Genomic DNA, 56,710 nt, shown 5'->3' on the forward strand with positions numbered 1-56,710 from the left:
AGGTTGTGCAGGGCGCTCAGGCTGGACCCTGCAATGGCCTGCACCTGCATTTCTACCTTTCCGCTCCAGGTTTCCCGGGCGGCCACGTTACTGATGGAGGTGAAGCGGATGCCGTAGTATCGGGTGGCGTTCACATCCTTGAGAAGCTCCGCATTGGTGGAGGAACTGGTGTTGCCGGTGCGGAAGTTCCGGGTGTAGCTGGCGCCGTACTGCGTTCCGTCGGTGGAGTTGATCTCGGCAATAATTGGGGCGTCCGAATCTTCAGCCGTCTTATGCAGCTTCCACGCGCCGCTGTCACCTATCTTTTCATAGAGCTGGAATTTGGCGGGGATGTTCATGCGGAACAGCAGATCCCAGTATACGCCCTCGCCGGCGTTGCCGGTGGAGACAGGGACGGCCCGGAAAGACATGTCGAAGTCTACCGTTGGAGTACCGGTGACGTTGCTGATCGTGGCGGAGGTATCCGTGCTGGAAAGCTGAATCTGGGCAAATACGGTGGTGAATGTACTCAGCGTAGTGGGGTTGGGCTTAATAATATTCTTATTGGTGGAGGTGTCTGCAATGTCTTGAATTTTAAAGTAGTATTTTGCTCCGCTTTTCAGGTTCAGCGCCATGCCCGCCTTAAAGGTGACAACGATTTTGCCTTCCTCGGCGGTGACGGTGGCGCGGCGATAGTCGATGACCCAGTTGGTGATGCTGTCACTGGTGCGGTCTACCACCCGTGCGGCGGGGGTCACATCGGCGGAGTAGAGCATGATATCGTCCCGCAGAAGTCCGGTCAGGACACCGGCGGCATCGTCCTGTTCCGCTTTGGTGAGCGTGGTATCCTGGGACTTCTGATAGAGGGCCAGCAGCTTCTGGTTGGTGCCGGAATCCTGCACGCTCTCGCTGAACACAATGCGGACATCGGTGTCCGCCAGAGGAGAGGTCCCCGCCGCGTCGTTGGTGCGGGTGAACTCCTGGGTAATGGTGGGCGGGTTCGTATCCAGCGTGTGGATGGTCATCTTGCCCACCGTGGCTGAGTAGTTTCCAGCCTTGTCCTGAGCCACGTAGTATACGTCGTAGGACGTCTCAGAGGTGAGTCCGGTGATGCTGATGGCGGTGTCCTTATTGGCAGTGGCGCTCACCTTGCCGGATTTCGGAGCGTTCATGCCGTTGGCCACCTGAAGCTTGGCGGCGTCACTGGTCAGATCGGGCTTGGTGGTCTGGCCGTTCATGGGCTTGGGATATTCCTCGCCCTCTTTTACAGCCACCCAATAGATGGTGCCAACCTCATCCAGCGTGGCCGCCATCCCCACGGAGGTCTCCTTGATGGAGTTGACGGTGGGACCGGAGACGAATTTGGGAGGCGTACCGTCGATGGTGGTAAAGGAGACCTTACTTACGGCGGAGCTGTGCGCCCCGTCCGAATCGGTGAGCCAGAGGTACAGATCATAGCTGCCCAGCTCATCCAGCGCATTCTTGTTGACGCGGAAGGTGTCGGACACGTTCTTCGTCACGTCCCGGGAGCCAAAGCCCAGATTGCCGGATACGGCGTTGGCCTTAAAGTCCTTGGCGGTAGGGGCAGTGGCGTTCTTGGGAAGCAGCGCATAGTAAAGCCGGCAGGTCTTAGTGGGCATCACGGTGACGTCGCCGGAATTGCTGGTGATCTTGGACATGTAGGGATAGCCGGCGGCAAAGCCCGGCGTGGTGTTGTCCGGGGTGCTGAAGGAAACGGCCTTGACCGGGCTGCGCTGGTCCCGGGCGTCCACCAGCATGGCGGAGAAATAGTAGGACCCATCGGAGGTGAGTCCGGAGACGGCAGCGCTGTAATCCGTGTTGGATGCGGCGGCTTTCATGTTTCCGCTTTTTACAATGTTGGCGTTGTTGGTAGGCTTCAGCAGATCCGCTTCCCCCACAGACCCGTCGGTCACGGAGGTAAGGGCCCAGTAAAGCGTCCCGGACTTATTGGTGCGTATCAGGCCCTTGGCGGAGGTGGGAGCCAGATCGGTGATCTTCGGATAGCCGGCAAGAAGCCGGGGGTCGGCGGAGGATTCCGCCGCCAAAGTGGTGTCCATGACCTGACCGTTAATGTTGGCGTTGATGCCGGGACGGACCACGATGGTGTCGGGCAGCATCTCCGTTTTGGTACCGGAGGTGTTCACGTTCATCTGGTCCACATCGCCCTTGCCAGTGACGGTGGTACCGGTATCCAGATTCAGAGTTTTAACAGCCGCGCCGCCCAGGACGGATACGGTGGATCCCGCCGCCGCCTCGTCCACGGTCAGAGATCGGACGGAGCCCTTTGCCATGGTAACGGTGGACTTGGGAGAGACTGTGACGATTTCCTTCAGGTTGCCGGCGGCGGAGAGGGTGGTTCCATCCTCACCCTCCACCCGGATGGAGGTGAAACCATAATTGTCGTCGGTAGAGTCTTCCACATAGGAGGGCGTGCGGATGGAGGTGTTGTCGATTTTGGTGCTGCCCTCCGCCCGGACGGAGACGATGTTGTTGGCCAGATTGTCCAAAATAAGGGTGGGAGCGGTGACGCCGCGGAGAATCACACTGTTCTTGCCCTTTTCGCTTTCACCCGCGCCGCACACCACAATCTTGCCCAGCACATTGACGTTTTCCAGCGTCACATCGCCAAGCCCCAGGCCGCCCGTGATATACAGGTTTCCGGCAATGGTGGTGTCTTTCAGGGTCACGCCGGAGGTGGAGATGGTGACGTTCCCGTATACGCCGCCCAAGGTCTGCGTACCGGACTTGTTGACGGGGGTTCCGATGGCGTTTACCAGCAGAACGGCCATCTGGCCGCGGGTGATGCTCTGCTTGGGTCGGAAGGACCCGTCGCCGTAGCCGCTGAGGATCCCCTCGACCACAGAACTGCGGATGAGGCCCCGGCTGTAGTTGGACAGGGAGTTGCTGTCGGTGAAATCAAGGCTTGCGCCGGGGTCATCGTCCAGCACCAGATTGCGGCCCAGCAGCACCGCCGCCTGCTCCCGGGTGACGTGGTTTTTGGGAGAGGCGGTATTCTTGCTGGTGCCGTTGAAATATCCGGTGGTGTAGCCGATGTTGATATCGTCGTAATACCAGTCGGCGGCCTTTACGTCTCGGAACGGGACGGAGGCGCTGGTATCATCGTAGCCGAAGGCTCGGTTCACCAGCACCACGAATTCCCCGCGGGTCAGCGTCCGGTCGGGGTGGAGGTCACCGGTGGAGTCGCCCCGCATCACGCCCCAGCTTACCAGCTTTTCAAGATAGGGCTCCATCCAGCTCGCGGCGGAGGCGGGGACGATCGCTGCGGGCAGCAGGGACAGCGCCATGACGAAAGCGAGCATGGCGGACAGAAGCCGCGTTCCGACGCGGCCCGCGTGGGTTCCGTTCATTTTCATAGCGAGGATTCCTTTCTGAACTGATATGCGTTTATGCGTCCTGTCTTTATACGGCATGTGGCGCGGCGTTATCTCTGTCGGCCGTGATTTGTGAGCTGCTGGGAAAAGACGGCTTCCCGCACAATGACCTCCTCGTCGTGAAGCATGTCCACGAATTTGGTGGAGTAAAGCGGAATATTGGAGTTGGAGGGGCGCATGCGCAGAATCATCGCCCGAAGAATCACCGGTTGAGAGGTGATGGGAACCACCGCCTCCACGATCTCCGCGATCCGGAGCTGGAAATTGCAGAAAAAGGCCATGCCGCCGCAGCTCAGGTCATGGCAGATGATAGGAACGCGTCCGGTCCAGGAACCGGAGACGGGATAGATGAAGCTGTCGAACCGGACGGGGACGCGCAGGTTCTGCCGCAGGGATTCTCCCAGCAGGTCCACCGGCTCTACCTCAACGGAACTGACATGGTCACTGGAGAGAATCCGCCCGGTCATGTCGGGGCCATCCGAGTCCGTGGCAATCAGATTGACGATCTCGTGCTCCAGCACGTTGTTCAAATCGCTGCCCAGCACCTGAAACCGCCAGACCACGCTGTCCGGCGGCGTTTTCAAAACGGCGCAGGCCAGCAGCACGTTTTGGCTGTCGTAAATCATATAGCGATCGGAATATTCGGGCATCATTCATCCTCCTTCCGCAGGGCGGGAGACGGCACATGCCGCCGTCTGGGCTTATCGGGGTGCACGGGGTCAAATTCCAGAAAGTACACGTAGATGTCCACGATGGCCTGATAGAGGGAAGGGGGGATTTCCTGCCCCAGCTCCAGTTGGGACAGCATGGTGGCCAGCGAATTGTCCTCGTAGACGGGAATGCCGCTGTCCGCAGCCACCTCCACGATTTTTTCCGCCAGATAGCCCATGCCGGAGGCCACTACAACCGGCGCGGCGCTGCTTCCGTATTGCAGGGCGACTGCCCGGCTGGCGGGAGCTTTTTTGTTTTCAGGCTCTGACATTGATACTGTCCTTTCCATCAAAGATTTTGGGGAAAATTTCCGAGACCGTCAAGGGCCTAACCATTTTTCCAACATCCACGGACCCCACGTTCAGCCCGTTGTCCGATAGAATGCCGGTCAAGGTCCCCCGGATGACCTCGGAAAACGGGGCCACGGAATCGGGACACCGCACGGCCAGGTCCACGGAGTTCTCCCGGCTGGTGACTACGATATCAAAAAGGCCCAGAGATTGGATATCCGCCTTCAGGAGGAAGCGCAGTGTACGTGCTCCGCCCCGCTGCCCGAAGGGCTGGTCGGCGTCCCGGTCCGCGTCCGGATCTACCCACATCTCAGAATACATCATTCTGTCGTTCCATACAAGCGGAAGAATATAATGATTAACCGTCATATATACGCTTTCATTCACCAGCATAGATGAAACCACGGCCCGGAATTGCTCCTGAGCCTCCGGCCCGGCGGCACCGCGGAGAGCCAGGTCGGCTGCAGAGGCCAACTGGTCGGCAAAGGCGTTGTTCCTTCCCATGCGCTCAAAAGGCGTGTTTTTCAACATCTGAAGCAGGACCGCGTCTCCCGCGCCCCGCGGGTCTCCGCCCAGAGCGTCCCGCAGGGAAGAATAGTTAAAAAGCTGGCGCAGTGCCTGCAGAACGCCTTCCTGAGAGCCGTTTTCGTACCGGGCCATATCCAGCGTCAGCATGGACAGAGAGGACCGGACCCGTCCCATATCGTGGGAGCGGGAGACATAGTCGGAAAGATAGGGGAGGATCTGTCCCTGAAGAAGCTTCAGCGCTCCCGCCCGATCACCAGATTGCATGCTGTTTTGCAGCTGAGCGATGAAATTAGCTACCTGGGCGCCCCAACTCCGGGGAAGAGAGGCGGTAATCCGGTTCAGGCTGCGAAGAAGATTGTCCTCAATGTGGTCGGTGGAAGAATAGTCGCTGTACTGCTTGAGAAATTGCAGAATATCGCTCCTGAGGCTCTGGGAGTCACTGGCGTGATACGCGCTGCGAAGGGTGTTGAAAAGCGACCCGCCGAATCGGCTGCCGGAGGCGACCTGATTTTGGAGAAACCGCAGAAACTCCCCCTCGCTCATTTGGAGCATATTCAGAATCTGGGAGAGATCGCTTGCGGTCCCGGCCCGAAGTCCGGAGGAGACTACCGATTGAGACCCGCTCATCAGCGAACGGAGCAGGTCGGCGGAGACGCTGCCGCCGCTGTCTGTGATCCGCTGGAGGAAGGCCTGAAAGTTCGAGTCGTACCGCAAAGGGAAGGAGCTGGCCTCCTCGCCGGCGCTGTGCTGCTGGCCGCTGTTGGAGTCCGGACGGTTGACCCGGCTCGGATTGGGGACGTTTTGGATGTTGGGGTCGTTGGCCGAGTTGGGGATGGCGCGGCTGCTGGCGGCAGTGTCGTATCCGGGAACGGGATTGGTGACGTTCATAATATCCGGCATAGGTTCAGCTCCGTTTCATTACTTCAATAATTTCATAAACTTGGAACAAATTAAAATCAATTCGTTGACGCGCGGGACAGAAAACATTATAATGAAAAACACAGGTAGGCTGGCGCTCTTCCGCATGCAGGGAATGAGGCTTTTGAAAATATTACAGGAGAGCGTTAACTTTTTACAAAAACGGACGATATACAAAGTAAATTATTAAACTTTTGGGAGGGAACTCTGATTCCCGTCCCTGAAAAAGAGAGAGAGGCGGCATTTTATGGACAATGGCGGAAACGAGAGTATCCTGGATACATATCTGTATGAGACAAATACCCTGCTGGAGCAGTTGGACAGCATTGTCCTCGCAGCGGAACAGGCGGACACCTTTACGCAGAACGATGTGAATGAGATCTTCCGCATCATGCACACCATAAAGGGCGCTTCCGCCATGATGGAATATGAATCCCTCACCACAGTGGCCCACCGGATCGAGGACATGTTCTTCATCATCCGCGAAAAGACCATGGAGTCGGTGCCGGACCCGGATCGGGCGCTGCTGTTCGACATGATGTTTCTGGCTATTGACTTTTTCCGCAGCCAAGTGGAAAAAGTGCAGAACGGTCAACCTCTATCAAATGACATCGACAAACTGTTAGAAAAAATTAATAGTCTGATCGCTAAAATTCAAGGTGATGCGGATGTTGCTGGGAATGCACCCGCCGCACCCGCGGCTTCTGCCGTATCCGCCGTTTCGGAGACAGCGGAAGCGGGGTTCCCCTATGGCCTGCGCGTTTTCTTTGACGAGGGCGTGGGAATGGAGAATCTGCGGGCGTTTATGCTGGTGACGGAGTTCCGCGGCATCTGTGGCGAGGAAAACTTTACGTTTTCCCCCGAAGATGTGGAGACCAACGCCGCTACGATCGAGACCATCGTGTCCCAGGGCTTTGTGCTGTCCTTCCGCAAGGAGATGGACCGCGCCGGCGCCATCCAGGTGGTGTCCAGCTCCGGCTCTGTCCGGGGCTATCAGGCGTTCGACAATCCGGCTGGTGCTGCCGCTCTGCAGGAGGCACCAAAGGCCGCGGCTCCCACTGCTAAAACTGCGCCGCCCGCGGCGCAGGAGAGCCGCACCGCCACATTGAAGCCGGCGCAGGAGAAGCCAGTCGGCAAAAGCGCTCCGGCTGCTCCCACCGCTGTGCAGGGGTTGGGCTCCCACCCAAAAGAGAGCCTTATCAGTGTGAACCTCAGCAAGCTGAATCAACTCATGGACGTGGTGGGCGAAATCGTCATCACCGAGTCCATGGTCACGGCCTCTCCTGACTTGAAGGGCTTGAAGCTGGACAATTTCACAAAATCCGCCAGGCAGCTGCGCAAGCTGACCGACGAGTTGCAGGACGTATCTATGTCGTTGCGCATGGTCCCCGTGCTGGCCACCTTCCAAAAGATGCAGCGCATCGTTCGGGATATGGGCAAGAAGCTGGGCAAGAAAGCAAGACTGACTCTGGTGGGCGAGGACACGGAGGTGGACAAGACCATCGTGGACGGAATCGGCGACCCTCTGATGCACATCGTCCGCAATTCCATGGACCACGGCATTGAGGAGTCCGAGGCGGACCGCATTGCCGCGGGCAAAGACCCCGAGGGTGAGATTATCCTCTCAGCCAGTCATACCGGCGGCGAGGTCATCATTCAGGTGAAGGACGACGGCCGCGGCGTGGACTATGACAAGGTGCTGAAAAAGGCCGTGGACGCCGGGCTTGCCACCCCCGAGATCGAGTACAGCCGCAAGGAGATTATCAACTTCCTGCTGATGCCCGGCTTTTCCACCAATACCGAGGTGACGGAGTTCTCCGGCCGCGGTGTGGGCATGGACGTGGTAAAGAAGAACGTGGAGGAGGTGGGCGGCACCGTGGTGCTGACCAGCGAGCCCGGCAAGGGTATGACCACCACGCTGAAGATCCCCCTGACCATGGCGATTTTGGACGGGATGGAGGTCTCTGTGGGCTCCTCCATCTTCACCATCCCCATCAATAACATCCGCCAGTCCTTCAAGATGAGCGACAGCGACATCATCCACGACGCCGCCCATGGCGAGATGGTAAAGGTCATGGATAACTTTTATTCCGTCATCCGTGCAAAGGATGTTTACGGCCTGGACAACGGATACGACAAAATTGAAGACGGTATCCTGATGTGGGTGGAGTCGGGCGAGTGCACCTACTGCCTGTTCGTGGACGAGCTGCTGGGCGAGCAGCAGGTGGTGGTAAAGCCTCTTCCCAATTATATCAACACCTTTAATATTAAACAACACGGCATTACCGGCTGTACGATTTTGGGCGATGGGAATATCAGCGTGATTCTGGACGTATCCAATCTTTACTCGGCCATACAGTGAGCGCGTCGAAACAGAAAGAGAGGGTCATTGAGATATGGAGAACGAAGCGATGAATATGATAGACGACGGGACCTCCGCGCGGGCCGGACTGGAAGAGGATGTGGAGCAGTACCTGGTGTTTCAGTGCGACGCCCTGCGGATAGGAGTTCGGGTGGACTGTGTGGTGGAGGCCCTGATCAACCAGGTTATTACACCTCTTCCCATGCTGCCCGACTATGTATGCGGCATTATTAACCTGCGCGGGGAGGTCGTCCCCGTCGTCAGCATCCGTCTGCGCCTGGGTAAGCCCAGCGCCCAAGAGCAGGCCATCATCGTGCTGAGTATCAACGGCACACAGCTGGGCGTTTTGGTGGACCGGGTGGATCAGATGGTGAAGCTGCCCCGCAGTTCAATCCTGCCCATGCCTGCAACCAGCAGCCAAAAGCTGATGTGCGGCATGAGCTCCCTGCCGGACGGCGGGACTATGCTGGAGCTGGATAGCGCCGTTTTGCTGGAGCACTGAGCATGGAGGAAAAAGAGCAGAAGAACACGGAATCTTCCTTTGCCCCCCTGGAGATTACTGACGGCGATTTTCGGCGGCTGGTGAGTTTTATCCAGCAACGCTATGGGATCGACCTGAGCAAAAAGCGGCAGTTGATTTCCGGACGGCTTTCTTACACAGTTAAGGCAAAAGGATATACCGGCTTCGGCCCGTTTATTGACCACTTGCTTGAAAAGCAGGACCCCAATGACGTAGAGCTGGTAATTAACAAGCTGACGACCAACTATACGTTTTTCATGCGGGAGCAAGAGCATTTTGATTTCTTCCGCAACACCATCCTGCCGGATGTTGTCCAGCGCCGCCAGGGCAACAGGACTCTGTCCATCTGGAGCGCGGGATGTGCCTCCGGAGAGGAGCCGTATACCATTTCGATGTACATCAAGGACTTCCTGGGGCCCGAGGCCGGGCAGTGGGATACCCGGGTGCTGGCCACCGATATTTCCCAACAGGCACTGGCCAAGGCGCAGCAGGGAAAGTACAATCTGCCGGATACCATACCACCCACGTGGAAGTCCAAGTACTTTGCTCCCTTCGGTACGGAGGGACAGTATCAGGTGGCGTCCGTCATCCGGGACAATGTGATTTTCCGCACGTTTAACCTGATGGACCCCATTCGGTTCCGGCTGAAGTTCGATGTGATCTTCTGCCGAAATGTGATGATTTATTTCAATCAACAGACGAAGGACGAGCTGGTCGCCCGTTTCTGTGAAGCGACTGAGCCCGGCGGATACCTTTTGATCGGTCATTCGGAGACTATGGGCCGCAATCCCGGATATCGTTATCTGGCGCCGGCTACCTTTCAAAAAGCGCTAGGGAACTAAAAATATCCCGAGCTCGTAAAACCCGACGCAGGGGAGGGCGGGACAGTATGGCATTATTGAAAAAAGTGATCCGCGTGATGGTGGTGGATGATTCCGCAGTGGCGCGGAGTTATATTATCAGCGGGCTCTCCGCAAGGACAAACATTCAGGTGGTGGGTTATGCCGTCAACGCGGCGGATGCCCAGCGAAAGGTGCAGGAGATTCGTCCGGATGTGATAACGCTGGATGTGGAAATGCCGGATATGAGCGGCATTGATCTCCTGAAAAAACTGCTGCCTGTATTTCAGGTGCCAGTGATTCTGGTATCCTCCCTGAACCTGCGGGTGTTCGACGCGCTGGACGCCGGAGCGGTGGATTTTGTCCGTAAACCGGATGGAAGTCAGAGCAAGGACGAATTTATCAACACGCTGACACAGAAGATTGTGGTGTCGGCATACGCCAAGGTCCGTACCAGCTACCCGGCCCGGATTGCGCAGGCTTCGACGGCGGCGGATGACGTTCCCCTGCTGGGAACCAAGCTGGCTTTGGATCAGATGGTGATTGGACTGGGAGCGTCTACGGGCGGAACAGAAGCCACGCTGGAGGTCATGAAGCGCCTTCCGGCGGACATTCCCGCCATGGTGATTGTGCAGCATATGCCCCCCGGATTTACCAAAATGTATGCGGAACGGCTGGATCGGCTGTGTGCCATGCAGGTGCGGGAGGCGGTGGACGGCGATGAGCTGTGCCGGGGGCTGGCTCTGGTGGCCCCGGCGGACCTCCAATGCCGCGTGGTGCGCATCGGAAACCGGTATCGGGTGGCGTGCAAGCCCGGAGACAAGGTCAGCGGACACCGCCCGTCGGTGGATGTGCTGTTTCAGTCCATGGCTGGCACCGTGAAAGACAAAATGGCCGGTATCATTATGACCGGTATGGGCCATGACGGATCCGACGGCCTTTTGGCCATGCGCAGGGCTGGAGCCTATACCATTGGGCAGGATAAGGAGTCTTCCGTCGTATACGGAATGCCAATGGTGGCCTTTGATATCGGCGCGGTGCAGATTCAGGCGTCCTGTGAGAATATTGCAGGCGTGCTGCTTCGGCACCTGAAGAGCCTGTAAGCGAAAAAGCGGGGCAGCGAGTCATCTATAGAAAACAGGGCCTCCGGCACAGCCGGAGGCCCTGTTTTGCGCTGATAAACCTATTTTTGTAAAAAAATGGGTCAGAGTGATATTTTTTTACGTTTGCTATCTTATGTTTTTGAGACAGATGCCGAAATAAAAAATAGATGTAATTTATTATGCCGTAAAATGCGGCGGCATACTCAAACAAGGAAATGAAGATATGAAAATAATAATCGGAAAGCTGCTTCAAGCAGGAAGCAGGAACCAAATCCCACAGAACGGAGGAAACGCCGAAAAATGAGGATTATAACCGAGACCACCGGAGCGGCGGCATATGCGCAGGCGTTGTCCGGTACGCAGAATTTACAGAGCACCCAGTCCGCTCGCGGCACCGAAAAAGGCCGGGAGTCTGGCGGCGCATTTGATCAGGTGGATATTTCCCAGCAGTCCTCGGGTGAGTCCCGGTTCCAAAAGGAGCTGGCTGCCCGCCTGGTGCAGGACATTCGCGCATCCACCAGCACCGGGGATATCCAACAGCTGCGCGATCAGATCCAAAGCGGTGCGTACCGCTTGGATTCCGTCTCCATTGCCTCGGCAATGCTGTTGGGAGGGTAAACGTATGAATACGAGCGACTTCAGGGAGTATCTTGCTTTTCTGCGGGACTTGGGCGCCACGCTGGATGAGATCACCGAAGTGGAGCAGAAAAAGGCGGAGTTTGTCCAGACAGATGATCTGGAGGGGCTGAACGAGTGCATGAAGCGGGAGCAGGCGCTGTCCTTGACCATGCGGTCCTGTGACCAGAAGCGTGACGCGATGCTGCAGATGTTAGGCCTGCAGGGCGTACACCTGCGAGAGCTTTTGAACTATGCCCCTGCCGAGTACCGCGAGGAGACGAAGAAGACGGTGGAACAGCTCTGCCGTCAGTACGCGCTGTACCGCGGCGCGTTTGAGGTAGCGAGGGATACGCTGGAGTGCAACCTCCATCAGGTCGAAAAAATTTTGCAGGCAGCAGACCCCGATACCGGTGCACAGATGGGTTATCAGGAGGCGTCTCCACAGCTTCCGTCCCGCATGAGGACGGATTTCAGAGCCTGATCCGACCCAGGTTGCTGAACGAGAGGAGGATACAATGGATATTACGACATTTGGGGCGTTTACCACGGCGCGCCTTGGTATCTACGCAGCTCAAAAATCCCTGAACGTAACGGGAAACAATATCGCCAACATCAATACCACGGGCTATACGCGGCAAGCGGTAGACCAGGTCAGCCTGCGCGTGGGCGCCACAAACCACTATGCCTCGGCAAACGGTGGCGTGACTGGTTCCGGCGTGCTGGTCACCGGCATGTCTCAGTTTCGGGACCCCTATCTGGATATCCGTTACCGCAATGAGAACTCCAGCGTGGGCGCAATGGACGCCAAGCTGGGGGGCCTTGAGGAGCTGAGCAACATTCTGGACGAGGTTGGCAAAGGCAGCGACGGAAATAAAGGCGAGGGAATCATGGCCGCTCAGTTTCAGGACCTGCGGGACCAACTGGCGAAGCTGACCGGAGACCAGTCCACAGAGGATGAATTTTTGACCTTGGCGCGATCTTCCGCCGACTCACTGGTGAAGCTGATGAACAATTACGCGCAGCGGCTGGGGGAAGTGGAAAAAAATCAGGCGAACGGTTTACAAAAAGACGTCTCCTCCGTCAACGATATCCTTAAAAACATTCAGACGCTGAATGAAAACATTCAAAAAAGTGAAATTTACGGGGACTCGGCCCTGGAACTGCGGGACCAGCGGAATCTGAAGCTCGATGAGTTATCCCAGTACATAAAGATCGACGTGACCTACGAACCGGTTAGCGTGGGTGCAGGGAAAACAGTGGATAAGCTGGTTATCAAGACCTCCGACGACAACCCGATTACTCTGTTGGACGGAGACTACGCGGGACAGCTGTCTCTCAAAGCAAATGATTTGCGGAAAAATCCGGCTTATAATCCCGATGCAGTCCCCGCTGACACAGATGATCCCTATCTGGACGCGGATGGAAATCCTACCGCCGACGCTAACGCGGCGGCTAAGCTGCCCTATGCGTTGACACTCTCAGAATTAAAGAACCGCAATGGCGCTGCGTTGGCTGGTTCTGAGGATTATCAGTTCAGTGACACCGAACTGTACGGCTCTTTGCAGGCCAGCCGGGAGCTTTTGACCGAAACGGGGGAATTTACCACCGCGGACATGGCAAAAATGGACGCGGATGCCACCACCAAGCGGGGAATCCCTTATTATCAGAATGCGCTGGATTCCCTGGCCCGGAAATTTGCCTCAGTCATGAATACGGCAAACACCGGATATCTTCAAGATTCCAGCGGTAACATTCTCAAAAGCGGAACCACCGATATTCTTGCAAAAAAGAATACCAACGGCTCTTACACAATTAATGGAACGGACTATGCGACGCTGCAAGATATGATTGACGGAGAGGGAACAAATTTTACCAATAACGCCAAAGCTCTTGGCGGCGTACTGTTCAGCAACAGTACCAACGGCGATGACACCAGCGGAATTACCGCCGCCAACATCTCAATTTCCAAGAGCTGGTCCACCGATGCCTCCGTTCTTCAAAATTCCTTCCAGGCTTTGGAGGGTAAAAGCACAGTGGGCAGCAGCGATAACCGGAACATTCTTCACATCCTGGCACAGTTTGATGGAAAGCAGGACTACAAGCCCGGAGACATGGTCACCGATGCGGCAGACGGCGCCACAAAGTTCTTCTCCGGCAGCTTTGAAGAGATGTTTACCAACATCGAAGAGACGCTGGCCACGGATACCAAGAGCACCACGACGCTGCTGGACAACTACTCTGTTTCCACCACGGCGCTTGATAGTGACCGGGACAGTGTCTCCGGCGTGGATCTCAACGACGAAGCTATGAACATGATGCAATATCAGAAATCCTACTCCGCCGCCTGCCGATTGATGACGACGCTGGATGAGGTTTTGGATAAGCTGATTAACGGTACCGGCGTAACCGGTCGGTAAAGGAGGGAATTGCAGATGATTCGTGTTACGACAAACGGAACGCTGCGCGGCTATAAGTCCAGCCTGATGCGCACGTCCAATGCAGTGAACTTAGCCCGGACCAAGGTTTTGACTCAAAGCAATTACACCACCTATGCGGAGGACCCTGCGGCGGCGACGCAGGCGTTCAAGCTGCGCCGTGCATTCTCCCGCGCCAATGCGCAGCTGGAGAGCACTACGACGCTGAACAGTAAATTCTCCTCTGCCTGCGACGCACTGAAAAGTGTCAAGAGCGATCTGGCGGACGGTCAGGCAAAGATTTCTGCTCTGGCCGGATTGAACGATGCCAACGCATCGGGCCGCCAGCCTTTGGGGGAGGTGCTTGGGAGCTCAGCGGAGTCCATTGTGCAGATTATGAATTCGCAGTACGGATCTTCTTTCATTTTCGGCGGAGCGGACTCTTTGGGCGACACGCCTTTCCAGCTGGAGACCGCGGGTGACGGCAGCAAGTATCTGACCTATCGCGGCGTTGCGGTGGACGCCGCGGAAGGCACGGATGAGTATACACAGTTGAAAGCCATGTCCCAAGAGACCAGCTATGTGGACGTAGGCAGCGGCCTTACGGAGGTGGACGGAGAGCTGGTTTCCTCCAGCGCGTTTAACGGCGCCCTGAGCGGCATCAGCTTCATCGGCTATGGCGTGGATGAGGACGGCGATCCCAAGAACATGGCGTCTATTATGCAGAAGCTGTCCGATATTTTCGGGCGGTGCGACGCGGATACCGGCGCGTGGGCGTCAGATCAGGACAAGGAGGACGCCTCCCGGCTAACGGAAAAGCTGACGGACAGCATCGACGAGATCACGAATCAGTGGACGGCTTTGGATGGCCAGACCTCATACCTTACCACCAGTGAAAACCGCCTGACTGAGCTGTCAGATAACTTAAACGAGCAGATCTTAGGAATTGAGCAGGTGGATCTGGCTTCCGCGATTACGGACTTTTCGTGGGCGCAGTATTGCTACAACGCGGCGCTAAAGGTCGGTAACAGCATTTTGTCTCAGTCTCTGATCGACTATATGAATTAACGGCGATTCATGTAGTTCCTGTTGCGAAGAAACAATTATTTTAGTTTGAGAGAGATTAAAATAAAAGGGAGTGGAAGCAGTGACCTATCCACTGATTGAAATGAAGTCCGTGCCGATTGAGCTCGAGATGCGGGTTACAGATGCGAAGCTGGAATACAGCCGATCCACGGTTGATATGGAGATCACCCGGGATCAGGGCGGCTTGAGTATTCGGAGTAAGCCCATCCGCGTAAACCTGGATACGTTCGAGGCCCGCAATTCGGTATTTCCAACGCTGGCGACCCAGATTAAAAATGACGCGCAGGCTGGAAAGCAGGCTGCCTATGAGGCGACGGCCACCTATGCGCAGCAGGGCCAACTTCTTCTGCAGGTAAAGATTGGAGAGGAAATGATCACAAAATTTGCCGCCGATGCTCAGGTGAAGGACCTGAAGACCAATGTGGGAATTCAGTTTATTCCCAAGGAGGGGGCCGATATCTCCTGGGATAAGGGCGAATTGAATATCCGCTATGAGATGGACAAAATGAATTTTGACTGGCGCAACCAACAAGGAAGCTTCAAATTCACCCCCGGGGACATTCAGTTCACGGTGACGCAGCAGCCGGATGTTATTATCAAATATGTGGGTGGGGCGCTGTATGTACCGCCCTCTGCAGATCCAAATTACACGTCTTTCGATGCGGAGGCTTGAGGCCCGCGCGAAAGGGGAGGAGACCTCATGCAAATTAAAACGAAATATTTTGGACAGGTTACGTATGAGGCCGCGGATGTGCTACATTTCCGGGACGGCCTGTTCGGATTTGAGCGGGAAAAGGAATTTCTGCTTCTCCCGTTTGCAGACAGCGATGGAACGCTGCTGTGCTTTCAGAGCGTGATGACCCCAGAGCTGGCCTTTGTGGCGATGAATCCGTTTTCACTGAATCCGGATTATGCTCCAAAACTGCAGGAGGCTGAATTGGAGGCGCTGGACGTAGGAAAGAGTCAGGATCTGAGCTTTTACGTGCTGTGCGTGGTGCGTGATCCCGTGTCTGAGAGTACGGTGAACCTAAAGTGTCCCGTGGCGGTGAACGAGGATACCGGCGCAGCGATGCAGGCCATTTTGGAGGATGGAGGCTATGAGATGCGTCATCGCCTGTCGGAGTTCCGGTCAGGGGAGGCGGCATCATGCTGATTCTGCAGAGAAAACCCGGGGAATCCCTGCTGATTGGAGACGAAATTGAGGTGACGGTGGTTTCTGTGGAGCCAGGCGGACGGGTTCGGTTGGCCATCAAGGCGCCCCGCAGTATGACGATCCTGCGCAATGAGCTTCGCAAGGCCATGGACGCAAACCAGGATGCGGCGAAGGAGGAGCTGTCGCCGCTGGCGCTGCTGGACTTGCTGCCAAAACAGAAGAGTGACGAAGAAAATTTGAAATAGGCATAAGTTTTACGGAAAAATAGCGAAGTTTAAATTGGCGAACTACCTGAAAAAGGGAGCGGTGGAATATTATTCCGCCGCTCCCTTTTTATCTGAGGTTTTCGGATTCCGGGCATGGGCTGCCACGGCAATGGTGTGCTCCGCGGGCGCTGAGACCTTGCGGCCCTGCGCCGAGGCTCCCATACGGTTTGGTCTGCGTCCGCAAAACAGGGAGATGCGGCCTTTGCATTATCAAAAAGCGAACAGATAATTTTTAAAGCAAATAATCTGCATTAAAGTGTGAATAGTTATTCATTATAGGTTAAATTTGAGCAAATAAATAAAAACGGTAGAAGAGATGAAACCTCTGATAACAAAAATAAAAGGCTAAACTTATAAAAAATTCAGATTTACAAATTAAGAAAGTGACGCTATCATTCAAAAAAAACAGCACAATTTTTAACAACATAAATTCAAACGATAATTCGCCATACTTACCGCAAACTTCGTAGGAAGTTATTTTGCAATAGTAAGCAATCTGAATAAACATAGAAAAAAATATATATTTAGACAAAATATGAAGATTTTCGTTGATTTTCGACCCCGGGCAATTTATAATAACGACAGTGGAATAGTATTGAAATTACCTGTCTGAAGAAATGAGCATTGGAATATTTCTTCGGTATATTTAGCTGCGTATATACAAACGCGGGGAGGATGGAGAATGGACTATATCACTGGTAATTCCGAGCTGATGATGGAGCGCTCCATGCAGTTCCTGTGGTCGAAGCAGACCTCGATTCTGGACAATATTTCTAACGCGGAGACGCCGGGCTACAAGACCAAATATGTCACCTTTGAGGATTCACTGAAAAACAGCCTTCAATCCGCCTCCGGCTCAGCCAACCCCGCAGCGGCGTTCCGGGAAGCGCTGAGCAGCGCTCGTCCCACGGTCCACACGGCAGACAGCGAGAGCACCCGCATGGATGGGAACGGCGTGAATCTGACGGAACAAGGTGTGGAGCTGGCGCGAAACACCTATCAGCTCCGGTACGCGATGAATTCTATTAACAGCAATTTAAATATCCTGCGTACGGCCATTAAGGGTTAGTAAAATCTGCATTTCGGAAGCGGCGGATTTACAGGGATGAGGAGGTAACGGCATGGCATTCTTGAGTTCCATGAACATCATCGGTTCCGGTCTGACAGCGGAGCAGCTGCGGCTGGATGTGGTTTCAGAGAATATTACCAACATGAGTACCACCCGCACGGAGGCCGGCGGAGCCTATCGCCGCAAGATGGTGGTGTTTGAGGCACAGGATGGCCGGGATAGCTTTCGCAGCATTATGGCGAGTCGCGCCCTTGCGTCCAACGCCGGGTACAATGCGGCGGGCGGCGTCCGGGTTACGGAGATCGCCGAGGACCCTTCTGACCTGAAGCTGGTCTATGATCCCACCCATCCCGACGCCAACGCGAACGGATATGTGGAGATGCCCAACGTCACGCTGGTGAAAGAGGTAACGGACGCCATGGCCGCCACGCAGGCATACTCTGCCGGGGTCACGGCGCTGAATTCTCTAAAGACCGTGGTGAATCAAGCTCTGGAAATCGGTAAGTAAAATAAGAAACGTGCCGCGGAAACGCGGCGCGTCATTGCCTTATATCGAGCGTATGAAATTAACGGCAATAAAAGGAGGGGGATTTTTGATGAATACGGAGCTGTTTTCAAATATCCAACCGATTCAGAGGGCAGCCGCATTGGGCAGCATGCAAAAGGCGGATGCGGGCGCGTCTTCTGAGACCGGCGGAATTTTTGCGGATATCTTTCAGACTGCTATCGACAATGTGAAAACAACCGATGCGGACATGAACGAGGCGCAGTACCTTCTGGCTACTGGCCAGTTGGACAATCCTGCGGAGGCCACCATCGCTGCCACAAAGGCCACTGCCGCCGTGGAGCTGCTGGTTCAGCTGCGGAACAAAGCGCTGGATGCGTATAGCGAGCTGACACGCATCAGCCTGTGACCGGCGATCTGAAGTTTAGGTGGGGGTAACGTAATTGCAGGAGAAGCTGAAGGGCTTTGGCGGGAAGTTTCAAGAGTTTTTCGCCAAAATGAGCAAAAAGACGCGGGTGATCCTGGGTTGTGTGCTGGGCGCGTTGATTCTGGCCGGCGCAATTTTTGCGGTTATTATGAACAATCGACCCTACACCGTCCTGTTTACGGGTCTAAGTGCGGAAGAGATTTCCTCGATCACTACCTATCTGAACGACAAGGGCGTGACGGATTTTCAGGTGCAGGGAACCGATACGATTCTGGTGCCTGAGTCTCAGGAGGCTCAGCTGAAGGCGGATTTGCTGATGCAGGGATATCCCACATCGGGTTTCGCCTATGAGACGTATCGCAAGGGTGTGGGCACCATGTCCACAGACTCGGACCGGCAAATGGCGTATCTGCAGGATTTGCAGGACCGGATGGCCGGCGTCATCCGCTGCATGGACGGAGTAAAGTCTGCGGTGGTCACCATTGCTCAGGGCGAGGACCGGCGCTATGTTCTGGACAGTAGCAACACCGTAGACGCCTCTGCCTCGGTCATGGTAACGATGGAAAGCGGCGCGGCCCTCTCCGCCCAGCAGGCCACCGCTATCCGTAACCTGGTGGCCCATGCGGTCCAGGGCCTTGCAATCGACAATATCGCCATCTCGGACGCTCTGGGCAACGTCTATTCCGGAGGAAGCGGGATTACCGGCGCGTCGGATGCCTCCGAGCTGAAGCTTCAGCTGGAGGAACAGGTGAACAACAAGGTCCGCACCCAGATCATGACGGTGCTGACCCCGCTGTACGGCGCAGACAATGTCCGCGTGGCGGTCAGCAGCACCGTGGATGTGAACCATACCGTGGGCGAGACCACGCAGTATACCCTCCCCGACTGGGCTGGCGACGGCTCCACAAGCGGCGAGGGAATTATCGGTTCCAAGGTCTACGATCAGGAGGTTGTCCGGGGAGACAACGGGACTGTCGGCGGTGCGGTGGGCAACGAGTCCAACGCCGATATCAGCACCTATGTTGAAAAGCAGGCCAAGGCTAACGGCGATGAATCCTACATAAAGAACCAAGGCCAGACCAACTACAATGTGGATACCGACAAGGAGCAGGTGGAGCGGATCGCGGGCGTTGTCTCCGACCTGATGGTATCCGTCAGTATTAACAGCGCTGTCTCCGGAAGCGTGAACACCACAGAGCTGGTGAGCCACGTGGGCCATGCTGCGGGTATCGCACCCAATGAACAGTCCGATAAAATATCGATTCTGCTGGCGCCGTTCTACAACCCGGACGGTGAACCCGTTGCCCCTGCAAGCGGATTGAACCTGCCCCGGTGGGCGCTGTTTGCGGCGGCGGGCGGCGTGGTACTGCTGATCCTGCTGCTGATCCTGCTGGCGGTTTTGCGGAGCAAGCGCAAAAAGGCGAAGCAGGCGCAGTTTGCCACCATGGCCCAGTCCATGCAGATTCCCGTACCTCAGGTGGCCGAGGCCATGCCTTCAGCGGATGGCGCGGATATTATGACCATTAAGACGGAAAAGAGCATCCAGCTGCGGCAGGAAATCCGGAAGTTTGCAGAGGATAATCCTGAAATGGCGGCTCACATGCTTAAAAACTGGCTGAGAGGGGGCGAGGAGGATGAGCAGTAGCAAAAAGGCCAGAGTTGCCTCCACCACCGCGGCTGCCGAGAAAACGCAGGCGGCGTCGGCGAACTTCGGCGCCGCCGAGTCAAAAGCGGAAGCACTGAAGACGCAGCAGCAACTCCAAAAGGAGAAGCTGCCTCCTCTCACCGGTCCCCAGAAAGCCGCTGCGGTAATCGTCTCACTGGGCGCGGACAAGGCCTCCCAGATTTATAAACATATGGAATCCGAAGACGTGGAAACGCTGACGCTGGAAGTGGCAAAGCTGGGATACCTGGATTCCCGCCAGACGGAAGAGGTCCTGGGGGATTTCTATGAGCTGTGCCTTACAAACAAGGCAATCACCGAAGGCGGGCTGGAATATGCCAGAACGGTCCTGGAAAAGGCGTTCGGCGAACAGACCGCCGCCCAGTTGCTGGAAAAAGTGGAAAAGTCCATGAAAAACCGACAGTTTGCGTTTTTGGACAAGGCGGACCCGAAGTCCCTGTTCTCCGCTTTGCAGTATGAGCGGCCCCAGACCATCGCCTTGGTGCTGTCCTATGTCAGCCCCACAAAGTCCGCCAACGTGGTGGAGCAGTTGGACCCGGCAAGGCAGATCAAGGTTGTGGAGAACATGGCAAGGATGGAAAGCCCTTCTCCCTCCGCTATGAAGATCATTGAAACGGAGATGGGCCGCCGGTTCTCCACCATCATCAGCAGCAAGCACGTCAAGGTGGGCGGCATCGACTTCGTCGCCAGCCTGATGAACAATATCGACCGCTCCAGTGAGAAGAGCATCTTCGACGGACTGTCCGTTTACAATCAGGAGCTGGCGGACGAGATCCGCAAGCGGATGTTCGTGTTCGAGGACCTGGTCAACATGGACGACCGCTCGGTCCAGCGTTTCCTGCGGGACTGCGATCCCAAGGACATCGTGCTCTCCCTCAAGGCAACTACCGAAGACGTGGCAAACAAACTGCTCTCCAATATGTCCACTCGTATGGCGCAGAACATCAGAGACGACCTGGAGATCACGACCAATGTCCGCATGAAAGATGTGGAAGAGGCGCAGCAGCGGATCGTGGATGTGATTCGCAAGCTGGAGGAACAGAACGAGATCATCATCATAAAGGGCGGAAAGGACGACATCATTGCATAACGGGAGTGTCCTTAAAAATTTTATAAGGCCCAAAGCTGAGCCCTATCAGTTTCCGGACAATCTTCGGGATGATACGCCCACTGCCCCGCAAAAGCAAGAGCGTGAAGATCTGCGGGAGAGCTTTCAGGACGAGCTTTTTGTGGACGGAGCGCCGCGAATGGCGCGTCCGACAATCGGCGATGATCAGGAAGAGCCGGAGGAAGCGGATGCGCCAAAGGGGACGTCCGCCACTGACAATCCCATTCGGTTTGCCAATGTGCAGGCCGACGCGATCCTGAGCGCGGCCAGAGCAGAGGCGGAGCAGATAAAAACAGCCGCCATAGCGCAGGCTCGGTCCCAGGCGGACAAAATCAGGGAGGACGCCCGGCAGGAGGGCTACCGCGAAGGATATGCCGACGGCAACGCCGGAGCGGAGCAGGATTTAAAGGAGCGGCGGGAAGCACAGGCTGCTCAGATGGAAAAGCAGCTCCAAACTTTTTTGGGAAATGTGGCTCTAGCGCAGGATGAGATGATGGACGGAGCAAAGACCGACATGCGGGACCTGGCTATCGCGGTAGCCGAAAAGGTGGTGCGTATCAGCCTGAAGAGTTCCAGCGGTGTCATCGCAAAAATGATCCAGGACGCCACAGAGAAAATGAAGCGTCGGGAATGGGTTCACATCTATGTATCCGGCTGCGACGCCAAGGGCTTGACGCAGCTCACCCCCCGGTTGACCCGCGCGCTGTCGGGACTCTCCAGCCACATCCGCATCATCCCCGTGGCTGAGGAGGAAGACGGTACCTGTATTATAGAGACCCCGGACACCATTATAGACGCCAGTGCATCTACGCAGATGAGCAACATCCGCTCGCTGCTGGAGAACCTTTCGCCAGACGACGGCCCACCTCGAAATTTCGGGCGCCGCATGGGCGACCAGTGAAAAAGGAGCAGATGTGTGTTTGGACAAATGATCCAGCAGCTCCAGAATGCAGACACCTTCAGTCTGACGGGAAGAATCGAAAACATTGTCGGCATGTCCATTGAGGCTTCCGGCGGAAATGCAGCCGTGGGTGATATCTGCCGGATTTATAACGGCGACACCGGAGATCAGGTGACGGCGGAGGTGGTCGGTTTCAAGAGCGACCGCATTCTCCTGATGCCGTACTCCGATATGAGCGGCATCTCCGCGGGCAATTTTGTCCGCAACACGGGAAAGCAGCTTACTCTCCCCATGGGAACCTTTCTCCGGGGGCGCATTATCAACGCTCTGGGCCAACCCATTGACGGTGGCCCGCCCTTTGAAGGTGGATTCGCTCACTGTGTGGAGGGCAAATACATCAATCCCCTCGCCCGCCCCGCCATAACGGAGCGGATGGAGTTCGGCATTAAGGCCATCGACGGTCTTTTGACCATCGGAAAGGGCCAGCGTATCGGCATATTCGCTGGTTCCGGTGTAGGCAAGAGCACGCTGATGGGCATGATCGCCAAACACGTAAAAGCCGATATCAATGTCATCGCCCTGGTGGGCGAACGCGGACGTGAGGTTTTGGACTTCGTCCGCAAGGACTTGGGCGAGGAGGGCATGGCCCGCTCCGTTTTGGTGGTGGCCACCTCTGACCAGCCCGCGATGCTCCGCAAAAAATGTCCCTCTGTTGCCACCGGCGTCGCGGAATACTTTCGGGATCTTGGGTACGATGTGCTGTTGATGATGGATTCCTTGACCCGGTTCGCCATGGCCCAGCGGGAGATTGGCCTTGCTGTGGGGGAACCCCCTGTGGCGAGAGGGTACACGCCCTCCATTTACGCCGAATTGCCCAAGCTGCTGGAGCGCAGCGGCAATTTTGAAAAGGGGTCCATTACCGGGGTTTACACCGTTCTGGTGGAGGGCGACGACACAAACGAGCCGATCTCCGATACCGTCCGCGGCATTCTGGACGGGCATATCGTTCTGTCCCGGCGGCTGGCCGCCGCAAACCACTATCCGGCCATTGACGTGGGGGCCAGTATTTCCCGCCTGATGACGGACATTGTTCCGGTGGAGAGCCGCCGCGCGGCGGGCCGTATCCGCGACATCATGGGGGTTTATGAAAAGAGCTCCGACCTGGTGTCCATCGGCGCGTACAAGGCGGGCACGAATCCAAAGCTGGACTACGCGCTGAGCAAGATCGACGCCATTGACGATTTTCTAAAACAAGGCGTGGACGAGTCGTTTTCCTACGAGGAGACGGTGCAGCAGATGGAGCAGATTCTTCAATGAGGCGGCTGAGCGTCGGAAAGGGGGTCCAACATTGTGAAAAAGTTTCAGTTTCCGCTGGATACCGTATTGGACTACCGCCGGCAGGTGCAGGATTCTCTTCAGGTGGAGCTGGGGGCCGTCGCAGCGGAGGTGCACCGGCAGGAAGAGGTTCTGACTGCGGCCCGGCAGCGGTATTCAGAAATCAATCAGGAGTACCGGGAAAAGAAGGCCAGGGGTATCAGAATTGCGGAGGTCCGGGGCTACGAGATCGCATTGGAGGTCCAGGAAGCGGCCATCGCCGGGGAGACCGCGAAGCTCAAAAAGCTCCAGAGACTGATGGAGGCCAAACGCCGGGAGCTTGTGAGCGCGAAGCAGGATGCCTCGTCCGTGGAAAAGCTGCGGGAAAAGAAACTCCGCGCTTATACGAAGGATCTGGAGAAGAGCGAGGAGCAGTTTATTGATGATTTGGTGTGCGCCGGTCGTGCAAACGCCGGGAATGCATCACTGTAATCATAAATCGCAGACCTATTTCATTGAAAGGAGGTGAAAGGATGAATACGATGAACGAATTGCTGCAAATGACGCAGTACATGTCGACAGCCCAGACGCCGCGTACGGTAAAGGCGGATTCCGGGCAGAAGACGAGGAGCGACGGTGCTTCCGGCTTCGACAAGCTGATGAAGGATCGCGCCCAAGCGGATGGAGCAAAGGCGTCCCCGGAGCAGACGAAAATTGGCACAAGCGCAAAGACAGATGCAGTGGGGCAGTCGAAGGACCAAGCGGACCAAGCGAACCCGAAGGACGAGACACTGAAGGAAGTGGCGGTGGCCATGACAATGCTCATGGCACAGGCCGCGCCGGTGCAAATCCAGACGCAGGAGATCCTGCCGGAGGAGCCGCAGGCCCAGATCGCGGCGCCGGTGGAGATGCTCACCTGTCAGCAGCCGGACGGGCAGGCGGACCTTCAAAACAGCGAGCCCACGGCGGCTTTACAGAGCGCCGCGCTTTCAATGACCGGAGAGACGGAAGTTTTCGGGCAGCAGAAGGCGCCCGTTTTCCAGACCGCTCAGAACACTGAAATTTCCCAGACCCCACAGACTTCGCAGACCCCTGGGGAAGTCACTGTGACCGTGCAGTCCGACAAAAGCCAAAGCAGCGGAAGTACAGATGAGCAGTCTGGGGACACCGGTTTGCCCCCGCGGAATGGCCACAGCGAGACACTCCGGACGGAGAACGCCGATGTCGGAATTGCCCAGCCTCTGTTCCGCGATGTGCAGACCGTCCCCGTAAAGGTGGGCGAGACCCCGGTGGCGGACACCAAACAGCCCGACCTGGGCGCCCAGCTTGCAAAGCAGATCGGAACGACTCTGAAGGATGGAGCGCAGCAGGTGAAGATCCAGTTGACACCGGAAAGTCTGGGTACGCTGACCATTGACCTGACCCGGACGCAGGACGGCGCGCTTCAGGTGGTGCTTCACACCACCACGGAAAAAGCGGCGAACCTTTTGAGCCAGCACGTGGAGAATCTGGGCGCCCTGCTTCAAAGCAACACACAGAACACGGTTCAGGTAGAGGTTCAGCGGCAGGAACAGAATCAGCAGTTTCAACAGCAGTCCCAGCAGCAGAATCAGCAGCATGGGCAAAGTCAGCAGCACAGCCGCCACCAGCAGAGCGGAGAGGATTTTCTCCAACAGCTCCGGCTGGGTCTGGTGACGCTGGACGAACAGGTGAGCTGACAGATTCAGACTCTTTAAGAAAGGAGCAGTTCCATGAGCAGTTATATCGGCGATATCGCATCACTTGCCAGTACCAACAGCACCACGGCGACCAAGAGCAAGTCCGATTCTCTCAATCTGGACATGACCGACTTCCTGCAAATGATGGTGGCACAGTTCCAGAATCAGGACCCGGAAAACGCCGCCTCCACCACCGACATGCTCAACCAGATGGTGCAGATGTCCATGATCCAGGCCATCACCAACATCACGGACGCCGTCAGCCTCAGCTATTCCGCGTCCCTGGTGGGGAAGGAAGTGACCGTGGGTTCTTATGACTCCGACGGGAAGCTGAAGGAAATTGTAGGGACTGTTACAGGCACGGGATCCTATAACGGAAGTCCAGTGGTTTTTGTTGACGGAGTAAGCTATAACATGAGCAGCATCATGGCGGTGGGCCGTCTGCCCGCTTCCAAAGATTCCAAAGACCCGCCCGTTTCTCAAGACCCGAAAGACTCCACCGCAAAAACCTGACGGCGGTGCGAAAAACATTTGAGTTCCATCTCAAACGGTCAAAGGAGTGAGTGCAATGATTGACCGGATATCCCCGCTGCAAAGCGGCAGCCTTTCCCCGAAAAAGACCGTCGCCGGCGCGGCGCAGACCTCCTTTGGAGAGCAGCTGCTTCAGCGCCAGCAGGAGAGCCAGATTGTCGCGTTTTCCAAGCACGCGCGGGAGCGGGCGGAGCAGCGCGGCATCCAGGTGGACGACCAGCTGATGAACCAGCTCAGCGACACCGTGGAAAGGGCCCAGGCCAAGGGCGCTACCAATATTCTGGCGTTCGACACCACACGGGCTTTTATCATCAACGTCCCCAATGGGCGGGTGATTACCACCATGTCCCCGGAGGAGATGAAGGAAAATATTTTTACCAATATAGACGGCGCCGTGATCCTGTAACAAACAGAGAGCAGGACCGGAAGGATGCTCTGGGGAAGGTCCGATTGACTGTTCCCCGGCGGCGCCAACCGAAAGGAGTTTTTACCCATGACAGGTGCAATGTACGCAGCGATTTCGGGCTTGAAGGCCCATATGCAAAAACTCAGCGTCATCGGCAATAACATCTCAAACATAAATACACCAGCCTATAAGGCTTCGCAGGCCCTTTTCAGCGAGGCGATCTATACCACGCTGACCTCCGGTTCCAACGGCTCGGCTTCGGCCGGCGGCGTGAACCCGTCCCAGCTTGGCTACGGGTGCAGTGTCGGTTCAATCTCCATGGATATGAGCACCGCCAGCTTCAACGCCGACGGCAACAATATGCACTGCATGATCGACGGTGACGGTTTCTTCCTGACAGGCGATAAGCCGGCGGCCACCACCAACGCCGATACCCCGCCGAAGACGACATTGACGGAGACCGATCCCCAAAATTTGGAGCTCAGCCGTGTGGGCGATTTCAAGTTTGATTCCCAGGGGTATCTGGTGGATGGCCGGGGCAATGTAGTTTACGGCTTTGTAACGTACACCACGGCGACGAACAACACCATGGATAACGCGGAGAATCCCAAGACCAGCACGCAACTGGTCCCCATTCGGCTTCCCATTGCGGCGGCGACTTCTGCGGACGCCGGCGCTCCCGCTGCCGGAACGGCTCTGTATCCCACGCTGGACAGCACCACAAAGATGAATGCGTATCCTGCCGGGAGCGGAAACGCCATCACCGCCGATAGCATCGCCATCGACAGGGCTACCGGCAAGATCACCGCAGTCAATAAGGCCGATGGCAGCATCACCGTGGTCGGCTACCTCGCACTGGGAACCGTGGCCAATCCCAACGGCGTCACACGCCTGCAAAACGGGTACTATCAGGCGGGCGAGGGCGCGGGGAACTGCGCCGCGACTTCCGTTGGCGGCGCAGTGACAGGCTATTACAACAACAAGGCGGCTGGTGATACCGGCGCGGTGGCGGTCCAGAGCTCCGGCAAAACGGCGCTGATCACCGGAGGCCTCGAGTCCTCGGGCACCGACCTTGCCACCGAGATTGCTGAGATGATCACCACCCAGCGCGGCTATCAGGCCAACACCCGCATAATCACCGTGACCGACTCCATGCTGGAGGAACTGGTCAATATGAAGCGGTAAACTGAGACGGCTGAAAGACATGAACCTTTTGGCGCCTTGCCGGGCACGGGGGGTTCCCCGGCCCGGCAGACGCCGACTTTTGAGAGGAGGAACCCATGATCATTTTGACTAAGATGAATAACGACAAGTTCCTGGTGAACCATTTGCAGATCGAGTGCATTGAGCTGATCCCCGAGACCAAGATCGTGATGATGAACCGCAGCTATTATCTGGTCCGCGAGACAGCGGAGGAAATTGTGCAAAAAATAGCGGAATACAACGCCAAGGTTCAGGACATTGCCCGCGCGGTCAGAGTAATTGGTCAGCGCTGAGGAAGAGAAGACGGAGCATTTCCAGCTCCCACAGGGCTGGCTTGATCCGCGCGCGCGGAAAATATGGCACAGGCGCACATGGGGATCAGGCGAGCGCTTTAGAAAAAAATCGGACGGCGGCGGGCCTTGCGCCTTTCGTCCGGCAGGGGTGAGAGAAACAGATGAATTTAACCTTTATTATTGGAACAGTAGTTGCCATCGTAATTATGATATTAGGCATGATGTTTACCAGCGCGGGTGGCCACTTCACTGTAAAACCTTCGCAGGTCATCAACTTTTTTGATCCGTCCAGTGTCCTGATCGTTATCGGCTGCACGATGGCGGTGGTGGTGGCAAGCTTTCCACCTAAAATGCTGAAGGCGATGCCGAAGCATTTTATGATCATGCTGAACACAAAGAAGTATGACCCTATGTATTACATAGACCAGTTGGTGGAACTGGCGCAGGTGGCCCGGAAAAACGGCCTTCTGGCGCTGGAGGAAAAGGCCAACGCTCAGACAGATCCGTTTTTCAAGCAGGCCATTATGCTGATTGTGGACGCCAACGACGCCGACAAGGTCCGGGGCATTCTGAATAATGACATCGAATGCATGTCCGCACGGCACGACGGCGTGGCGGGTATGTATGAACGAGGGTCCGCCGTGGCTCCGTCTTTCGGTATGCTGGGTACGCTGGTGGGTCTTATCAATATGCTGAAGAACATGAATCTCTCCGGCGACGGAGGAGGATCGTCCAGTATCGGTACCGACATGGGTACCGCCCTGATCACCACGCTGTACGGCTGCGTATTGGCCAACATGATCTTTAACCCCATTGCCTCCAACCTGAGGACGCGGGATGAGGAGGAAGTTCTCTGCAAAATGATTATTGTGGAGGGCATTATGTCCATTCAGTCCGGTGAGAATCCCAAATCTCTGCGGGAAAAACTCCTGACCTTTGTGGACCAGAAGCAGCGCGGCGGCGATGGCAGCGGCGCTAAGGGTGAAAAGAAGAGCAAGAGCAAAAAAGAAAAATAATCCCGGAAGAGACGGGGGAGGTGAGCGGCGTATGAAAAAGCGCAAGAGCGGCGGCGGAGCAAACTGGATGGATACCTACGGTGACATGGTGACGCTACTGCTGTGCTTCTTTGTTTTGCTGTACTCCATGTCGACCATCGACCAGCAGAAGTGGGTCCAGCTGGTGCAGAGCTTCAACCCGGATGCGTCCCATGAACCCACAGAGATGAAAGGAAACAATGGCCAGCTGGCAGACCCAACCGGCGGAGCGGAGGGCGGAGGCCCCCAGCAGACGCAGGATGAGGTCGACACGTCCATCGAGCAATTGTTTCTCGATCTGAAGGCCTATGTTGCCCAACAGGGAGCGGCGGAAAACATTTCTGTCTCCAAGGGCGACGGATATGTTTTTATCTCCTTTAACGACGCTGTTTTTTTTGATGGCGACAGCTATGTCCTGCGGCCGGACGGCAAGGATGTTCTGGACGACGTGGGGACGATCATTGGAAAAGCCGGCGCTGCCATTGACGAGCTGCGGGTTTTGGGGCACACGGCTCAGGGTGATCCCAACAAACCCAACAATCCAACGGTGGATCGGTTTTTGTCATCTGACCGCGCCACAGTGGTGCTGGTCTATTTACAGGAACAGAATATTCTGGACCCGGCCCGGATGATCAGCATGGGCTATGGGCAGTTCCGTCCCGTGGCGGACAACAATACCAGTGAGGGTCGGTCGAAAAACCGCCGGGTGGAACTGATTGTCACCGGCCGGAATGTGACCAGCACCCTGGGCGATGGAATTGAGCAGTATTACACGGAACGGGGAACGGAGTCCCCGGTTTCCACGCAGACCAAAACGGACGGCGCTGTGGTCGGATAACACATGGCGGAGTCCGAATGCCGTACAGCGGCAAAAGCAGAAAAAGTGGAAGGGGAGGGGGATGCCGATGTCGGAGGTGTTGTCACAAAGCCAAATCGACGCGCTGCTCAGCGCTGCCCGGAGCGGAGAAAATATTGAACCCGCGGAAGATACGTCGAAGGAAAAAAAATACAGAAAATACGACTTCAGAAGCCCTCGAAAATTTACCAAAGACCGATTAAAAATGCTGGACAGCATTTTTGAGAATTATTCGAGAAACCTGAACTCACGCGTCAATGCCCTGATGCACACCAGCTGCGAGATCAGTGTGGAGTCCGCCGAGGAGCAGCGGTACTACGAGTTTTCCAATGCCTTGATTGAGGGCGATGTCGTAACGCTGGCCTACGTGAAATACGGCGATGTGCGAGAGGATACTCCGGCACTGCTGCATGTCAGCAAATCCTTGATGCTGAGCATGATTGACCGTATGATGGGCGGCGAGGGCGAAGTCGACGATGAGTTAGATCCGGAATATACCTTTACTGACTTGGAATTGAGGATTGTAGAAGGACTGAGTCAGTATTTTGTGGAGAATCTGGGCGAGAGCTGGCAGAATTATATTCAATTGGATTTTGAATATAGCCGCGTGGAGCCGAATCCCACCATGATCCAGCCGCTCGGATTGGATGAAATTGTGGTTATTATGGACCTGACGGTAAAATTTCCAAACTGCGACGGACATATGAGCGTCTGCCTTCCCGGAATGGTGCTGACCAATATCTTCAGTGAGATCAGCCGACTGAACACGACCCATAAAAGTCAGGATGAGACAGCGGGAAGAGAAATTTTTGAGTCCTTGAAAAACACGGAGATCGATCTGATTGCGGAAATATGTCATACGAAACTGAAACTAAGCGATATTTACCATTTAAACGTGGGGGATGTGATTGACCTGAAGCGGCCCAAAAATTCCCCGGTCTATATCAACATTGGCGGAAGACGCTGGTTTGACGGTATGATGGGCGTACACAACAAAAACATGGCGATAAAAATAGGAAAGACCTATTATGAGCCGGAGGGAAGGAACGTCGAACGGGATGGCAGATAACATATTTAACTCCATGGAGCTGGATGCAATCGGGGAAGTCATGAACATCAGCCTCGGCTCCTCCGCAACCGCGGTTTCCAATTTGCTGGATCATCGGGTGGAAATCACGACGCCAAGGGTCTCTGTTAGCGATGTGAAAGACTTCAGTATCAGCGATCTTGAGCCGGCCATCGGTGTGGAGATTCGCTACATATCCGGTCTGGTGGGCAGCAACATCATGCTGCTTAAGCGCAGCGATGTAAAGGTCATCGTGGACATCCTGATGGGGTCCGAGACACCGGACGAAGAGTTCGAGATGAACGAGCTTACCATCAGTGCTGTATGCGAGGTCATGAACCAAATGATGGGCGCGGCCTCCACGGCTCTGTCCGATTTTCTGGGGATTCCGGTCAACATCTCCACGCCGGAGTCTTTTGAACTGAAGAATTTTGAAGAATTTAAAAAGGATCATTTTCCCATACAGGACGGCAAGTGTGTGGTCGTCCGGTTTATGCTGAAAATCGATAATATACTGCAAAGCGAGTTTATCAACGTCATGTCCGTGGACTTGACGAGGGAACTGCTCTCCGGCTTGGGTCTTGGAGAGGACGAGGATGCCGCACCTCCGGAGTCCACCGCCCCGGAGCAGGTTGCCTCCCCACTGGAAAACGGTCCGAAGCTCAGTCAGGCGGAAATTGAAAAGCTGGTGAACAGCACTCAGTCCGCGCCTCAGCCGCCCTCACCTCCCGCTTCTTCCGGCGGTACCATGAGTCAGGCGGAGATTGAAAAGCTGATGGGTACCGCGCAGCCCGCGCCTCAGCCGCCCTCGCCCCCCGCATCTTCCGGCGGTTCCATGAGTCAGGCGGATATTGAAAGACTGATGGGTACCATGCAGTCCGCGCCTCAGCCGCCCGCGCCCCCCGCTTCTTCCGGCGGCACCATGAGCCAGGCGGAGATCGAAAGACTGATGGGTACCATGCAGTCCGCGCCGCAGTCCACCCAGGTACCCCAAAAGCCTTCGCCGCCGCCTTACCCCACACCCGAGGGGCAGATTCCATCTGCGTCTGGCGGATCATATCCGATGCCGCCGTACGGGCAATATGCTCCGGGATATTATCCCCCTCCCGGCTATTATCCCGCGCCGCCCCTGATGGCGCAGTCCGCACCGAAGATGATTCAGTCATCCCCGGCAGAGATGCCGAAGTTTTCCAACGGGGAGCCGTTAGACGAACAGCAGGCGGAAAACCTGGATCTGCTGATGTCAGTGCCGCTGGAGGTTTCCGTGGAGATCGGCCGGGCCCGCAGAAAGGTACAGGATGTGCTGGCGTTTACCAAGGGGTCTTTGGTCATGCTGAACAAGTTGGCCGGCGATCAGGTGGACCTGTTCGTAAACGGACAGTGCATTGCCAAGGGCGATGTGGTGGTCGTTGACGATAATTTCGGAATTCGCATCACTGAGGTTTTGAAATCTCCCAATCCCAACGAGCTGATTAACGGATAGGCCGGACGACCGATAGCAAAAAACTAAAATTCCAAAAGACAGATCAGAGAAAAGGAAGGTTTAATCATGGCTAAGATTTTAGTGGTTGACGACGCAGCATTTATGCGAAAGGTTATTAAGGACACTCTTTCCAAGAGTGGGTATACCGAGCTGTTTGAGGCAGTGGACGGTGCGGACGCGGTGGAGAAATACGGAGAAATTCACCCTGATCTGGTCATCATGGACATCACGATGCCCAATATGGACGGACTGGAGGCCCTGAAAGCGATCCGCGGAAAGGACAGCAACGCAAATGTGGTCATGTGTTCCGCCATGGGGCAGGAGAGCATGGTCATTGACGCGGTGCGCTCCGGCGCAAAGGATTTCATCGTGAAGCCGTTTAAGGCTGACCGTGTGCTGAAGACGGTGAATTCCATCGTCGGGAATCCCTGATCAATGACCTGGGCGGAAATTGGCACCCTTTTCGGAATGCTGACGGCAGTCGTCGTCATTTTGCTCCTGGCATGGCTGTTTACCCGGTATCTGGCCGGACGGACACCGGGAGCAATGCGCTTTTCCCGAAACCGGGACGGAAGGCTCCGGTTGTTGGAACGGATGCCTCTGGGCCGCGAGCAGTATCTGGCGGTGGTCCGGGCGGGGGAAACGTATCTTCTTCTGGGTGTCACCGGCAGTCAAATCACGCTTTTGCGGGAGCTGAGCGCCGAAGAGGCGTCGGCATGGACCGAGGAGGAAACCGGCGTTTCGCCGGGTGGCGGACCCGGAGTACCCATCCCCTTTCGGGACGCACTGCGGGAAGTCTGGAAACAGAAAAAGAAGTAGGAGGGAGTATCACGTGACAGACACGCTGGTCAATGTCAACGGCAATAACGTACAGGCCCTTCAAATCCTGTTTCTGACAACAGCCATCACCTTGCTTCCCTCGCTGCTGGTGATGATGACGTCCTTTACGCGGTACATTGTGACGTTTTCCTTTCTGCGCTCTGCAATGGGAACGCAGCAAACGCCCCCCAACGTGGTGCTGATCGGACTGGCGTTGTTTTTGACACTGTTTACCATGAGCCCTGTGCTTTCCAGCATCAAGACCGACGCCTACGATCCGTATGTCGCGGAAAAAATCAGTCAGGAGGAATTCATCGACCGGGCGGAGGTCCCGCTGAAGGATTTTATGCTCCGCAATACCGAGACGTCTTCCCTGAACCTGTTCTGCGATCTGGACAAATCGGTGGAACGGCCTGCGGACGAGTCCGCGGCCAAGGCCCTGCCGATGCACGTCATCGTGCCCTCCTTCATGACCAGCGAACTGAAGAGGGCGTTTGAAATCGGCTTTTTGTTGTACATCCCCTTCATGCTGATCGACGTGGTGGTGGCCTCTACATTGATGTCCATGGGCATGATCATGCTGCCCCCGTCCATGATCTCCACTCCCTTCAAGCTGCTCTTGTTTATTGTACTCAACGGATGGGAACTGCTGTTCTCAACGCTGGTGCAGGGCTTCCATTAGAAAGGGGCGATGGGATGGACCTGAATGCGGGTGAAATTCTTCGACAGGGCATTTTTGTGGTGGTCAAGCTGGCCGGCCCAATTTTGCTTTTGAGCATGATCGTGGGCGTGTTGGTGGCCATTTTTCAGGCGGTCACACAGATCCACGACCAGACCCTGGGCTTTGTATTGAAGCTTCTGGTGACGGTTCTGGTGTTGTTTGTCGGCGGCGGCTGGATGATGAACACGCTGGTGGAGTACAGCAAGTACCTGTTCACCCTGATGCTATAAAGCGGGGTGGTTCCATGATTGACTGGGGCAGGCTCACCCTGCTGTTTTACATTCTGATGCGGATGAGCGGATTTGTGCTGTTCATTCCGCTGCTGGGGCGGCGAAACGTCCCCGGTATCTTTCGGGCGGGGCTGGTTTTGACCCTTACGTGGTTTGTGGCGTCCTTCACGAAGGGGACCGCTCCCGTTCCGGTCAATCTGGTGGAGTTCAGCGTGAAATTGCTGTTGGAGTTGGGCGTCGGGTTCATGGTGGGAATGGCAGTCCAGTTTTTTATTTATCTCATTCCCCAGCAGGCCGGCGAGATCATCGACAATCAGATGGCCATGACCATGTCCCGGGAATACGACCCCGGCTCTCAAATCTCCATGTCCGTCTCCGGCACGCTGTTCACCATTTTGATGACGCTGCTGTTCTTTACGGCAAACGGCCAGAACACCCTGCTCCGCATTTTACTTTCCTCCGGGGAGATTGTCCCGTTTGGGGAGGCGGCGCTGGGAAAAGGCGCCATGCAGTCGGCGGTGGAGCTATTCATCGAGTGCTTTGTGCTGGCGGTGAAGCTGGCGGTGCCGATTCTGGCGGCGGAGCTGCTGGGGCAGATCGGAATGGGCGTTTTGATGAAGGTTATTCCACAGATCAATGTGTTTGCCATCAACATCGAGCTGAAAATGATCATCGGGCTGGGTTTGATGCTGCTGTTTATGTCGCCTATCAGCGAGTTTTTGCTGAAGGCTGAAAACGAGATGCTTCTTGCCGTACGGGATACGCTGACGACGTTGGCCCCGTAGCAGGGACGGCTGTTGACAAAAGGGGGGAGCATCTGTGCCGGAGGGCAATAAAACAGAAAAAGCAACCCCCAAAAAGCGGCGGGACCAACGGAAAAAGGGTAATGTCTTCCTCAGCAACGACGCAGTGGCTGTGGTGACGCTGTTGGCCGGTTACATGGCTCTGCGCATCACCATGAGCGGCGCGGTGGAGCAGCTGAGCAACTTCTTTCGCCTGTGCATGCAGACGGCCCAGAGCCTTTCCGAAGTCTCCTTGGCGGGCCGTCTTCCAGAGCTTCTCAAGGAGGCGACATACACCCTTTTTATGGCGTTGGGGCCCACCGTGCTTGTGATTGTGGCGGCAGCCCTGGGGGCCACGTTCCTTCAGACTCGCATGCTGGTATCCGGGGAATCCATCCAGCCTAAATTCAGCCGTATTAATCCCCTGGAGGGCTTTAAAAAACTGTTTTCCCTGCGCAGCGTGGTGGAGGCCGGCAAGGGCATTATCAAGATCACGATCCTTCTGATCATCATCTATCACTTTATCAGCGGGTGCATGACGGCTTTTGTCAACTATATGAACACGGACATCTCGGCGGTCTGCGGCGACATCCTCAGCCGTCTGAGCAGTATGATTCTCCAAATCATTATCGCGTTTATTGCCGTGGCCGGCGCCGATTTTTACTATCAGTGGTGGGATTACGAGCGTCAGATGCGCATGTCGAAGCAGGAGGTCAAGGAAGAGTACAAGCAAACCGAGGGCGATCCCCTGATCAAGAGCAAAATCCGAGAAGCTCAGCGCAAAATATCCCAGTCCCGGATGATGCAGCAGGTGCCGCAGGCGGACGTGGTTATCCGAAACCCCACCCATGTGGCGGTGGCTCTTAGATACAAACCGGAGCAGGACAGCGCCCCCGTGGTGATGGCAAAGGGACTGGACGAGCTGGCGCTGCGCATTGTGAAGGTAGCGGAGGAAAACCATATCCCAACGGTTGAAGACGTTCCTCTGGCCCGTTCCATCTATGCCTCCGCCGAGCTGAACCGGCAGATTCCGCCGGAGCTGTATGGCGCGGTGGCAGATGTGTTGGTATACATCTATCGCGTGAACAATCGGGACTTGAGCAAGGAATTGAGCAAAAAGGACCAAGGCGGCGGGAAACAGCCGCAGTCGGACAGGCCCGGAAGCAATTAAATTGAGATTCATACAGGAAAGGCGGCGCCGCGATGAGACGGATTTCCAACAACATCATATCGATCTTCGTGGTCGTGGTCGTCCTGTTTTTGATTTTGCCGCTGCCCACGCAGCTGATGGATATTTTAATTATCTTCAATATCTCGCTGTCTATCGTAATCCTATTGATTACCATGAATATTTCAGACGCGCTGGAATTCTCCATTTTCCCCTCACTGCTACTGGTGACTACTCTGTTCCGATTGGCACTGAACGTGTCCTCCACCCGGCTGATTCTCTCCAACGGCGGCTATGCGGGTACGGTCATTAAGGCCTTCGGCCAATTGATTACCCGCGGAAACATCGTCATCGGCATCATCATCTTCCTGATCATTGTGCTGATGCAGTTCATCGTCATCACCAAGGGTGCCGAGCGCGTTGCCGAGGTAGCCGCGCGGTTCACTTTGGACGCTATGCCCGGCAAACAGATGGCCATTGACGCGGATCTCTCATCCGGTCTCATCAACGAGCAGGAGGCGAGAGCCCGCCGGGAAAAGGTCCAGCGTCAGGCGGATTTTTACGGCGCTATGGACGGCGCCACGAAGATTGTCAAAGGCGACGCGGTGATGAGCCTCATCATCACCATAATTAACTTTGTGGCAGGCCTGATTATCGGCATGGTGCAGGGGGGCGGAGATTTCAGCAGCGTTGTACAGGTCTATTCCATCGCCACCGTCGGTGATGGCCTGGTGTCTCAGCTTCCCGCCCTCATGATCTCCACTGCCACCGGCATGATCGTCACCCGCAGCGTGTCCGAGGGAAGCCTCAACGGCGACGTACTTCGGCAGTTCAAAGCCCAGCCCCGGGCCATCATGGTGGCGGGCATCGTGCTGCTGTTTTTGGCCGTCATGCCCCAGACGCCTCATCTGGCGCTGCTTTTGGTGGGCGTGACGCTGCTGCTTCTGGGACGCCGCGGACTTCAGAGAATGGAAAAGGAGAAGGAGGAGCAGGCCATTCAGGAGGCGAAGGCCAGGGAGCCCGCGGAATCCGCCAAGTCCCCAAGTGAGAACGAGTATTACAAGGACATCAACAATATCTATTCCCTGCTGGATGTGGAGCCCATTGAAATGGAGTTTGGATACAGCCTGATTCCTCTGGTGGACGAGGCACGGGGTGGACGGCTCATCAGCCGCATTGTCATTTTCCGCCGCCAGTATGCGCAGGACATGGGTTTTGTGGTTCCGTCGGTACGGCTGCATGACTCCGCCACCTTGGGGACGAACCAGTACGTGATCAAGATCAAGGGCGAGGAGATCGCCAGAGGCGAAATCCTTGTGGACTATTATTTGGCGCTGGAGCCGACGGCTCCCGGCGGCGAAATCGACGGCATCGAGACCATTGAGCCGGCGTACGGCATCCCCTCGCGGTGGATTCTGCCGGAAAGTCGGGAGATGGCGGAAATTTACGGATATACCGTCATTGACCCCCTCTCTGTTATGCTGACACACCTCTCCGAGACCATTAAGAAGCACGTATATGAGCTTTTGGACCGAGAGGAGACCATTCGGCTGGTGGAGAATCTAAAAAAGGCGGCGCCCCAGTTGGTGGAAGAGACAATTCCCAATTCCATCTCCTACGGTATGCTGGAAAAGATTCTGCGGAATCTCCTGAAGGAGGGCGTTCCCATCAAGAATCTGGGCACCATCGTGGAGACCACGGCGGACGCCATGAACAACACCCGGGACACGGACCTTATCACCGAGGCGGTCCGCGGCTCCCTGACCCGGACCATCACCCGCCGCTTCTGCGAGCACGGACAGCTTCGGGTGGTAACGCTGGACGCAGAGGTGGAAAAGCAGATCGTAGGGTCTCTCACCAAGAATGAGCAGGGCGTCTATCTCGCCATGGGCGCCGATATGATGCAGCTGATCGTCTCTCAGCTGGGGGAGTGCGTCAAGAAGTTCGCCGAGCTGAGCCAGACGCCCATTATCCTCACAAGCCCCGTCATCCGCGTTTATTTGAGCCGGATGCTGTCCCAGTTTTACCCGAATTTGTATGTGCTGTCCTTCAATGAAATTACTACGGATATTCAGATTCAGGCGCTTGGCAATATCACGATGCAGCATAAGAAGGAGACGGTGGAAAAGGCCTGAACAAGGTCTCTCAATTGCGGAGTGTCTGTGCGTCCAGAAAGCTTGCCGAAAGGATAGGTCGGGAAAATGAGCGATACGGCTTTGGCTAAAAATTTAACAGCAGAAGCCGCCGCGCCCGTCGTCTTGAAAGAGCGGGAGATCAAGGCGCTGCCTACCGACGAGCTGCTGAGTCTCTATAAGTGCACAGGAATTCAGGAGTATAAGTGGCCGCTGGTTTTGCGGTATGAGGGGCTCATCAAAAGCATTGCGCTGCAGATTTGCGGAGTGTACAGCGGCTTTGCGCAGGTGGACGACATCGTAAACGAGGGGATCATCACCCTGATGAATTCCGTGGACAAATTTGACCCTGAAAAGGGGACGAAGTTCGAGACCTATGTGTCCAAGCGCATCCGGGGTATGATCATTGACTTGGCCCGGCAGCAGGACTGGCTGCCCCGGAGCGTGCGCAAGCGCGCTCGGGAGATTGATCAGGCGGTGAACGACCTCAGCAATCGCCTGAACCGGTTCCCCACCGACCGGGAGATTGCCGAATACATGGGACTGAGTATGGACAAGTACCACGAGGATGCGGCGGCAACGGCTCTTTGCAACATCGTCTCGCTGGAGGCCATCTTTGAGCGCCGAGGAGAGGGCGACACAGGAATTTCCCTCGCGGCGGAAGAAGCGGATTTGCCTGAGGCAAGCGTCCAGCAAAAGGAGATGCGGGAGCAGCTGGGCGCCGGAATCCGGACGCTGCGGGAAAATGAGCAGTTGGTGCTGTCCCTCTATTACGAGCGTGGACTGAACATGCGGAATATCGCGCAGGTTATGAAGATCAGCGAACCGCGCGTGTCGCAGATCCACAGCAGGGCAATTCAAAAATTGCGCGTTTATCTGGACCCCTACATGGGTGGAAAGCCGGAGCGCAACAAGAAACGGGAGTGATGGAATGTTCAAGGGGTTCTATAATCTGACCTCCGCGATGCTGTCCCAGGGCAAGCGGCTGGATGTGATTTCCAACAATATGGCGAACGTGGCTACCGCGGGCTATAAGTCGGATACCTACGTCGACAGCACCTTTCGGGAATACATGGTCAGCCGCGTGGGAAACAAGGACAAGAGCAATCCTGCCGAAATCGGCCCCGCCAGCTACATTCTGGCCCCCAGTCGGCTCTATACGGACTATACGCAGGGGGTACTGGAGGAGACGGGGATGCCGCTGGACTTCGCCATTCAGGGCAACGGTTTCTTTGCCGTCCAAACCGGAGACGGAGTGGCCTATACCAGAGCGGGCAGCTTCGCCCTGGACGACGAAGGGTATCTGTGCCTGCCGGACGGCAGCCGGGTCCTGGACGCCAAAGGAAAGGAGCTTCCCCTGAACACCGACAAGATCAAAGCGGATGCTTCCGGCGCGATCTATATGGAGAACGGTCAGTTTCTGGGACAACTCGGCGTCTATTCCTTTAACGACAATACCCAGCTTCAGCGCGATGCCCAGGGCTACTTTACCGGAGGCGGAGCGCAGGCGGCCACGGGCGTGGCGGTCCGCTGGAAGGCGCAGGAGCAGCCCAACATTAATCTCATCCAGCAGATGACTGGCATGATCACCGCTCAGCGGGCGTTTCAGAGCGCCGCGGAAGTGAGTAAAATGTACGACCAGCTGATGACCAAGGCGGCCACTAACCTGGGTAACGTTTAAGAGAGGCAGTGAGCGGATTTGAACAGTTCCTTCTTTACCGCCGCGGTGGGCGCGGCGCAGCAGCAGCTCCGTCTGAACGTGCAGGCGAACAACATTGCCAACGTAAATACTTACGGCTTTAAGGCTCAAAAGCCCACCTTTGCATCGCTGATGTACGGCAACGTGAACGGCGTCAACAATCAGAGGCTTCCCCGTGGCTCCGGCGCGAAGATGGCCATGGACGGAACGGATTTCAGCGGCGGCGCCATTGCCAATACCGGCCGCACCCAGGACTACGCCATCAACGGCGAGGGTTTTTTCGGACTCTATGACCCTACCAGCGGCGAGGTGTCTTACACCCGGGACGGGTCCTTTACTCTTTCGGAGTTTCACCGCCAGAAGCGCACGGAAGACGGCAGCGAAGCGGAGTTGGACGAAAACGGTCAGCCGGTGATGGAAACGGTATATATGCTCTCCGACGGATTGGGGCGGTTTGTCCTGAACAACCGGGGTGCGGTGACGGAGGTCACAGACTCGGAGGCGAAGCAGCCGGTAGGGGTGTTTGACTTTACCAATACCGACGGAATGACCCGCACAAGCGAGAATCGCTATATTCCCACGGGCAAAAACGGGCAGGTCCGCTTCGGCACCGGAACGGTTCAGCAGGGTGCGCTTGAGGTTTCCAATACGGATTTGGCGGAACAAATTACAAAAGTGATTGAAGCGCAGCGCTCTTTCAGTTATAATTTGAGAATGGTAACCACGTCGGACGAGCTTGAGAGCACAGTCAATAATCTAAGATCCTAAATTGCGCACTTGGTAAGGAAAGGGAAATCGTATGGATATTAAAAATTACGAAGACCTGAGCGGGTTGGAGATCGACACACTCAAGGAAATCGGCAGCATAGGCACAGGGAACGCCGCCACGGCGCTGTCCCAGCTGATTGGCAAGGAAGTGCGGATCACGCTGCCGGAAGTGCGCATCATGGGGTATAATGAGGCCATTGAGTGGATCGGCGGCCCCGAGGCCATCACGGCGGGCGTCTTGAGCCAGCTGGGCGGCGAAATCAACGGGATTATGCTCTCCGTGCAGCAGATGGACTTTATCAATCTGGTGCTCTCCAACGTGCTGGGCCGGCCGGTGACAGATTTTATACAGTTGCAGGAGATGCAGATTTCCACCCTGGTGGAGGTGGGCAACATCATGATCTCCACGTTTATAAACGCACTCAGCGGCCTGGCCGATATTTCCATCAAGCTGACGGTGCCGGCCTTTGCGGTGGACATGCAGGGTGCGATCTTAACGGTTCCCATGGCGGCTTACGGCGGCCAGTCGGACTATATCATGACCATTGGCGGCAACTTCATATGCGACAACAGGCAGGTTCCCTGTCGGCTGCTGCTGTCGCCGGATATTCGGTCTCTCAATTTCCTTCTGCGAAAGTTGGGCGTAATGGATGAATGACAAGCTGATTGTCGGAATCGCAGATATGAAAATGGCCGGAGACGGCGAGAAGCTGATTACCTATGCGTTGGGTTCCTGCATTGGGATATGTCTCTATGAGCCGCAGCGCAAGCTGGCTGCACTGATTCATATCATGCTGCCGCTGAACATGGAAACAGGGCGGAAGAATGCCTATAAATACGCTGACACCGGTATTCGCACCACTTTGAGAGAGATGGAGATGAAGGGTGCCTGCCGCGCCGCCATCACTGCAAAGATCGCCGGCGGGGCCCGCATGTTCGAGGTTTCCGGAGGCAGTCTTGGCAATATCGGCCAGCGTAACAGTGAAAGCGTGCATCAGATTCTGCGGATGGAAAAGATCCGGCTGCTCTGGGAGGATGTGGGAGGAACCATTGCCCGCACGATGGAGTTTGACAGTGCCACGGGAAATGGCACCATCCGTTCCTATGGACATCCGGAGGTTAAATTCTGATTTGGTAGTTTATAGAGGGGCGGCCCTCTAAATTAAATAAACAGTGTGTGCTGCGCCGGAAACCGACACGCTCGCGGGACGGGAAAACTTCCGGCCTGTGGGGCGAGCACCGCGAAAGGAATGAGTGTTACGGGACAGAATAACAGTAATATCCTGTTGGAGTCGGGAACCAATGAGATCGAGATCATGGAGTTTATGATCAATGAGAACCTGTTTGGCATCAATGTGGCCAAGGTCCGGGAGATCATGCTGTCCGCACCGGTGAAAACCATGCCGCACGTCCATCCGGCGGTGGAGGGCATCTTCAAGCCCAGAGACCGGGTGCTCACGGTGATCAACCTGCCGAAATATCTGACCGGTGTGGATGTGGAGCAGCAGTCCAAGGATCTGTTTATCGTTACAAATTTCAACAAGATGTACATCGCCTTCCGGGTCCACAGCGTGGTGGGCATCTGCCGTATCTCATGGAGAGACATTCAAAAGCCGGACAATGCAATTTCCGGAGGAGCCGATGGTGTGGCCACCGGTATCGCCCAGTGTGGAGACGATCTGGTGACGATTCTGGACTTTGAGAAGATCGTGGCGGAAATCGCACCGGAAAGCTCCATTCAGATCAGCGAGATTGACCAGCTAGGTCCCCGAAAGCGCAGCGGTCAGCCTGTTTATATTGCGGAGGACTCCCTTCTTCTGAGCCAGATGATTCGGGATTCTTTGGGCAAGGCGGGTTACACGAACCTGCACATGTATCCCAATGGCCAGGAGCTGTGGGACAAGCTGACGCAGATGAAGGCTCAGGGGACTGCGCCGGGGGAAGTGGCGCTGGTCATCACCGACATCGAAATGCCCCAAATGGACGGGCATCGCCTGACAAAACTTATCAAGGACGATCTGGTTCTCCGCAAAATTCCGGTGATTCTGTTTTCCTCTCTGATCTCCGAGGAAATGAGGATCAAGGGTAAGCAGGTTGGCGCCGACGAACAACTCTCCAAGCCGGAGATCGCACATCTGGTATCAGTCATGGATCAGCTCTTAAAAGATACGTCCCAAAAAGCATGAAAGCGAATGAATGTGCATGAAAAAGGATCGAAACAAAAATAAATACATTGTCCGCCAGCCGATCCGAAATGCGCAGAAACAGACAATCGGATATGAGATCTTATATTACGGAGAGAATCAGGCTTTCGGAGGACTGCTGAACGACAGGGAGTTTGCCGCCGCAGATACCGTATACAATTTTCTGATCCAGAATACAGACAAGATTTTAAAGGGCTCCTTTTGCTTTATGACCTTCACGGCGACGCTGCTTTTGAAAAAGACGCCGGATCTGTTTGATCGGTCGGAGCTGGTCATTCAGATCGACGACAGCGTCATGATTCACCCCGCGGCTTTGGCCGCGGTGCAGGAATACGCATCCAAAGGATACCGCATCGCGGTAAACGAATTTCAGTTTCTGCCCCGGTATCTGGGTCTTCTGGATAGCATTGACTATCTGAAGCTGAACTTTGCCGCGATGAGCGAGAAAAAGCTCAGAAATGTGATCGAGATCGCCCACAGCCTGAAAAAGCTGTGCATCGCCGTCAACATTGACACAGAGGAGCTTTATGCCAAGGCGGAAGAGCTGGACGTGGACGCTATGGAGGGCACCTACGTTGCCGAGAAGCTGGCAACCAAAACCCACAGCAGCGGCTATATGCAGAGCAATTTTTTCCGCCTGATTATCGCCATGAGCCGAGAGGAGCCGGAGATCAGTGAGGTGGAGGAGATGATCTCCGTGGACGCCACGCTCAGCTATGCGCTGCTGCGCCTGGCAAATTCCTGCTACTTTGCCCGCCGCCACCGGGCCACCACTGTGCGTCAGGCTATTATGACCGTGGGACTGAACCAGCTGCGCCAGTGGGTGTATCTCCTCAGTGCCAACAATGCAGAAAATGAGATGGACAAGGACTCTGAGGAGTTCCTAAAGCTGTCCCTCCTGCGGGGTACCTTCTGCAGCAAGCTGATGAAGTATGCCACCGGCATGCCGATCTCCAGTTCCGACGCGTACCTTATGGGCATGTTCTCCACACTGAATTATCTGATCGATGCGCCGCTGGAGGAAATTCTTGCGCAGATCCCGGTTCCGGAGGAGGTCAAGGCCGCATTGCTGCGCCGCGAAGGCAAGGCAGGCCAACTGTTTGAATTGGCCCTGTGCTACGAGCAGGCAAACTGGAACGGTGTTGCCGCTGCCACAGAGGCACTGGGAATTCCGGCGAATTTGTTGACCGGCACCTATTTCGCCTGTGTGGACGATGTAAACGGCATCTGGGCACAGGTGACCAACCCGCGGCCGGACAATACCTGAACGGTTTAATTTGAGCATCTAAAAAAGCCCCGGCGCATTTCGCGCCGGGGCTTTTTTGATATCTTCACACTGCGGCGGCCCCATAACCGGACTGGGTCTCAGCACCTAAAATTCGTCCATGTTCGCGGAGCCTTGCTGTTTTATGCCAGTCTGACAATCGGAAGAAAACCGTCTCTCGGAAAAATCAATGTCGCGGGTTTCCTATGACAACCCGACATGCCGAAATGAGTTGCGAAATCACCGCCGCGTTGTAGTGGTTTTCGTATGCGGAATAAAGCAGCTTCTGACTTTTTCGGACCACAATGTACTTTGGCTCTAAATGACTCAGCGCCAATGCCTTTACATCAGCCAGACATCGGCTGCAGGGGCACACACCTAAAAGCTGGATATACTTGGGCGCCTTTTCATCCACAAGCGCCTGCATGATGTTGATGTATCCAATTCCATCGATCTCTTTTGCCTGTGTGAGGTTGCTGCTCTGCCGAACCGGAAGTGAGGACTGTGCCTTGACAGAAGGAAGCGGCTGCTGGGCCGCAGTGGACGGAGCGGAGGGCGATGCCGACGCCACAGGTGCAGCGTGGCTGATTTGTACGGTCTCCGGCTGGAAGACGGAAAACGAATCCTCCTCCCCTCGGGCCAATTCTTCGCTCAGAGCCTCCCGGATTTGGTCGGAGAGCTCTTCATGAGCGTGCTCCACTTCCACCATGGTAGAAGGAACTGCGGTGGGCGGAGAGACCGGCGGGGCCGTGGTCGGTACCGGAGCAGCGGCGGGAACGTCCTCGGCCTCCTGTCCGGCCGTAATCACATTCAACACATGAGCAGTTTTGTTTGTAATTTTCCTGTTGGCGGGCATGATGGGTTCCTCCTGTTTACAAACTGCCTCACCGACTGTCTTTCTGCTCCTGCAGCAAAGAGGTAATCTCAGAGGTGAGATGCTTGAAATCTTCGGCGGGTTTGGAGTTGGGCGCGTAACTCAGGATGCTCTCTCCGTGAGCCGGCGCCTCCGCCACAGCAATGCTGGAGCGAATCACGGTTTTGAATACGTTGGTGTTCAACTGTCTGGCAATCTGGTCGGCCATCTCGCTGACCTCGCGGTTCAGCGTCAGGCGGGCGTTATATTTGTTCAGCAGGATACCCAGCACATTCAGCTTTGGATTATAGCACTCCTGAACGGTATTGATCGTATCCTTGATCTGGGCCACACCCAAAAGACTAAGAATTTCCGGCACCATGGGAATGACAAGGTTGTCGGAAGCCACATATGCATTGACAGTCAGAACATTCAAAGCGGGCGGTGTATCGATGATAATGTAATCGTACCGGTCCGACACACGGACCAGTTCGCCGCGCAGCATAAGTTCGCGGCCTGTGCGGTTGAATTCCAACTCTGCCGCGGACAGCAAGATGTTGGCAGGGAGAAGGTCAATCCCATGGGAGGAAGTGATGGCCTCGTCGATGGTGACGCGGCCCTTAAACAGATCGTAAACCGTAGCACAGTTCTCGGTGTCCAAGCCGAGACTGAAGCTCAGGCTGCCCTGCGGGTCGAGATCCACACCAAGGAACCGCTGCCCCCGCTCGTAAAGTGAACACAGCAGCGCGGCGGCGGTAGTGGTTTTGCCAACGCCGCCCTTCTGATTCGTGATGGTGATAATCGTAGCCAAAAGAACTCCCCCATTGAATAAAAAACTTTGCCGAAACTCTTAACTTTAATATACTATATGTCGATAAAAAAGTATAGAGTTAGAAGCAAATTTTCTTTATTTACTGCCTTCATATAAATTTTCCAACATGTGAAAGTGAAAGGAGCGATCGTTATGTCATCCGTCAGCGGGGTTACCAGCAGTAATTCCAGCAGTATATACGGCAACCGGAACGTCCTCTCCGGCCTCGCCACAGGAATGGACACAGAGTCCATGATCAAAAACGCCGTCAGCGGCTATCAGATGAAAATCTCATCCTTGGGGCAAAAGCAGACCAGTCTGGCATGGCAGCAGGATGCGATGCGCAATGTTTCCACCCCCATGATCAAATTTGCACAGAAGTACACGTCCTATACCTCCTCCACGAATCTGCTCAGCCCCAGCTTTTTCAATAAGGCGGTGACCACCACTTCCAACGGCACAAACGCCTCTCAGGTCTCCGCCACCGGCAAGACCACCAGCGATGTACAGATTCTGGGAGTTAAGCAGCTGGCCACGAATGCCTCGTACAGTATCTCTGCTACCGCTCTGGGCCTTGGCGGCGGTTCCGGCGCGGCCACCATCACCGGCAGTGACGCCTTGGACCTCAGCGCGGAAATGGACCTGAGCAAAGTCAGCGGCACAATGACCCTGACCTACGGCACCAGCCGTACCATCGACCTGAGCTTCGACGATCTGGAAACCTATCACACGGCAGAGGACTTTGTTACCGCCATCAACAGCAAGTTGGCCAGCACTGCAGTGACCAATTCCAGCGGTGAAAGTGTGGCCGCAAGCACCATGGTAAAGGCTACGCTTGACAACGGAACGGTGACATTTACTGACCAACAAAACGCCGGCAATACCGTGACCATTACCGACGCCACCGGCAAGCTGAAAGACACCCTGGGGATAGACCCGTCCGCAAAGGCGTCCTCCTTCACCATGCCTGATGCGGCTAATCTGGTGGATACCTCCGGTACCGTGGGCAAGTATCTGTCAGGAAAGACGCTTTCCATGACGGTGGACGGTAAGACCAAGACCATCACCATGCCCACCTATGACAGTACCGCCACAGACCCGGCCGGGGATTTTATTACCGGGCTGAATACCACCGTACAGAAAGCGTTTGGAAGCAATGTCAAGGCTGAGCTGGACGGCTCGTCCAAGCTGAAGATCACCGGCCAGCAGGGTTCCGCCATCTCCGTTTCCGCTACCTCCGACGTGGGGAAAGCCTTGGGCCTTGGCGGCAGCACCGCCACCAGTTATCTCAATACCGGTAAGACGCTGGGCGAACTGCTGACACGGACGACTGCCACGGACTCCACACCGGAGACTTTGGGCGGCATCGAGGGTACGGCCCTGAAATCCACCACCGCCATCACCCTGAACAAGGACACCGGCAAATATTACGATGCGGACGGCAACCTGACCGATAAAGACGGCAATCGCCTGGGCAGAGATGGCAAGCAGCTCTACGGCTATGAGTTTGAAATCAGCGGAAAGACGCTGACGTTTACCCGGGATACCTCCATGGAGTCCGTGCTGACCGCCATCAATTCCAACAGTGTTGGGCTGACCGCCAACTTCTCCAAGACCACCAACATGTTCCAGCTCAGTGCCCAGGAGACCGGCGCCTCTAACCAGGTCGAGATTAACGATACCATTACCGATGAAGACGGAACGAAAAAGACCAATCTGGCGGCGCTGCTGTTCGGCGCGGTGAACGATTCGGACGGAACTGCCGCCGGCATAGTCACCTCCGGATCGTATATCAAAGGCACCGACGCCATTCTCAGCATGAGCGTCAACGGCGTTAAGATGAATGACATTACCCGCATGGACAACAACTTCAACGTGGACGGACTGTCCGTCACCCTCAAGGGGATGTTTGGGTATTCTGCAGATGTGACGAATGGTGATGGAAGCGTCACGCCCGGCACTCTGCAGGCGGGAACCGAAGCCGTCTCGTTTACCACCAAGGCCGACTCGGACAAGATCGTGAGCACGATCACCAGCATGGTCAGCGACCTCAACGACATCCTTAAATCGGTACACGATACGTACTCCACCGTACCGAACTACCAAAGCGACAACACCCGTTACGAGCCTTTGACCGATGACGACAAGGAAGATATGACGGACTCCGAAATTGAAGCATACGAAGAGAAGGCAAAGCAGGGGATTCTGTTCGGCGACAGCGATCTTTCCAGCCTTTACAGCAAGCTGATCTCCGCCATTTCCCCCGGCGGCTCGTCTTCCGGCGTCCTTTCGAAAATTGGAATCAGCACCTCCTATTCCGATGGGGTTACCTCCGTCACGGTGGACGAGGACACCTTGCGGGATGCGCTGAGCAATGATCCGGACAGCGTGCGCGATGCGTTTACCTCCACCACCGGGAGCGGCGGCCTGATGGTGAACGTCAGCAAAGTGGTGTCGTCTTACGCCTCTACCACCGGCTCCACCAAGGGTATCCTGGTTCAAAAGGCCGGTTCTGTCTATTCGCCCCTGTCGTTGCTGAGCAATTCTCTGCAGGATCAGATCGACGATTATGACGATCAGATTACCAAATGGCAGGATAAGCTCTCCGACAAAGTCGATTATTACACGGAGATGTATACGCGGCTGGAAACGCTGACCAGCACGATGAACTCCCAGAGTTCCATGATATCCAGCATGCTGGGCAGCTGAGGCGGCGAACCGCATTGAGAGAGACGCGAACGAGAAAAATGGAGGAACAGGCATGGAAGCACAGGGGTATCAGCAATATAAGCAACAGTCCGTCAACACCATGACGCAAGGCGAGCTGCTGATCGTTCTCTACGATGAATTGGTCAAGCGGGCCGCCCGGGCGGACATTGCTCTGGGCCAGAAGGACTATCCGCTTTTTGAGGCGTCGGTGGACCGGTGCCTTGATATTCTGCATTATCTGGACGATACGCTGGACCGCCAGTATCCAATCAGTACGGAGCTGCACCGGCTGTATGATTTTTTTTGTTACGATTTTAACCGAGTAAAGGCTGGGCGAAATCAAAAGGAGCTGGCAAAGCTCCGTCCCATGGTGACGGACCTGCGGAACAGTTTCCGTGCGGCGGAAAAGGACACGTCTGAACGATGAGCAAGATATGGGAGGAGACCTTGGCCGGGTCGCTTGCGCTGGAGCGCAGAATTTTTCGCAAGCTCAACGAGACCATGGAAATCACGCGGGAACTGGCGGAGGCTGTGGACCGGGAAGATCAGGTATCCGTAAAAATGCTGCTTTCCAGCAGGCAGGCTCCGCTTTTGGAGATGCAGGAGCTGAATGCCGCCATGGAATTGAAGCGCTGCGATCTCAGCGGTATGGACGAGGCGGCGTTTGACCGCCTTATCACGGAGGGCGGCGCACCGGAAACCCCGGCGGAGAAGGAAGTGGCAGAGCAGATGGCGTTGAATCGCCGGATTCTTAATCAGTTGGCGGAATTGGACCGACGGGTCAATGAGAAGCTCTGCCGAGAGAAATCGGTTTATCAGAAGCGCTGAGGCGAATTCTTTTAAAAAGAGAAGCGGCAGAGGAAATCGCCCGTCTTGGGGTGGCCCTCTGCCGCTTTATGTTCGATCTGCCGGCCCATCACGGCTCCGCCGGAGAGAGAAGCCATAACGGGGCGCCGTTGTTTCGATTTTTGGACAGCTCGTCCAGAATGATCTGCGGGTCCCACACAGTGAGGCTTCGGTCCCGGCTGTTGGGGTCGGCCACCAGAATACTGCCGTCCAAAGTGACTCCCCGCAGAAGGATAAAGTGTCCGCCATTGGTGAAGTGCCCTTTTGACATCAGGGCCACGGCCACCTTCCCGGTCGCCAGCTCCAGCCTCAGGCGTTCGGCGTCGCAGTTGGGAAGAGACTCCGCCTTCAATCCGTAATCTGCGGCCGCGCCGCCCACGATGGAGAGGTAGGACCCGCCGTGCCGTGCCCAGTATCCGTTTTCCACGGCCCACTGCGCCATTACTTCCGGGTTTACCGTCTGGTTTGTCAGGCTGGAGACTGCCATTGCCAGGGTTGTGGGTCCGCAGCCGTATTGCCCCAGATGGTCTTTCCCGTAGGGCTGGTCGCACCAGGCTTTGTCCGCCTGGTTATAGTAGACGATCTCGCGGTTCCCACCGGTGAGAATCTCCCCGGACTCCCGTTGTTCCAGCGCAGTAATGGTGGGGTCCGCCGGGGCGGCGAGCTCTGCGTCCGGCTCGGCAGCGGCCTGGTCTTCCAGAGGCTCTGCCTCATTCTTCTGAAGTGCCCCGGCGGTGCGGGAGACGGCGGACGCCGCCTTGTCCCATGCATAAGAAACGCCGCCCGACACCGCAGACCATGTGGAGGATGCGGCCTGACGCACAGGGGTGACAATCGTCTTGTACAGCGCAGGATCGGCGATTCGGCACGCGGCCAGTTCCACTCCTCCAATGCAAAGAACGGCCAGGAAGAAGATGGCAGTGATTTTTTTAAAGTGGGAGCTGCGCCTCATGAACTGCCGCCTCCTTTTTAATTCTGGAAAATTTGGGGCTTTTCAGATCGCAAATTTTGTATTATGATAGAGTACGGAAAAAAGCGAAAATGCAGTTATTCCGCCGCAGTTGTCACGTTCCTGAAAGCCTCTCACCGCTTCCGGGGAGAGAGTGCTGAAAAGCCGCAACATACGAGGATACTGAGATTATAGCAGATACTGAAAAAAATGTATAGTTTTTAACTGTCGCAGGGCGCGGCAGAGATGGAGAACAAGCCTGATGCCGACGATCGAATTGAAACAAGCAACAAAACGCTATCGCATCGAACACGGACGGCTTGAAGCTGTCAGTGGCATCGACCTCACGATCCGTCAGGGAGAGTTCGTGTTTGTGGTGGGCAGCAGCGGCGCGGGAAAGAGTACGCTGCTACAGCTGATTGCCGGACAGATCCGCGCGGACGAGGGCCTAGTGCTGCTGGACGGTGTAAATGTGGCACCGCTGCCGCTGTTCCCCTCGGCGAGGGTCCGCCGGAGCTTCGGATATGTCGCTCAGGAGTCGCATCTGATGCGGCGGCGTACGGTTTATGAAAATCTCATCATGGTGGCCCGGGTCAGCGGACTGACGCGGGAGAAGAAGCTGCTGGAGCGGACGCAAAAGGCCCTGGGCATTGTAGGCCTGGGCGGTGTGGGTGAGAAGTACCCCGGAGAGCTTTCCATCGGACAGGCCCGGCGGGTGGAGCTTGCCAGGGCGCTGATCAACAGCCCGCCGATTCTGGTGCTGGATGAGCTGACCGCCAATTTGGATGAAGACAACATCTGGGACATGATGCATGTGCTGACGGAACTGAACCGGCAAGGGACCACGGTAATTATGGCCACTCATGCCAGCATGTTTGTCAACATCATGCACCGCCGAGTGGTGACGCTGGTGGATGGCCGGGTTGCTGGCGACGTGGCCGGCGGACGGTACGGAGAAATCAAAGGACGAAAATCAAAATTTACTCTCGATCACTGAAAAGCGTATAAGATGCCGACGAAGACCGACGACGCGGTGGCGATGATAGGTGAGAAATGCGAAAAAAATAGCGGACTTTGCGTCGATAAAAAACGGCGCGGTCCGTAAACACAGGGGGATGATCCACCGTGGAAGAAGTACGCGGAGAACAGGGACAGGATATGATTTTTGCGCTGGACATCGGTACCAGGAGCATCATTGGTATGGTGGGCCGGGCAGAAAACGAGCGGATGCACATTTTGGCCGTGGAGAAGCAGGAGCACAGCAAACGCGCCATGATCGACGGTCAGATTGAGGACATTGCTCAGGTGGGCAAGGTTGCTGCGGAGGTGACCGCCCGGTTGGAAAAGCGGCTGAACTGCAAGCTGACGCGGGTATGCATCGCCGCCGCAGGGCGCGCGCTGCACACGGAGTCCGGACACTTTGAGCTGGAGCTGCCGGAGGTCCGGCGGGTCAGCAACGATCTGATCGGTCAGCTGGAGGCGGGGGCCGTGTCCAACGCCGAAGCCGCCCTGAACAAGAGCGGCGAACGTCTGGGCCGATTCTATCTGGTGGGATACACCGTCTCACGATATCTGCTGGATAACTATCCCCTTTCCACGCTCCGCGGCCACAACGGGCAGAAGCTGGAGACGGATGTGGTGGCTACCTTCCTGCCCGCCGAGGTGGTGGACAGCCTGTACTCCGCCATGCAGGCGGCGGAGCTGGAGGTGGTCAGTCTGACGCTGGAACCCATCGCCGCCATCAACGCCGCTATCCCGGCGGAATTGCGGCTTTTGAACCTGGTCATGGCGGACATTGGCGCGGGAACCTCCGATATTGCCGCCTGCCGGGACGGAAGCGTTGTGGGCTATACCATGGCTACCGTGGCCGGAGACGAGATCACGGAGGCGATCATGCGGGCCTATCTGGTGGACTTTTCCACGGCGGAGCGCCTGAAGGCGAAGGCAGCCAATCAGGAGACGCTTCATTTCACCGATATTTTGGGCTTGGATCAGGAGCTTCCTGCCGCCGAACTGAAGACGGCGATCCAGCCCGCGATGAAGCAGTTGGCGGATGAGCTTGCCCGCCGTATTCGGGAGATCAACGGCGGTGCGCCGTCGGCGGTGTTTCTGGCGGGCGGCGGCAGCAAGCTGGAGGGGCTTATGGATGCGGTGGCTGCTTCCTTGGAAATGGATCACCGCCGGGTAACGATTGCCGGGGCAAACTTCAAAGCCAGCGCCTTTTCCAACGAGGAAGAGCTGAACGACCCGGAGTATGCGACGCCGCTGGGTATCGCCATCTCTGCGGGCCTTGGCCTGATTTCAGACAGTTACCGGGTCCGGCTGAACGGCCAGCCTGCAAAGCTCTTCCGCAGCGGTGTTCTTACCGCGCTGGACGTTTTGCAGATGAACGGCTATAACTATGCCGCTCTGATTGGCAGGACCGGCGCCTCTCTGGCGGTTACGATTGACGGACGGCGGACTCTGTACCGCGGGGAACCCGCCATGCCGTCCTCTTTGCGTATCAACGGACAAGAGCTTCCGCCTTCCACGGTGATTCAGGCGGCGGATTCTATTGAATTCACGCCTGCCTGTTCCGGGAAGCCGGGCCGGCGGACTCTTGCGGAGGCTCTGGGAAGTGAGGAGGCCGCAGCGTCCTGTCTGGTAAACGGAATGCCCGCTGCCCCGGATTACGAACTTCACTCAGGTGATTCCATTGAAACGAATGTCATGATTCCTGTGAAGGCGTCCGCCCCGTCTGCACAGCCTGAGAAAGAGGATGGGGAAGGTCCGCAGCCGGTTCGGAGTATGCCTGAACCCAAGACTCCGGAAGAGAAGGAGAACATTCCGCCCCGCCAGTTTTTTTTGAACGGAAATGCGCTGGAGCTGCCGGCTAGGCCGGAGGGCGCACCCTACTACCTGATGGACCTGCTGGATCACTCCGGGCTGGACTTCGAGCATCTGGACCGGTCGGTGGTGCTGAAGGTCAACGGCGAGAACAGTGCGTTCATGCGTGTGCTGAAGGATGGAGACAACGTCAGTATCCAGACGGAGGAGACCCGTATCTGAGAAAAGCGGCGGAATGGAGAAATCGGACTATGCAGAGATATATTGCCCGACAGGCTATTTTTGACCGGAACCTGCATGTAACGGGGTACGAGCTGCTCTACCGTGCGGGTGAGGATAGCAGCAAAGCTGTATTTTCGGATGGCGACCGCGCCACCCGTATTCTGTTGTCCGACGCGCTGATGGTGTTTGGCCTGAACAATCTGACCGACGGGCGGGTTGCATACGTCAATTTTACGGAAAAGCTGGTGCTGAGCGATTTTGTGCTGTTGACAGACCCTCGGCAGATCACAGTGGAACTATTGGAGAGTATCCATGTGACGGAGCGGTTGGCCCGTCGGCTGAAGGAACTGAAAGACAGAGGCTACCGTCTGGCGCTGGATGACTATACGGGAAACCCGGCCTTTGATCCCATTTTGCCGTTGATCGATGTGCTGAAGGTGGACTTCCTCATGACCGATGAGAAGAAGAGGGAGGAGATTGCCGCCAAGTTCCGCCATGGCCGCATGACGCTGTTAGCGGAAAAGGTAGAGAATCGGGAGACCTATGAAAAGGCCCTCCGACAGGGCTATCGCATGTTTCAGGGGTTTTTCTTCCAGCGGCCCACAAATATGCAAGGGGAAATGCCGGGTGTCAACATTGCTTCCTATATGCGCCTTCTGCGGGAGCTGAACAAGCCGGATGTGGAGCTGCGAACCTGTGCGGAGATGATCCGCGCCGACGCGGCGCTGACCTTTCGCCTGCTGAAAAAGGTGCGGACGCTGCAATATTACCGCGGCAATTCCGTGCAGGTGATCGAGCGGGCCGTGGCCTATCTGGGCATCGATGAGCTGTATCACTGGGTGGTGCTGTTGCTGGCCCGGGATTATAATGCCACATGCACCGATGAGACGGTGCGGGAGGCATATCTCAGAGGGATCTTCACCGAACGGCTCATGGAGCATGCCGGTTTTTGCAAACAGAAAACCTCCGGTTTTCTTGTGGGAATGTTTAGCCTGATGGACCTGATTATGAACCGGCCCATGAAGGACCTGCTGAGTGAAGTCAACTTTCCCCGAGAGGTCGAAAGGGCCCTACTGAATGAGGGTGACAGTACGCTGAAGAGTTTTCTGGAATTTGCCGTCTCCTATGAGAAGAAGTTTGCCGGACTGCCCAAATTGAATATGGAGACGGATGTGGTGTTCGAAGTGTATATGCAGTGCATTAAGGATACGGACTGGGCGTTCCGAGGCGAGAAATGAGAACGGGACTGCTCGGCCATGCTTGATTCTTTTGCCTTTTAGACAAACGAAAGGGAGGCGAGGTTATGTTAAAAGGGAAACGGCTTTGTATGGCGCTGGTCCTGACGTGCGCTATGTGCCTTTTGGCGTCCTGCGGCAGTAAGCTCCCCGACCCACCAGCGGATTATACCCTGAACGGGGATACGGTGGAGTCGCTGAACACCGTATTGGGCGAGGAGAACAGCGGCAAAATGACGGAAATGGAAACGCCGGATACAAAAACTGATCGCGCGTCATCCTCAGCTTCAGGCGGCGGGGAAGAGACCTGCTTTTACACGTATGAGAAGCTGGAAACCGGCGGCGAGAGCGTGCGGCAATACGTGGAAAAACTGACGGCGGAGAAAGATGGGTTCCGGGTTGTGGACGAGACCGACACCGAGACAGACCCGCCGGACTATACCGCAGAAACGGGCAGCGTGGCCCTGGCCAAGGCGGCGTCGGAGGACGGAAAGATTTTGCGAATGGACATCTCCTGGACCGCTACGGACTGCCAGATCACGCTTACCCGCCCGGAGGGTACGGTGGGCGAGACAGCAGCGGAAACGGAGCCGATGACCTATGTGGATGCGGTAAATTTTATGAAGTCTCTGTCCCCGGCTACGCTGGGTCTGAAGGCTGACAGTTTGGCAGATTATTCCGTCTATCCCATGGATGGTGCGGCGATGGTGGACGGTATTTTGTGCCTGAAGCTGCAAGTTTACCCGCCGCATGGGAAGGATCAGGCCAACGCCATCGCGGGTACGTATTTACTCTCCGGCGATAAGAAGCACCTCTATCTTTTGAAGGATGACAAGGTGAAGGAACTCCCTTTGTAGAAGAAACCAGGAAGGCCCAGGGAATTGAAAATTCCCAGGGCCTCGGTTATAGAACAGCCAGCGATGCTGCGAGCGTTTGCCGGGCATCGCTGTTTTACCCGGCCCCGCTAAAAGATGACCGTTATAGGATCGCCGAGCACCTTTGACGTAAAACGAGGGTTCCGACTATATCGTCGGGACCCTCGTTTCAGTCTGGTTGCGTTCTATTCCGGTGATGGAAATAAACGTTCAAGATCGGATTTTCGGTTGCGTCCCCCGCTTACTTGGCCGTGTTCTGGCTAAAGCGCTGGAGAATCGTTGCGACCTGTGCGCGGGTAGCGCTGCCGAAAGGCATCAAATTGCTGCCACTGCCCTGCATAAGATTCGAACCGCAGGCCCACTGCAGGGCCGGGATGGCATACTCGCTGATGGTCAGCGCGTCGCCATAGCTGAGAATGTTGGTGTCCTCGCCCACACGGACGTCATAGCCCTTGAACTGCGCATAGCGGTAGAGAATTGCCGCCATCTGCTGGCGGGTGATGGTACCCGTGGGGTTAGAGCCGTCAGAAATGCCGTTTGCCACAGCCCATGCCTTGGCCTCCGCCATGTTGGCGGGCAACTTGCCGTCCATGCGGGCCAGCACCATCCAGATCATCTGGCGGGTCGTAGCCGCGTTGGGGCTGAAGGCCGTGGCAGAGGTGCCGGAGAACAGGCCGTTGTCATAGGCATAGGCCACGCTGCCATAGCACCACGCGCTCTCGGCCACGTCTGTGAACGGGAAGTCAACGATTAAATACGGAGACAGATGCTCGGTGGTAAAGGTCACCTTTCCGCTTGCGTAGCTGGCGGTCTTCGGTTCGATGGCGCCGTCGTCGTTGATAAACCAGACGGCAATGCTGTCTGCGTTCTCGCCGGACTTCAGCGTATAGGGTACGGAAACGGTGATCTTGCCGTCGCCGAAGGTGCTGGTTCGGGTTCCGTTCACATAGAGGTTTACGTCCACCACAAACGCGGTTTCCACCTGCGCGCCAAGCGTGGCCTTCTGCGTGCCGGTGAGCTTGCTGCTGTTGACGGTCTCCACGGAGAGCTTCACATCGCCCCTGCCCTTGACCGCCGCCAATGCGGGCTTGTCAAGTTTAACCGTACCGGTGGACAGGGCAACTTCAAGGCCCGCGGAGCCGGAAGCGTTGTCTACCGCCGAAGTAACTTTAGCCGGAATGATAACCGTATCCGCCTTCGAGCCGGACACATCAATTTTGACCGCACCGGTTTGCGTACCGGACGCGATTTCTTGAAGCTGCGCGTCGGTGGCTGCAATTGTGGCGGTGTCGCCGGAAACGGAAACGGAGACCCCTGCGTCGCTCTTATAGGTGTAGGTAACGTTACCAATGGTGACTTTGTCTTTGTCGGGATTCAATGTTATACCGGGCACCGTTGCTGCTGCCCAGCCATCGAAAGTTGTCGGTTCCAGTGCCGACACCGGCAGCAGAGTCAGTGCCATGAAAACGCACGGTAGGATGCTGAAAATTCTCCTTCTCATTTCGATTTCTCCAACTCTTTTTTAATAAACTTCAGTAATTCCATAACGCTTTCAAATTCGGCGGGCCGGGCGCTTTGTCCGGTGATACGTCCCTGCCACTCGCCATTTTCAGCGCCGGTGATGGTCAGTAAAAAAGTCTGTTCCATTTTCTCTCCTCTATGTTTCCAGATACTCGCCAAATTCCAGAATAAATTCGGCCATGGCGAGGGATATCCTGTGATCGTTTTCAAGCGGGGTGTTTCCCCTATGCAAAAGAGCCATCAGAGTCTCCAGCGACTGGCTCTGCAGAACCAGCGCC

59 protein-coding genes (2 of these 59 only partly in view) are annotated in these 56,710 nt (G+C 55.9%); 49 read left to right on the forward strand and 10 right to left on the reverse strand.

Going from position 1 to position 56,710, the window contains the following annotated elements; translation table 11 throughout:
* The 4 genes from ABWQ15_RS07015 to ABWQ15_RS07030 all read right to left on the reverse strand — a co-directional run.
* On the reverse strand, positions 1-3,374 hold the 5' portion of the coding sequence (locus tag ABWQ15_RS07015) for an S-layer homology domain-containing protein (RefSeq protein WP_353908045.1). Its footprint begins 1,522 nt before the window's first position; 3,374 of the gene's 4,896 nt are visible here — the first part of the coding sequence; it begins with the start codon at positions 3,372-3,374; the stop codon falls past the left edge of the window.
* A 68-nt stretch (positions 3,375-3,442) separates the two neighbouring features.
* Positions 3,443-4,042 carry a PilZ domain-containing protein gene (locus ABWQ15_RS07020; protein WP_353908046.1) on the reverse strand — a complete coding sequence of 200 codons (600 nt, stop codon included), beginning with the start codon at positions 4,040-4,042 and terminating at the stop codon, positions 3,443-3,445.
* Entirely contained in the window at positions 4,042-4,374 is a 333-nt protein-coding gene (locus ABWQ15_RS07025; RefSeq protein ID WP_353908047.1) for an EscU/YscU/HrcU family type III secretion system export apparatus switch protein, read from the reverse strand. The genes ABWQ15_RS07020 and ABWQ15_RS07025 overlap by 1 nt, the downstream gene beginning before the upstream one ends.
* Positions 4,361-5,821, reverse strand: a complete 1,461-nt coding sequence (locus ABWQ15_RS07030; protein ID WP_353908048.1) for a hypothetical protein — start codon at positions 5,819-5,821, stop codon at positions 4,361-4,363. Before ABWQ15_RS07030 ends, ABWQ15_RS07025 begins: the two co-directional genes overlap by 14 nt.
* A 265-nt stretch (positions 5,822-6,086) precedes the next feature.
* On the opposite strand from ABWQ15_RS07030, the gene ABWQ15_RS07035 reads away from it, so the two are divergent.
* The 42 genes from ABWQ15_RS07035 (at position 6,087) to ABWQ15_RS07240 (ending at position 43,588) form a co-directional block, all read left to right on the forward strand.
* Positions 6,087-8,201: a chemotaxis protein CheA gene (locus tag ABWQ15_RS07035; RefSeq protein WP_353908049.1), complete on the forward strand. Its 2,115-nt coding sequence runs from the start codon at positions 6,087-6,089 to the stop codon at positions 8,199-8,201.
* Positions 8,202-8,235: 34 nt separating this feature from the next.
* Positions 8,236-8,703: a chemotaxis protein CheW gene (locus tag ABWQ15_RS07040; RefSeq protein ID WP_353908050.1), complete on the forward strand. Its 468-nt coding sequence runs from the start codon at positions 8,236-8,238 to the stop codon at positions 8,701-8,703.
* Positions 8,704-8,705: 2 nt separating this feature from the next.
* On the forward strand, positions 8,706-9,563 hold the full coding sequence (locus ABWQ15_RS07045) for a CheR family methyltransferase (protein WP_353908051.1): 858 nt from the start codon (positions 8,706-8,708) through the stop codon (positions 9,561-9,563).
* A 47-nt stretch (positions 9,564-9,610) separates the two neighbouring features.
* Complete coding sequence (gene cheB / locus ABWQ15_RS07050) at positions 9,611-10,663, forward strand: chemotaxis-specific protein-glutamate methyltransferase CheB (RefSeq protein ID WP_353908052.1); 1,053 nt, start codon at positions 9,611-9,613, stop codon at positions 10,661-10,663.
* Between the two features lie 300 nt (positions 10,664-10,963).
* Positions 10,964-11,281, forward strand: a complete 318-nt coding sequence (locus tag ABWQ15_RS07055; RefSeq protein WP_353908053.1) for a flagellar biosynthesis anti-sigma factor FlgM — start codon at positions 10,964-10,966, stop codon at positions 11,279-11,281.
* A 4-nt stretch (positions 11,282-11,285) separates the two neighbouring features.
* Positions 11,286-11,762: a flagellar export chaperone FlgN gene (flgN, locus tag ABWQ15_RS07060; RefSeq protein ID WP_353908054.1), complete on the forward strand. Its 477-nt coding sequence runs from the start codon at positions 11,286-11,288 to the stop codon at positions 11,760-11,762.
* Between the two features lie 34 nt (positions 11,763-11,796).
* Positions 11,797-13,698, forward strand: coding sequence for a flagellar hook-associated protein FlgK (locus ABWQ15_RS07065; protein WP_353908055.1), 1,902 nt, complete (start codon positions 11,797-11,799; stop codon positions 13,696-13,698).
* A gap of 15 nt (positions 13,699-13,713) precedes the next feature.
* Positions 13,714-14,763, forward strand: a complete 1,050-nt coding sequence (locus ABWQ15_RS07070; protein ID WP_353908056.1) for a flagellin family protein — start codon at positions 13,714-13,716, stop codon at positions 14,761-14,763.
* Positions 14,764-14,842: 79 nt separating this feature from the next.
* On the forward strand, positions 14,843-15,454 hold the full coding sequence (locus ABWQ15_RS07075; RefSeq protein WP_353908057.1) for a DUF6470 family protein: 612 nt from the start codon (positions 14,843-14,845) through the stop codon (positions 15,452-15,454).
* 27 nt (positions 15,455-15,481) lie between these two features.
* On the forward strand, positions 15,482-15,934 hold the full coding sequence (gene fliW, locus ABWQ15_RS07080) for a flagellar assembly protein FliW (RefSeq protein WP_353908058.1): 453 nt from the start codon (positions 15,482-15,484) through the stop codon (positions 15,932-15,934).
* A complete protein-coding gene (locus ABWQ15_RS07085; RefSeq protein WP_353908059.1) occupies positions 15,928-16,179 on the forward strand; it encodes a carbon storage regulator in 252 nt (83 codons plus the stop codon). Before fliW ends, ABWQ15_RS07085 begins: the two co-directional genes overlap by 7 nt.
* Positions 16,180-16,882: 703 nt before the next feature.
* A complete protein-coding gene (gene flgB, locus ABWQ15_RS07090; RefSeq protein ID WP_353908060.1) occupies positions 16,883-17,269 on the forward strand; it encodes a flagellar basal body rod protein FlgB in 387 nt (128 codons plus the stop codon).
* Between the two features lie 52 nt (positions 17,270-17,321).
* Positions 17,322-17,777 (forward strand): flagellar basal body rod protein FlgC, encoded by a 456-nt coding sequence (gene flgC / locus ABWQ15_RS07095; protein ID WP_353908061.1) that lies wholly within the window; start codon positions 17,322-17,324, stop codon positions 17,775-17,777.
* Between the two features lie 88 nt (positions 17,778-17,865).
* Positions 17,866-18,183 carry a flagellar hook-basal body complex protein FliE gene (fliE, locus tag ABWQ15_RS07100; protein WP_353908138.1) on the forward strand — a complete coding sequence of 106 codons (318 nt, stop codon included), beginning with the start codon at positions 17,866-17,868 and terminating at the stop codon, positions 18,181-18,183.
* 34 nt (positions 18,184-18,217) lie between these two features.
* Complete coding sequence (fliF, locus tag ABWQ15_RS07105) at positions 18,218-19,846, forward strand: flagellar basal-body MS-ring/collar protein FliF (RefSeq protein WP_353908062.1); 1,629 nt, start codon at positions 18,218-18,220, stop codon at positions 19,844-19,846.
* Positions 19,836-20,975, forward strand: coding sequence for a flagellar motor switch protein FliG (fliG, locus tag ABWQ15_RS07110; protein ID WP_353908063.1), 1,140 nt, complete (start codon positions 19,836-19,838; stop codon positions 20,973-20,975). The genes fliF and fliG overlap by 11 nt, the downstream gene beginning before the upstream one ends.
* A 157-nt stretch (positions 20,976-21,132) precedes the next feature.
* A complete protein-coding gene (locus ABWQ15_RS07115; RefSeq protein ID WP_353908064.1) occupies positions 21,133-21,894 on the forward strand; it encodes a FliH/SctL family protein in 762 nt (253 codons plus the stop codon).
* A gap of 15 nt (positions 21,895-21,909) precedes the next feature.
* On the forward strand, positions 21,910-23,211 hold the full coding sequence (locus ABWQ15_RS07120) for a FliI/YscN family ATPase (protein WP_353908065.1): 1,302 nt from the start codon (positions 21,910-21,912) through the stop codon (positions 23,209-23,211).
* A 33-nt stretch (positions 23,212-23,244) separates the two neighbouring features.
* The gene (gene fliJ / locus ABWQ15_RS07125; protein ID WP_353908066.1) at positions 23,245-23,700 is read left to right on the forward strand and encodes a flagellar export protein FliJ; all 456 of its coding nucleotides are present in this window, start codon (positions 23,245-23,247) and stop codon (positions 23,698-23,700) included.
* Between the two features lie 41 nt (positions 23,701-23,741).
* Positions 23,742-24,926 (forward strand): flagellar hook-length control protein FliK, encoded by a 1,185-nt coding sequence (locus tag ABWQ15_RS07130; protein ID WP_353908067.1) that lies wholly within the window; start codon positions 23,742-23,744, stop codon positions 24,924-24,926.
* A gap of 33 nt (positions 24,927-24,959) precedes the next feature.
* Positions 24,960-25,439: a flagellar hook assembly protein FlgD gene (locus ABWQ15_RS07135; protein WP_353908068.1), complete on the forward strand. Its 480-nt coding sequence runs from the start codon at positions 24,960-24,962 to the stop codon at positions 25,437-25,439.
* Between the two features lie 55 nt (positions 25,440-25,494).
* Positions 25,495-25,863, forward strand: coding sequence for a TIGR02530 family flagellar biosynthesis protein (locus ABWQ15_RS07140; protein WP_353908069.1), 369 nt, complete (start codon positions 25,495-25,497; stop codon positions 25,861-25,863).
* Positions 25,864-25,950: 87 nt separating this feature from the next.
* Entirely contained in the window at positions 25,951-27,048 is a 1,098-nt protein-coding gene (locus tag ABWQ15_RS07145; protein WP_353908070.1) for a flagellar hook-basal body protein, read from the forward strand.
* A gap of 95 nt (positions 27,049-27,143) precedes the next feature.
* On the forward strand, positions 27,144-27,359 hold the full coding sequence (locus ABWQ15_RS07150) for a flagellar FlbD family protein (protein WP_353908071.1): 216 nt from the start codon (positions 27,144-27,146) through the stop codon (positions 27,357-27,359).
* Positions 27,360-27,520: 161 nt separating this feature from the next.
* The gene (locus tag ABWQ15_RS07155) at positions 27,521-28,375 is read left to right on the forward strand and encodes a motility protein A (RefSeq protein ID WP_353908072.1); all 855 of its coding nucleotides are present in this window, start codon (positions 27,521-27,523) and stop codon (positions 28,373-28,375) included.
* Positions 28,376-28,406: 31 nt separating this feature from the next.
* Positions 28,407-29,231, forward strand: coding sequence for an OmpA/MotB family protein (locus ABWQ15_RS07160; RefSeq protein ID WP_353908073.1), 825 nt, complete (start codon positions 28,407-28,409; stop codon positions 29,229-29,231).
* Positions 29,232-29,298: 67 nt separating this feature from the next.
* The gene (gene fliM / locus ABWQ15_RS07165) at positions 29,299-30,318 is read left to right on the forward strand and encodes a flagellar motor switch protein FliM (RefSeq protein WP_353908074.1); all 1,020 of its coding nucleotides are present in this window, start codon (positions 29,299-29,301) and stop codon (positions 30,316-30,318) included.
* A complete protein-coding gene (gene fliN / locus ABWQ15_RS07170) occupies positions 30,278-31,798 on the forward strand; it encodes a flagellar motor switch protein FliN (protein WP_353908075.1) in 1,521 nt (506 codons plus the stop codon). Before fliM ends, fliN begins: the two co-directional genes overlap by 41 nt.
* Before the next feature lie 66 nt (positions 31,799-31,864).
* Positions 31,865-32,230: a response regulator gene (locus ABWQ15_RS07175; protein WP_353908076.1), complete on the forward strand. Its 366-nt coding sequence runs from the start codon at positions 31,865-31,867 to the stop codon at positions 32,228-32,230.
* 3 nt (positions 32,231-32,233) lie between these two features.
* On the forward strand, positions 32,234-32,617 hold the full coding sequence (fliO, locus tag ABWQ15_RS07180) for a flagellar biosynthetic protein FliO (protein WP_353908077.1): 384 nt from the start codon (positions 32,234-32,236) through the stop codon (positions 32,615-32,617).
* 13 nt (positions 32,618-32,630) lie between these two features.
* Positions 32,631-33,299 carry a flagellar type III secretion system pore protein FliP gene (fliP, locus tag ABWQ15_RS07185; RefSeq protein ID WP_353908078.1) on the forward strand — a complete coding sequence of 223 codons (669 nt, stop codon included), beginning with the start codon at positions 32,631-32,633 and terminating at the stop codon, positions 33,297-33,299.
* A 14-nt stretch (positions 33,300-33,313) separates the two neighbouring features.
* Positions 33,314-33,568: a flagellar biosynthetic protein FliQ gene (locus ABWQ15_RS07190; protein WP_353908079.1), complete on the forward strand. Its 255-nt coding sequence runs from the start codon at positions 33,314-33,316 to the stop codon at positions 33,566-33,568.
* A gap of 14 nt (positions 33,569-33,582) precedes the next feature.
* Entirely contained in the window at positions 33,583-34,353 is a 771-nt protein-coding gene (locus ABWQ15_RS07195; RefSeq protein ID WP_353908080.1) for a flagellar biosynthetic protein FliR, read from the forward strand.
* A 34-nt stretch (positions 34,354-34,387) separates the two neighbouring features.
* Positions 34,388-35,521 carry a flagellar biosynthesis protein FlhB gene (gene flhB / locus ABWQ15_RS07200; protein WP_353908081.1) on the forward strand — a complete coding sequence of 378 codons (1,134 nt, stop codon included), beginning with the start codon at positions 34,388-34,390 and terminating at the stop codon, positions 35,519-35,521.
* A 32-nt stretch (positions 35,522-35,553) separates the two neighbouring features.
* Entirely contained in the window at positions 35,554-37,653 is a 2,100-nt protein-coding gene (flhA, locus tag ABWQ15_RS07205; RefSeq protein WP_353908082.1) for a flagellar biosynthesis protein FlhA, read from the forward strand.
* 66 nt (positions 37,654-37,719) lie between these two features.
* Positions 37,720-38,577 carry a sigma-70 family RNA polymerase sigma factor gene (locus tag ABWQ15_RS07210; protein WP_353908083.1) on the forward strand — a complete coding sequence of 286 codons (858 nt, stop codon included), beginning with the start codon at positions 37,720-37,722 and terminating at the stop codon, positions 38,575-38,577.
* Positions 38,578-38,581: 4 nt separating this feature from the next.
* On the forward strand, positions 38,582-39,331 hold the full coding sequence (locus ABWQ15_RS07215) for a flagellar hook-basal body protein (protein ID WP_353908084.1): 750 nt from the start codon (positions 38,582-38,584) through the stop codon (positions 39,329-39,331).
* An 18-nt stretch (positions 39,332-39,349) separates the two neighbouring features.
* Complete coding sequence (locus ABWQ15_RS07220) at positions 39,350-40,117, forward strand: flagellar hook-basal body protein (RefSeq protein ID WP_353908085.1); 768 nt, start codon at positions 39,350-39,352, stop codon at positions 40,115-40,117.
* A gap of 31 nt (positions 40,118-40,148) precedes the next feature.
* On the forward strand, positions 40,149-40,775 hold the full coding sequence (locus ABWQ15_RS07225) for a chemotaxis protein CheC (RefSeq protein ID WP_353908086.1): 627 nt from the start codon (positions 40,149-40,151) through the stop codon (positions 40,773-40,775).
* Entirely contained in the window at positions 40,768-41,247 is a 480-nt protein-coding gene (locus tag ABWQ15_RS07230; protein WP_353908087.1) for a chemotaxis protein CheD, read from the forward strand. Before ABWQ15_RS07225 ends, ABWQ15_RS07230 begins: the two co-directional genes overlap by 8 nt.
* Before the next feature lie 120 nt (positions 41,248-41,367).
* Complete coding sequence (locus tag ABWQ15_RS07235; protein WP_353908088.1) at positions 41,368-42,303, forward strand: chemotaxis protein; 936 nt, start codon at positions 41,368-41,370, stop codon at positions 42,301-42,303.
* A 16-nt stretch (positions 42,304-42,319) separates the two neighbouring features.
* Positions 42,320-43,588, forward strand: a complete 1,269-nt coding sequence (locus ABWQ15_RS07240; RefSeq protein WP_353908089.1) for an EAL and HDOD domain-containing protein — start codon at positions 42,320-42,322, stop codon at positions 43,586-43,588.
* A gap of 184 nt (positions 43,589-43,772) precedes the next feature.
* On the opposite strand, the gene ABWQ15_RS07245 is transcribed toward ABWQ15_RS07240, so the two are convergent.
* Positions 43,773-44,441 (reverse strand): late competence development ComFB family protein, encoded by a 669-nt coding sequence (locus ABWQ15_RS07245; RefSeq protein ID WP_353908090.1) that lies wholly within the window; start codon positions 44,439-44,441, stop codon positions 43,773-43,775.
* Between the two features lie 28 nt (positions 44,442-44,469).
* Positions 44,470-45,249, reverse strand: a complete 780-nt coding sequence (locus tag ABWQ15_RS07250) for a ParA family protein (protein WP_353908091.1) — start codon at positions 45,247-45,249, stop codon at positions 44,470-44,472.
* Positions 45,250-45,402: 153 nt separating this feature from the next.
* Here ABWQ15_RS07250 and fliD point away from each other — a divergent pair, with 153 nt between their 5' ends.
* The 3 genes from fliD to ABWQ15_RS07265 are packed head-to-tail and all read left to right on the forward strand — an operon-like array spanning position 45,403 to position 48,786.
* The gene (gene fliD / locus ABWQ15_RS07255) at positions 45,403-47,958 is read left to right on the forward strand and encodes a flagellar filament capping protein FliD (protein WP_353908092.1); all 2,556 of its coding nucleotides are present in this window, start codon (positions 45,403-45,405) and stop codon (positions 47,956-47,958) included.
* 52 nt (positions 47,959-48,010) lie between these two features.
* On the forward strand, positions 48,011-48,385 hold the full coding sequence (locus ABWQ15_RS07260; protein WP_353908093.1) for a flagellar export chaperone FliS: 375 nt from the start codon (positions 48,011-48,013) through the stop codon (positions 48,383-48,385).
* Positions 48,382-48,786 carry a hypothetical protein gene (locus ABWQ15_RS07265; protein ID WP_353908094.1) on the forward strand — a complete coding sequence of 135 codons (405 nt, stop codon included), beginning with the start codon at positions 48,382-48,384 and terminating at the stop codon, positions 48,784-48,786. The genes ABWQ15_RS07260 and ABWQ15_RS07265 overlap by 4 nt, the downstream gene beginning before the upstream one ends.
* An 88-nt stretch (positions 48,787-48,874) precedes the next feature.
* Here ABWQ15_RS07265 and ABWQ15_RS07270 read toward each other — a convergent pair whose 3' ends face one another.
* Positions 48,875-49,756, reverse strand: a complete 882-nt coding sequence (locus ABWQ15_RS07270; RefSeq protein ID WP_353908095.1) for a C39 family peptidase — start codon at positions 49,754-49,756, stop codon at positions 48,875-48,877.
* A gap of 259 nt (positions 49,757-50,015) precedes the next feature.
* Between ABWQ15_RS07270 and ABWQ15_RS07275 the strand changes: the two genes are divergently transcribed.
* From ABWQ15_RS07275 to ABWQ15_RS07290, 4 genes are all read left to right on the forward strand, one after another.
* Positions 50,016-50,750 carry a cell division ATP-binding protein FtsE gene (locus tag ABWQ15_RS07275; protein ID WP_353908096.1) on the forward strand — a complete coding sequence of 245 codons (735 nt, stop codon included), beginning with the start codon at positions 50,016-50,018 and terminating at the stop codon, positions 50,748-50,750.
* Between the two features lie 128 nt (positions 50,751-50,878).
* Positions 50,879-52,801: a cell division protein FtsA gene (locus tag ABWQ15_RS07280; protein WP_353908097.1), complete on the forward strand. Its 1,923-nt coding sequence runs from the start codon at positions 50,879-50,881 to the stop codon at positions 52,799-52,801.
* 29 nt (positions 52,802-52,830) lie between these two features.
* Complete coding sequence (locus tag ABWQ15_RS07285) at positions 52,831-54,039, forward strand: EAL and HDOD domain-containing protein (protein ID WP_353908098.1); 1,209 nt, start codon at positions 52,831-52,833, stop codon at positions 54,037-54,039.
* A 65-nt stretch (positions 54,040-54,104) separates the two neighbouring features.
* Positions 54,105-54,893: a hypothetical protein gene (locus tag ABWQ15_RS07290; RefSeq protein ID WP_353908099.1), complete on the forward strand. Its 789-nt coding sequence runs from the start codon at positions 54,105-54,107 to the stop codon at positions 54,891-54,893.
* A gap of 259 nt (positions 54,894-55,152) precedes the next feature.
* Here the strand turns inward: ABWQ15_RS07290 and ABWQ15_RS07295 are convergent, their stop codons facing one another.
* The 3 genes in view from ABWQ15_RS07295 to ABWQ15_RS07305 are tightly spaced (at most 10 nt apart) and all read right to left on the reverse strand, a layout consistent with a single transcriptional unit that may run on beyond the window.
* Positions 55,153-56,412, reverse strand: a complete 1,260-nt coding sequence (locus tag ABWQ15_RS07295) for an S-layer homology domain-containing protein (protein WP_353908100.1) — start codon at positions 56,410-56,412, stop codon at positions 55,153-55,155.
* Positions 56,409-56,558 (reverse strand): hypothetical protein, encoded by a 150-nt coding sequence (locus ABWQ15_RS07300; RefSeq protein WP_353908101.1) that lies wholly within the window; start codon positions 56,556-56,558, stop codon positions 56,409-56,411. The genes ABWQ15_RS07295 and ABWQ15_RS07300 overlap by 4 nt, the downstream gene beginning before the upstream one ends.
* Positions 56,559-56,568: 10 nt before the next feature.
* Positions 56,569-56,710, reverse strand: partial view of a hypothetical protein gene (locus tag ABWQ15_RS07305; protein WP_353908102.1) — the 3' portion only. 125 nt of this gene lie beyond the right edge of the window; the window shows 142 of its 267 coding nt (coding positions 126-267); its start codon lies beyond the right edge, outside the window; the stop codon is at positions 56,569-56,571.

Source organism: Oscillibacter sp., assembly GCF_040505565.1.
Taxonomy (GTDB): domain Bacteria; phylum Bacillota; class Clostridia; order Oscillospirales; family Oscillospiraceae; genus Oscillibacter.

Excerpts from the sequence above, each read along its gene's own strand:
- ABWQ15_RS07020 (WP_353908046.1), bottom strand. The coding sequence starts at position 4,042 with ATGCCCGAATATTCCGATCGCTATATGATTTACGACAGCCAAAACGTG.
- ABWQ15_RS07025 (WP_353908047.1), bottom strand. The coding sequence starts at position 4,374 with ATGTCAGAGCCTGAAAACAAAAAAGCTCCCGCCAGCCGGGCAGTCGCC.
- ABWQ15_RS07030 (WP_353908048.1), bottom strand. The coding sequence starts at position 5,821 with ATGCCGGATATTATGAACGTCACCAATCCCGTTCCCGGATACGACACT.
- ABWQ15_RS07035 (WP_353908049.1), top strand. The coding sequence starts at position 6,087 with ATGGACAATGGCGGAAACGAGAGTATCCTGGATACATATCTGTATGAG.
- ABWQ15_RS07040 (WP_353908050.1), top strand. The coding sequence starts at position 8,236 with ATGGAGAACGAAGCGATGAATATGATAGACGACGGGACCTCCGCGCGG.
- ABWQ15_RS07045 (WP_353908051.1), top strand. The coding sequence starts at position 8,706 with ATGGAGGAAAAAGAGCAGAAGAACACGGAATCTTCCTTTGCCCCCCTG.
- cheB (WP_353908052.1), top strand. The coding sequence starts at position 9,611 with ATGGCATTATTGAAAAAAGTGATCCGCGTGATGGTGGTGGATGATTCC.
- ABWQ15_RS07055 (WP_353908053.1), top strand. The coding sequence starts at position 10,964 with ATGAGGATTATAACCGAGACCACCGGAGCGGCGGCATATGCGCAGGCG.
- flgN (WP_353908054.1), top strand. The coding sequence starts at position 11,286 with ATGAATACGAGCGACTTCAGGGAGTATCTTGCTTTTCTGCGGGACTTG.
- ABWQ15_RS07065 (WP_353908055.1), top strand. The coding sequence starts at position 11,797 with ATGGATATTACGACATTTGGGGCGTTTACCACGGCGCGCCTTGGTATC.
- ABWQ15_RS07070 (WP_353908056.1), top strand. The coding sequence starts at position 13,714 with ATGATTCGTGTTACGACAAACGGAACGCTGCGCGGCTATAAGTCCAGC.
- fliW (WP_353908058.1), top strand. The coding sequence starts at position 15,482 with ATGCAAATTAAAACGAAATATTTTGGACAGGTTACGTATGAGGCCGCG.
- ABWQ15_RS07085 (WP_353908059.1), top strand. The coding sequence starts at position 15,928 with ATGCTGATTCTGCAGAGAAAACCCGGGGAATCCCTGCTGATTGGAGAC.
- flgB (WP_353908060.1), top strand. The coding sequence starts at position 16,883 with ATGGACTATATCACTGGTAATTCCGAGCTGATGATGGAGCGCTCCATG.
- flgC (WP_353908061.1), top strand. The coding sequence starts at position 17,322 with ATGGCATTCTTGAGTTCCATGAACATCATCGGTTCCGGTCTGACAGCG.
- fliE (WP_353908138.1), top strand. The coding sequence starts at position 17,866 with ATGAATACGGAGCTGTTTTCAAATATCCAACCGATTCAGAGGGCAGCC.
- fliG (WP_353908063.1), top strand. The coding sequence starts at position 19,836 with ATGAGCAGTAGCAAAAAGGCCAGAGTTGCCTCCACCACCGCGGCTGCC.
- ABWQ15_RS07115 (WP_353908064.1), top strand. The coding sequence starts at position 21,133 with ATGGCGCGTCCGACAATCGGCGATGATCAGGAAGAGCCGGAGGAAGCG.
- ABWQ15_RS07130 (WP_353908067.1), top strand. The coding sequence starts at position 23,742 with ATGAATACGATGAACGAATTGCTGCAAATGACGCAGTACATGTCGACA.
- ABWQ15_RS07135 (WP_353908068.1), top strand. The coding sequence starts at position 24,960 with ATGAGCAGTTATATCGGCGATATCGCATCACTTGCCAGTACCAACAGC.
- ABWQ15_RS07140 (WP_353908069.1), top strand. The coding sequence starts at position 25,495 with ATGATTGACCGGATATCCCCGCTGCAAAGCGGCAGCCTTTCCCCGAAA.
- ABWQ15_RS07145 (WP_353908070.1), top strand. The coding sequence starts at position 25,951 with ATGACAGGTGCAATGTACGCAGCGATTTCGGGCTTGAAGGCCCATATG.
- ABWQ15_RS07150 (WP_353908071.1), top strand. The coding sequence starts at position 27,144 with ATGATCATTTTGACTAAGATGAATAACGACAAGTTCCTGGTGAACCAT.
- ABWQ15_RS07155 (WP_353908072.1), top strand. The coding sequence starts at position 27,521 with ATGAATTTAACCTTTATTATTGGAACAGTAGTTGCCATCGTAATTATG.
- ABWQ15_RS07160 (WP_353908073.1), top strand. The coding sequence starts at position 28,407 with ATGAAAAAGCGCAAGAGCGGCGGCGGAGCAAACTGGATGGATACCTAC.
- fliM (WP_353908074.1), top strand. The coding sequence starts at position 29,299 with ATGTCGGAGGTGTTGTCACAAAGCCAAATCGACGCGCTGCTCAGCGCT.
- fliN (WP_353908075.1), top strand. The coding sequence starts at position 30,278 with ATGAGCCGGAGGGAAGGAACGTCGAACGGGATGGCAGATAACATATTT.
- ABWQ15_RS07175 (WP_353908076.1), top strand. The coding sequence starts at position 31,865 with ATGGCTAAGATTTTAGTGGTTGACGACGCAGCATTTATGCGAAAGGTT.
- fliO (WP_353908077.1), top strand. The coding sequence starts at position 32,234 with ATGACCTGGGCGGAAATTGGCACCCTTTTCGGAATGCTGACGGCAGTC.
- ABWQ15_RS07190 (WP_353908079.1), top strand. The coding sequence starts at position 33,314 with ATGGACCTGAATGCGGGTGAAATTCTTCGACAGGGCATTTTTGTGGTG.
- ABWQ15_RS07195 (WP_353908080.1), top strand. The coding sequence starts at position 33,583 with ATGATTGACTGGGGCAGGCTCACCCTGCTGTTTTACATTCTGATGCGG.
- flhA (WP_353908082.1), top strand. The coding sequence starts at position 35,554 with ATGAGACGGATTTCCAACAACATCATATCGATCTTCGTGGTCGTGGTC.
- ABWQ15_RS07210 (WP_353908083.1), top strand. The coding sequence starts at position 37,720 with ATGAGCGATACGGCTTTGGCTAAAAATTTAACAGCAGAAGCCGCCGCG.
- ABWQ15_RS07215 (WP_353908084.1), top strand. The coding sequence starts at position 38,582 with ATGTTCAAGGGGTTCTATAATCTGACCTCCGCGATGCTGTCCCAGGGC.
- ABWQ15_RS07225 (WP_353908086.1), top strand. The coding sequence starts at position 40,149 with ATGGATATTAAAAATTACGAAGACCTGAGCGGGTTGGAGATCGACACA.
- ABWQ15_RS07230 (WP_353908087.1), top strand. The coding sequence starts at position 40,768 with ATGAATGACAAGCTGATTGTCGGAATCGCAGATATGAAAATGGCCGGA.
- ABWQ15_RS07235 (WP_353908088.1), top strand. The coding sequence starts at position 41,368 with ATGAGTGTTACGGGACAGAATAACAGTAATATCCTGTTGGAGTCGGGA.
- ABWQ15_RS07240 (WP_353908089.1), top strand. The coding sequence starts at position 42,320 with ATGAAAAAGGATCGAAACAAAAATAAATACATTGTCCGCCAGCCGATC.
- ABWQ15_RS07245 (WP_353908090.1), bottom strand. The coding sequence starts at position 44,441 with ATGCCCGCCAACAGGAAAATTACAAACAAAACTGCTCATGTGTTGAAT.
- fliD (WP_353908092.1), top strand. The coding sequence starts at position 45,403 with ATGTCATCCGTCAGCGGGGTTACCAGCAGTAATTCCAGCAGTATATAC.
- ABWQ15_RS07260 (WP_353908093.1), top strand. The coding sequence starts at position 48,011 with ATGGAAGCACAGGGGTATCAGCAATATAAGCAACAGTCCGTCAACACC.
- ABWQ15_RS07265 (WP_353908094.1), top strand. The coding sequence starts at position 48,382 with ATGAGCAAGATATGGGAGGAGACCTTGGCCGGGTCGCTTGCGCTGGAG.
- ABWQ15_RS07270 (WP_353908095.1), bottom strand. The coding sequence starts at position 49,756 with ATGAGGCGCAGCTCCCACTTTAAAAAAATCACTGCCATCTTCTTCCTG.
- ABWQ15_RS07275 (WP_353908096.1), top strand. The coding sequence starts at position 50,016 with ATGCCGACGATCGAATTGAAACAAGCAACAAAACGCTATCGCATCGAA.
- ABWQ15_RS07285 (WP_353908098.1), top strand. The coding sequence starts at position 52,831 with ATGCAGAGATATATTGCCCGACAGGCTATTTTTGACCGGAACCTGCAT.
- ABWQ15_RS07290 (WP_353908099.1), top strand. The coding sequence starts at position 54,105 with ATGTTAAAAGGGAAACGGCTTTGTATGGCGCTGGTCCTGACGTGCGCT.
- ABWQ15_RS07295 (WP_353908100.1), bottom strand. The coding sequence starts at position 56,412 with ATGAGAAGGAGAATTTTCAGCATCCTACCGTGCGTTTTCATGGCACTG.
- ABWQ15_RS07300 (WP_353908101.1), bottom strand. The coding sequence starts at position 56,558 with ATGGAACAGACTTTTTTACTGACCATCACCGGCGCTGAAAATGGCGAG.